This window comes from Sphingomonas sp. NY01 (assembly GCF_038809135.1).
Lineage (GTDB): Bacteria > Pseudomonadota > Alphaproteobacteria > Sphingomonadales > Sphingomonadaceae > Sphingomonas > Sphingomonas carotinifaciens.
The window spans coordinates 435,214-490,152 of sequence record NZ_CP101722.1 but is presented as its reverse complement, the minus strand read 5'-3'; the positions used below and the strand labels follow the sequence as shown (position 1 = coordinate 490,152).

Below are 54,939 nucleotides of genomic sequence, written 5' to 3'. Positions count from 1 at the left end.
GGCTTCCGTTCCCGTCATCCACACCTGCCCGCGCCCCTCCAGCCGCGCGAACAGCGCGGCGCGCCGGCCGGGATCGAGATGCGCTGCCACCTCGTCCAGCAGCAGCACCGGCGCCGCGCCGCGCCGCGCGGCAACCAGCTCGGCATGCGCCAGCACGATGCCCAGCAGCAGCGCCTTCTGCTCGCCGGTCGAACACAGCGCCGCCGCCTGTCCCTTGCCGGCATGGGTGACGATCAGGTCGGCGCGGTGCGGTCCGACCAGCGTGCGCCCCGCCGCGGCGTCGCGCCGCCGCCCGGTCATCAGCGCATGCGCAAAGGCATCCGCCTCCACCGCCTCGCCGTCCAGCGCCAGCGTCGCGCGCGCGAACACGTCCGCCGGACTCTCCCTCAGCGTCGCGTCCAGCGCGGTCACCGCCGCATGCCGCGCACCGTCCAGCGCCACGCCATGCTCCACCATCCGCTGCTCCAGCGCCGACAGCCAACTGGGATCGACCGGCGCATCCTCCCCCAGCAACCGGTTGCGCTCGCGCATCGCCGCCTCGTAGCGCGTCGCGTGCATCCCGTGCGCCGGACTGAGCGCCAGCACCAGCCGGTCCAGGAACCGCCGCCGCTCGCCTGCCGCCTCCACGAACAATCGGTCCATCGCCGGGGTCAGCCACAGCACGCCCAGCCACTCTGCCAGCGCGTTCGCGCTCGCCGCCGCCCCCTGCACGCGCACCACCCGCCGCTCCGGCGCGGACGCCAGCGCGCCCGTCGCCACCTCCACCCCGTCGGCCAGCGTCGCCGCCACGCCGAAGCCCCCCGCCCCGCCCTGCCGCGCCATCGCCGACAGCGCCGCCCGCCGCAGACCCTTCCCCGGCGCCAACAGCGACACCGCCTCCAGCACATTGGTCTTCCCCGCCCCGTTCTCGCCCGTCAGCACGACGAACCCCGCCCCCGGCGCCAGCACAAGGTCGCCGTGATTGCGAAAATCGGTCAGGACGAGGCGGGTCAGCATGCGGTCACCCGGCCCATAACGCGCGCCGCGCCAAAACGGCAAAGGGGCCACCGTCGCCGGCAGCCCCCTTTGTCACAATCGCGGTCGATCAGACGCGCATCGGCATCAGCACATACAGCGCCGGCGCCGTGTCGCTTTCGCGGATCAGCGTCGGGGCTGCCGCATCGGCCAGATGCACCTCCACCAGATCGCTGTCGATCTGTCCCAGGATGTCGAGCAGGTAGCGGCTATTGAAGCCGATCTCGAACGGGGTGGAGGTATAGTCGCCCGGCACTTCCTCCGCCGCCGTGCCGTTTTCCGGGCTGGTGACGGACAGGGTGATCCGGTCGCGGTCCAGCGCCATCTTCACCGCACGCGTCTTTTCGGTCGCGATGGTCGACACGCGGTCGACGCCCTCCATGAAGCTCTTGGGGTCCAGCTTCAGGATCTTGTCGTTCGCGGTCGGGATGACGCGGCTGTAATCGGGGAAGGTGCCGTCGATCAGCTTGGAGGTCAGGATCGCCTGCCCCAGGTCGAACCGGATCTTGGTGCCCGACAGCGACACGCCGACCGACCCGTCCACCTCGTCGAGCAGCTTGCGCAGTTCGGCGACGCATTTGCGCGGCACGATCACGTCGGGCATGCCGTCCGCGCCCTGCGGCTGCGGCATGGTGACGCGCGCCAGCCGGTGGCCGTCCGTGGCGGCGGCCTTCAGCACCGGCTCGCCGCGATCCTCGGCGACGTGCAGGAAGATACCGTTCAGATAATAGCGCGTCTCCTCGGTCGAGATCGCGAAGCGCGTCTTGTCGATGATCTGCTTGCAGGTTTCCACCGGCAGCTCGAACTGCGTCGGCAATTCGCCCTCGGCGATGACGGGAAAGTCATCGCGCGGCAGCGTGCCCAGCGAGAAGCGTGCGCGCCCCGCCACGATCGACATGCGCCCGTCCGCCGCGGTCAACTGCACCTGCGACCCTTCGGGCAGCTTGCGGGCGATGTCGAACAGCGTGTGCGCCGACACCGTGGTCGAACCCGGCTGGTCGACCGCGGCCATCACGCTTTCGTTGATCTGCAGGTCCAGGTCGGTCGCCATCATGCGCAGCTGGCCCTCGGCCGTCGCTTCCAGCAGCACGTTCGACAGGATGGGGATGGTGTTGCGGCGCTCCACCACGGACTGGACATGGCTCAGTCCCTTCAGGAGCGTCGCGCGTTCGATTGTCGCCTTCATCGTGATCCCCCCGCCGGAGCGCGGGGGCGTGCCAGAATCACGCCGCCCCCGATTCCGGGTGAAAAATGGCCTTCGTTCCTACCCGCGAAAAAGGGGCCGGAGCAAGGCTCCGACCCCTCCACTTTTCAGGTAAATCCCGCGTTAAAAGCGAAAGCCGAGCCCGGCGACCAGCTGATGGCGCTCGAAATCGCGGTCATAGCCATCGACGCGGGCATAGTTGGTGTAGCGATACTCGCCCTTCACGAAGCTGTTGATGCCCAGCGCATATTCCAGCCCGGCACCCAGGCGCAGCCCGTCCAGATTGTCCGAACTGCGCAATTCGCCGGCGCCTGCGTCGTAGCGCGACTTGATCCGCGCGTTGGAATAACCCGCCTTCACATAGCCCAGCGCCACCGGCGAGATCGCGTAGCCGACGCGCGCACCGGCATACAGGTCGCGTGCCATGTTGGTGTCGAGTCGGTCGCCCACCAGCAGCACGCTGTTGCTGCGCGTGTCGGCGGACGAATCGGTCAGCTCGCCCTCGACGCCGACGACCACCGGGCCCATCGCCATGTCGTATCCGACCGCGGCACCGAACAGCAGGCCGTCGCCGCTGCTCGCATCCTGCCCGCCCCCGTCATTGGCATTGTCGTAACCCAGCAGCCCTTCCAGGCGCAGGCCGGTGAACGGCGCGGCGGTCTGCGCCGCGGCGGGCAGCGCGGCGCCCAGCGCGATGGTGACGGCCAGGGCGGAAAGAACGGGTGTACGCATGGGCAACTCCAACAAGGGCGGGACGATATCTGTCCCAAACGGGTACAGGCCCTCATGGCTCCATCCGCGACGCTTTGCATGAACCTCAGCTAAACGGCGAAATGCGTTGCCAATGCGCCACACTCCGCGCCATGCCCCGCTGCATGGCCTATTGCCGGCTTCTTCTTTGCCTGCTGCTGGTCGCCGCGGCGGCACCGTCTGCGCGCGAAACCATTGGCGTGTTCGGCGGCTGGGGTGCCTTTCGCCAGGGGCCGAACTGCTACGCCATCGCCCGCCCCGTCGTCGCGCAGGGGCGGGTCGGCGGCTATGCCGGCATCGGCACCTGGCCGGGCAAGGGCTTGCGCGCCTCGCTCCATCTCCATCTCAGCCGCCGGCGCGCGCCCGACCGGCCCGTCACCCTCAGCGTCGCCGGCCGCCGCTTTCCGCTCGTCGGCACCGCCACCGACCTTTGGGCGCCCGACGCGCCCACCGACCGCGCCGCCGTCGCCGCCCTCCGCTCCGCCCGCGCGATGAGCGTCGAGGCGGTCGACACCCGCCACCGCCCCTTTGCCGACACCTATGCCCTCGCGGGCGCCGCCACCGCGATCGACGCCGCAACGCTGGCCTGCGTCGCCCGCTAGCGAACGGCCCCTTTTTACGCTATATAGGCGCCCATGCAGACAGCTTCGGCCGCCCCCATGCCCATCCCCGGGCACATCGATCCCGTGCCCGTCCCCCGCGGCGTGCAGTCGCGTCCCGATGGACGCGTCGACCTGATCGGCCTGACCAGGGACCAGTTGCGCGAAGCGTTGCTGTCCGCGGGCATGGAGCCGCGTCAGGCCAAGCTGCGCGGCAAGCAGATCTGGCACTGGCTCTACAATCGCGGCGCCACCGATTTCTCGCAGATGACCGACATCGCCAAGGCGCAGCACCCATGGCTGGCCGAGCGGTTCGCCATCTCCCGCCCGGAAGTGGTGGAAGCGCAGGTGTCGTCTGACGGCACCCGCAAATGGCTGCTCCGTTCCGCCGACGGCCAGGATTACGAGGCGGTGTTCATCCCCGACGCCGACCGCGGCACGCTGTGCGTGTCCAGCCAGGTCGGCTGCACGCTGAACTGCCGTTTCTGCCACACCGGCACGATGCGCCTGGTGCGCAACCTGACCGCGGGCGAGATCGTCGGCCAGGTCATGCTGGCCCGCGACGCGCTCGGCGAATGGCCCAGCCAGCCCGAGGGGCGGATGCTCACCAACATCGTCATGATGGGCATGGGCGAGCCGCTTTATAATTTCGATGCCGTGCGCGACGCGCTGAAGCTCGTCATGGACGGCGACGGCCTTGCCCTGTCGAAGCGTCGCATCACCCTGTCGACCAGCGGCGTGGTGCCGATGATGGCGCGCGCCGGCGAGGAGATCGGCGTGAACCTCGCCGTCTCGCTCCACGCGGTGACGAAGGACGTGCGCGACGAGATCGTGCCGCTTAACAAGAAATACGGCATCGAGGAACTATTGCAGGCCTGCGCCGACTATCCCGGCGCCAACAATGCCCGGCGCATCACGTTCGAATATGTGATGCTGAAGGACAAGAATGATTCTGAGGCCGACGCCCACGAACTCGTTCGCCTGCTGCGCCACTACAAGCTGCCCGCCAAGGTCAACCTGATCCCCTTCAATCCCTGGCCGGGTGCGGATTACGAATGTTCCACGCCGGAGCGGATCCGCCGCTTCTCCGACATCGTGTTCGAGGCCGGCATCTCCGCCCCGGTGCGCACGCCGCGCGGCCGCGACATCGACGCCGCCTGCGGGCAGCTCAAGACCGCCGCCGAGAAGAAGAGCCGCGCCCAGCTCGACCGCGAGGCCGAGGAGAAGATGGCCGCGCTCGCCGACTAGATCGGACAAGACGTTCCACCCCATTGCAACCGACCGGCCGCGCGGGCAGTTAATGGGGTGTCACCGGCCAATATAGGCCGGGGCACCGCATGGAGACGATGATGACCAAGCTACTCGCCGCCGGGCTGTTGCTCGGCGCCCTCGCCGCCGCCCCCGCCGCGGCAAACGACCATAGCGTCCGGATCGACCATCACGCCGGGCCCGTCGACGCCCGCTACAGCGCGGTGACCAAGGTCGCGCACAAGCAGGTCGGTGCCGTCGTACCCGGCGGCCGCGCCTCGACGCTGCGCTGCGCCTGGTCGGCGGGCGTCACCGTCGATCGCGAGGCACGCCTGCCCTCCGGCGCGACGATGACCCGCTCGATCCACCGCGACGACGTGATCGCCGGCAGCCGCCCCGGCTGGTGCTCCGCGCAGCGCGCGGCGATCAACGAGGAAGTCGCCAGCCGCACCGGCCAGATCCGCGACCACATGCTGGCCGTCGCGCAGGAGGACAAGGCCGAGCTGCACGCCGAACTCGACCGGCTGCACGGCCCCACCCGCACCGGCTGACCTCCCATAACCCCCTCTCCCCATTCGGGGAGAGTGGTGTCGGGTCGGCCATGCCCCCTTGCGCGCCGTCCGATAACGCCCCACTCGGGCGCGCATGACCGTGATCGAAGCCGCCGTCCTTGCCGCCACCGCCGGCCTGCTCGGGGGCGCGATGAACGCACTGGCCGGCGGCGGCACCTTTGCCACCATGCCGACCCTGATCGCGCTCGGCCTGCCCTCCCCCATCGCCAACGCCACCTCCAACGTCGCGTTGCAACCCGGCGCGATCGCCAGCGCCTGGACCTATCGCCACGGCCTTGCCCCGCTCGGGGGCCTGTCGGTGCGTCTGCTCAGCGCGGTCACCTTTGTCGGTGGCATCGTCGGCAGCCTGCTGCTCGTCTCCACGCCGACGCGGGTGTTCGACATCGTCATCCCCTGGCTGCTGCTCGTCGCGACGCTGGCGATCGGCATCGGCCCGCGTGCCGCGGTCTGGCTGCAGGCGCGCACCACGATCGGCCCGCGCACCCTGATCGCGGCGCAGGGGATGCTGGGCATCTATGGCGGCTATTTCGGCGGCGGCGTCGGGCTGATGATGACCGCGACCTATGGGCTGCTGGCGGGTGCCGCGCCGCACCAAATGATGGCGCCACGCACGCTGATGCTGGCGATGGCCAATGCCGCCGCGACGCTGATCTTCGTGCTGTCCGGCATGGTGCGCTGGCATGCCTGCGTGCCGATGCTGCTGGGCGCGGTCCTTGGCGGCTGGCTGGGCGCGCGGGTCGGCCAGCGGCTGTCGCCCGGCCTGATCCGCGGCTGGACGCTGCTGATCACCGCGGTGACGACGATCGTCTTCTTCTACCGGGCCTACGCCTGAGTCAGCCCGGCCGGCGCATGTGGAACGGCGCACCCGGCTCGAAATAGTCGCTCGGCCCGCCCCCGCGCAGGATCGGCCGCGCCCGCGTCGTCTGGTACACGCCGTCCTCGATCATCGCGGCGTCGATATGGATGCCCACCGCCTCGCCGATCACCAGCCACTGGTCGATCGGCTCGCCCTCCTTCGTCTCCAGCCGGATCAACTGGGTCAGCCGGCATTCGAAGCTGACCGGCGCAGCCGCCACGCGCGGCGCATCCACCATCCGGCCGCCCGCGACCTCCAGCCCAGCCAGCGCGAACTCGTCCACTTCCGGCCCGGCGACCACCGCGCTCGCATTCATCGCCTCGGCCAGGTCCCGCGTCGCCAGGTTCCAGGTGAACACCCCGGTCGCTGCGATGTTGTCGACCGAATCCTTCCACCCCTGCGACGAAAATCCCAGGAGTGGCGGGCGATAGGCCAGCAGGTTGAAGAAGCTGTACGGCGCCAGATTGCGCACGCCGCTTGCCGAGACGCTGCCGATCCAGCCGATCGGCCGCGGTGCCACGATCGCGTTCAGCGGATCATGCGCCAGCCCATGCCCCTGCGCGGGTTCGTAGAAATGCCATGCGGTCGTCATGGCTTTGCTGCTACACGGATGCGATGGACAGCGATACCGGCCCCCATGTCATCCCCCAGGTGGTGCGGCGCCACCGGCTGGCGACGCGGCTCTGGCACTGGGTGAACGCGGTCGCGGTACTGATCCTGCTCGGCTCCGGCCTCGGCATATCGAACGCGCATCCCCGGCTCTACTGGGGGCGATACGGCGCCAATTTCGATCATGCCTGGGTGCAACTGCCGCGCTTTCCCGCCTGGATCACCATTCCCGCCAACTACAACCTCGCCATTTCGCGGCGCTGGCACCTGTTCTTCGCGGTCGTGCTGGGCTTCGGCCTGCTCGCCTTCATGGTTGCCAGCCTCCTCAACCGCCATTTCGCCCGCGACCTGCGCGTGCGGCGGGCCGAGCTGCGCCCCCGCCACCTTCTCGCCGACCTACGCCGCCACCTGGCGCTCCGCTTCCACGATCCCGACTCCCCGCGCGACTACAACCTCTTTCAGAAGCTCAGCTATGTCGCGATCCTCTTTCTCGCCCTGCCCCTCGCCATCTGCACCGGCATCGCGCTGTCACCCGCAATGAACGCGGCCTGGCCCTGGCTGCTGGAAGTATTCGGCGGGCGGCAGTCGGCGCGGTCGATCCACTTCATCGCCGCGGTGGCGATCGGCCTGTTCACCGTGATCCATCTCGCGCTCGTCATCCTCGCCGGTGCGGGCAACGAGATGCGATCGATGATCACCGGCCGCTGGCGGGTGCCCGCCGAATGATCGCGCGCCGCTCGCTCCTGACCGGCGGCGCCGGCCTGCTTCTCGCCGGCTGCGACCGCGTCGTCCAGATCCCCACCGCAAGGCGGATCCTGTTCGCCGGCGAGGATATGCAGCGCGGCCTCCAGCGCGCCCTGTCCGACCGTGCCGCGCTCGCACCCGAGTTCCGGCCCGACCAGATGTCGCCGATCTTTCGCGCCAACGGCACGCACAATCCCGGCACGCCCGAATATGCCGCACTGTCGCAAAACAACTTCGCCGACTGGCGCCTTGCCGTCGGCGGCCTCGTCGATACGCCGCGCCGCTTCACGCTCGCCCAACTCCGCACGATGCCCGCGCGCACCCAGATCACCCGCCACGATTGCGTCGAGGGGTGGAGCGCGATTGGCCAGTGGACCGGCCCGCTGCTCGGCACCGTGCTGAAGGCGGCGGGCGTGCGCCGCTCGGCGCGCTACGTCGTCTTCCACTGCGCCGACCTGTTCGGCGGCATCCCCTATTATGAATCGATCGACATGGTGGATGCCTTTCACCCGCAGACGATCCTCGCCTGGGGCATGAACGGCCATATGCTCGACGTCGCGCACGGCGCACCTTTGCGCCTGCGTGTCGAGCGGCAGCTGGGCTACAAGCATGCCAAATATCTGATGCGGATCGATGCTGTCGCCTCCCTGGACGGCATCGGGCTCGGCAAGGGCGGTTACTGGGAGGATCATGTCGATTACGACTGGTACGCAGGTATTTAGGGCAGCACCCCTTGCCTGAGCCCGCTCCCGGACGGTAGCACGCCCGCCATGGCGCTCATCGATCTTTTCCTTTCGCGAGCGGTCAAGCGCGGCCGCCTCACCCTCACCCACCATAATGGCAAGACGCGGACCTTCGGCACCCCCGATCCCGCTTTCCCCGACGTCGCGATCCGTTTCATGGACTCGCGTGTCGCGGGCGAGATCGTCCGCAATCCTGCGCTCGCTGCCGGCGAAACCTATATGAACGGCCGCCTGACCGTGGAGGGCGACGACGTTCGCCAGCTGGTCGAGCTGCTGACCGCGAACGACAAGTGGGAGGATGGCGCCCAGCGCCTCAATCCCTCGCTCGCCGTCCGTGCCTTTGGCGCGGTCAAGCACCGCGTCGACCGCATCAACATGGAGCGCCGCTCCAAGAAGAACGTCGCTCATCATTACGACCTCTCGGGCAAGCTCTACGAACTCTTCCTCGACGCCGACCGGCAATATAGCTGCGCCTATTACACGGACCCGTCGAACAGCCTGGAAAAGGCGCAGGCCGACAAGAAGGCGCATATCGCCGCCAAGCTGGCGCTGAAGCCCGGCCACAAGGTGCTCGACATCGGCTGCGGCTGGGGTGGCCTTGCGCTCTACCTGCACGAGAAGACCGGCGCGGAGGTCCTCGGCGTCACCCTGTCCGAGGAACAGTTGAAGGTCGCCCGCGCCCGTGCCGAGGCGGCCGGTGTCGCCGACAAGGTGCGCTTCGAGCTGATCGACTATCGCCGGGTGGAAGGGCAGTTCGACCGCATCGTCTCGGTCGGCATGTTCGAACATGTCGGCCCGCCGCAATACCGCACCTTCTTTACCAAGTGCCGCGACCTGCTCACCCCGGACGGGGTGATGCTGATGCACACCATCGGCCGGCTGAACGGCCCGGGCGTCACCGACGACTGGACGACGAAATATATCTTCCCCGGCGGCTACAACCCGGCCCTGTCGGAAATCGTCCGCGCCAATGAGGGCCTGCGCTTCTTCCTCACCGACGTGGAGGTGCTGCGCTGCCATTATGGCTGGACGCTGGACGAATGGTACGACCGCGCCATGGCCGCGCGTGACGAGATCGTCGCCCTTTACGACGAACGCTTCTTCCGCATGTGGACCTTCTACCTGGCAGGCGCTGGCGCCGCCTTCCGCAACGGCGGCCTGTGCAACTACCAGGTCCAGCTCACCCGCGGCCGCCTCTCCGTCCCCGTCACCCGCGACTATATGTTCGAGGAAGAACGCCGTTTGAGAGGAGCGTAAACCCCTCTCCCCTCCGGGGAGAGGGAGGGGCCCGCCGCGCAAGCGGTGGGAGGGTGAGGGGGTGCCGCGGACGATGCGCTGCTTGGCGCCCCCTCACCCTCCCCACGGCTGATGCCGCGGGTCCCCTCCCTCTCCCCAAGGGGGAGAGGGTAACCTCACCTTAAATCCGCGCCATCTTCGGCGCCAGTCGCCGGATATCCAGCGCATTCACACCCGCCAGCGAAACCGGCCCGAACCCGTCCCCGGTTTCCACCACGATCCCCTCGGGCGTCGCGCGCACCACCGTCCACGGCACCTCGCGCACCGCGATCGCCTTGCCGCGCCGCTTGATCGCCGCGACGCGCCCGTCGGTCGCCACCGCCAGTGCGCCTAGCCCGTCCGCACCGACGACCGCCCCGGCCACCGCGAACCCCGACAAGGCGCCTTCCGCCGCCGCCGCCGCATCCTCCGGCGTGCCCACCTTGGGATCGCGACGCTTGGCGGCGATCAGCCACCCGACACCGGCCAGCACGACGATCCCCGCCGCGCTGCCCGCGCCGATCGCAACCAGGCTCATTTTCCGCTCGCGAGCATGTCCAGCGTCGGCTTGAGGCCCGACAGGTCGTATCCGGCGTCCTCCGCCTGCCGCACCAGCAAGTCGGGATTGCGCCCCGCCTTGGCGGCGGCCAGCGCCCACAGATTGCAACTGCGCGTGCCCGACCGGCAATAGGCCAGCACCGGGCCGTCGGCGGCGACCAGCGCGGCGGCCATCTCGTCCACCATCTCGTGGCTGAAGCCGCCCTGCCCCACCGGAATCGCGGTATAGGCCAGGCCGTGATCCTCCGCGGCGGCGCGGATCGCATCGCCGGTCGGCTGGCCGGGCTGCTCGCCATCGGGGCGGTTGTTGACGATCGCGACATAGCCCGCGGCCTTGATCGCGGCCACGTCCTCGGGCGCGATCTGGGGGGCGACGGCGACGCTTTCGTTGAGCACACGGATCATGCCGTTCACCTAGTCGCCAGACCGCTCCACCGCAACGGCCACTGCGGAGGAAAGATCGATCAGGCCGCCTCGCGGATCACGTCCAGAAACGCGTCGCCATAAGCATCCAGCTTGCGCGCGCCGACGCCCGTCAGCATCGACAGCGCGGTGCGATCGGCCGGCTTCTGTGCCGCCATGTCGCGCAGTACCGAGTCGTGAAAGATGACGTAGGGCGGCACGCCCGCCGCCTGCGCCAGCTCGCGCCGCTTCGCGCGCAGCGCCTCGAACAGCGGATTGTCCGCCGGGTCGGACGCCGCCGCCGCCGCGCGCCGGCCCTTGCGCTCGCGCTTGGGCGGGATCACCAGCGACAACCGCGCCTCGCCCTTCAGCAGCGCCCTCGCCGCCGGCCCGAACTCCAGCCCGCCATGCGGATTGGTGCGCAGCGCATCGCGCAGCAACAGCGCACGGTGCACCGGCTTGACCAGCGCCAGCTCGTCGCCATCGATGATGTTCCACACCGACAGCGCCTCATGCCCGTTCATCAGGCTGCGTTCGGTCGACTGGCCGGTCAGCACCTGCTCGATATAGCCCGCCCCGAACATCTGCCCGGTGCGAAACACCGCCGAGAGAAACTTCTGCGCCGTCGTCGTCGCGTCCACCGCGTCGGGCGATCCCAGGCAGTTATCGCAATTGCCGCAATCCTCGGCCAGCTCCTCGCCGAAATGGCGCAGCAGGATGCGGCGGCGGCATCCGCCCGTCTCCACCAACGCTCCCAGCGCCGCCAGCCGCGCCCGCTCCCCGGCCTGCCGCTCGGGCTCCACCTCGGCCATGCGCTGCCGCGCCCGAGCAAAATCCTCCGCGCCCCAGAACAGATGCGCGACGGACGGGTCGCCGTCGCGCCCGGCGCGACCCGTTTCCTGATAATAGGCCTCGATCGATTTGGGCAGGCCGGCATGCGCGACGAAGCGGACGTCGGGCTTGTCGATCCCCATGCCGAACGCGACGGTGGCGCAGATCACCATGTCTTCGGATGCGACGAAATCCGACTGGTTCTTCGCGCGCACCGCCGGGTCCAGCCCCGCATGATAGGCGCGCACCGGCCGCCCGGTCCGCCCCAGCGCCTCCGCCAGCTTCTCGGTCGCCGCGCGCGTCTGCGCATAGACGATGCCCGGTCCGCGCGTTTCCGCCACCAGCCGGGCGATCTGCACGTTGACGTTCGCCTTGGGGCTGATCGCATAGCGGATATTGGGCCGGTCGAAGCCGGAGACGATCATCCCCTCTTCCGGGATGCCCAGCTGCTTGGCGATGTCGGCACGGGTATGCGCATCCGCCGTCGCGGTCAGCGCCAGGCGCGGCACGTCCGGAAACGCATCCATCAGCGGTTCGAGCAGGCGGTAGTCGGGCCGGAAATCATGCCCCCATTCGCTGACGCAGTGCGCCTCGTCGATCGCGAACAGGCTCAGCTTCGCGCTGCCCAGCAACTCGCGGAAATGCATCGCGGAGGCACGCTCGGGCGCGACATAGAGCAGGTCGAGCTGCCCGTCGCGGAAGCGCGCCACCGTCTCCGCCCGGTTCTGGTCGACCGAGGTCAGCGTCGCCGCGCGGATGCCGACCGCCTCGGCCGCGCGCAACTGGTCGTGCATCAGCGCGATCAGCGGGCTGACCACGACGCAGCACCCGTCCATCATGACTGAGGGCAATTGGTAGCAGAGCGACTTGCCCGCGCCCGTCGGCATCACCGCCAGCGTGCGCTCGCCCGCCAGCACCCGGCCGACCACATCGGCCTGGACGCCGCGAAACGCCGGATAGCCGAACACGCGCTGCAGTGTGGGAAGGGGATCGACCGCCATCGCCGGCGATGTAGTGGACCTGTCGCCACAGGTCGAGGGCATCGCGCCCGTCACTCCGCCGCCAGCGCTTCCTCGCGCTCGGCGGCCTGGCGTGCCCACATCTCGGCATAAAGGCCATCCCGGCGCAGCAGTTCGCCGTGCGTGCCGCGCTCGGCGACGCGACCGCCGTCCAGCACGATGATCTGGTCCGCCTTCACCACCGTGGACAGGCGATGCGCGATCACGATCGTTGTGCGCCCACGCTCCACCGCCTCCAGCGTTTCCAGGATGTCGCCCTCGGTGCGGCTGTCCAGCGCGCTGGTCGCTTCGTCCAGGATCAGGATCGGCGGATTCTTCAGCAGCGTGCGCGCGATCGCCACGCGCTGCTTCTCGCCGCCCGACAACTTCAGCCCGCGCTCGCCGACGCGCGTGTCGTAACCGTCCGGTTGTCGCTCGATGAACCCGGCGATCGCCGCGCCCCTGGCCGCATGCGCAATCTCTTCCGCGCTCGCGCCCTCGCGGCCATAGCCGATATTATACCCGATCGTGTCGTTGAACAGCACCGTGTCCTGCGGCACGATCCCGATCGCCGCCCGCAAGCTCGCCTGCGTCACCGTCGCCAGATCCTGTCCGTCGATCAGAATGCGCCCGCCATCCACATCGTAGAACCGGTACATCAGCCGCGCGAGCGTCGACTTGCCCGCTCCCGATGGTCCCACCACCGCGCATGTCGTTCCCGCCGGCACGTCGAGGTCCAGCCCGTCCAGGATCGGTCGCCCTTCCTCATAGCCGAACCTGACCTGCTCGAACCGCACGTGACCCGCGCCGACCGCCAGTGCCGGCGCGCCGGGTATGTCGCGCACCTCCGCGCCGGTATCGATCAGGTCGAACATGGCGCCCATGTCCAGCACCCCCTGCCGGATCGTGCGGTACACCATGCCGAGCAGGTCGAGCGGCCGGAACAGTTGCGCGAGCAGCGTCGAGACGAACACCACGTCACCCGCCGATGCCGTTCCCCGACTCCACCCCCAGGCGACATAGCCCATGCCGAAGCCGAGCAGCGCGTTGGTGATCAGCGCCTGTCCGATGTTCAGCCACGCCAGCGAGTTTTCGGATTTGGTCGCCGCCCGCGCATAGGCGGCGACGGCATTCTCGTACCGCCGTGCCTCGCGCTCCTCGGCGTTGAAATATTTCACCGTCTCGAAATTGAGCAGCGAGTCGACCGCGTGCGCCACCGCGCCCGTATCCAGGTCGTTCATCCGCGTGCGCAGATGGTTGCGCCAGTCGGTCACCTTGCGGGTAAAGGCGATGTAGAGCACCACCGTCGCGATCGTCGCGACCACCAGCCACCCGCCGAAGCTGCGCGCGAAGATGCCCAGCACCAGCGCCAGTTCCAGCACCGTCGGCGCGATGTTGAACAGCAGGAAATACAGCATCGTATCGATGCTCTTGGTGCCGCGCTCCACCACCTTGGTCACCGCACCCGTACGCCGCTCCAGATGGAAGCGCAGCGACAGGCGGTGCAGGTGCCGGAACACGTCCGCCGCCAGCCGCCGCGTCGCATCCTGCCCCACCCGCTCGAACACCGCATTGCGCAGATTGTCGAACAACGTCGAGGCAAAGCGCGACGCCGCATAGGCAACGACCAGCAGGATCACCAGGGTGACGACCGACCGGTCGCCCCCCGCCATCCGGTCGACGGCAAACTTCAGCGTATAGGCAGCACCCAGCACCTGCACGAGCTTGGAAGCCAGCACGAGCAGCATCGCCCCGGCGATCCGCACCTTCATCCCCGGCTCGCCCGCGGGCCAGAGATAGGGCAGGAACCGGCGCAGCGTGGGGATCAGCGGCCGCTCTTGCTGGCTCGCCGTAGTGGGATCGATCGGAGGCATCGCCCCCCATGTCGCTTGCGCCCCGCCGAACTTCAATGGCGGTGGTCGGAGAACCAGAACAAGGAATTTTCACGCGGAGGCGCGGAGGCGCGGAGATGCACCGCAAGCCGCAGGCTCATCATCCCATCATCGACCGAGCGACCCCGGCCAATGGGGGTACGGAGAGATGCAGCAGGCGTCTTCTCTCCGCGTCTCCGCGTCTCCGCGTGAACAAAATTTCCTGCTTTTTCAGAAGAGTTCACGCGAAGCCGTGAAGCCGCGAAGAGGTTGCGCCGGTCGGCAGGCCCTTTGGCCCTCACCAGCCGATTCGGGTCTTCCGACCGACAGGTCACGGCGAAGGCGCGGCAAGCCCTACCTCTTCGCGCCTTCGCGTCTTCGCGTGAACCCGGTTACTGCCCCGAAGCAGCACCCCCGCCAGGCGCTAGGCCGCGCACGAACTCCGCCCCATGCTTCACCTGCGCGGTCGATTCCGTCAGCGTGTCGCCCAGCGGCTCCGCACGTCCGCCCAAGCACGGCGCCAGGAAATTTTCCGTCACCGCGTTGAACGCGATGTTGTTCACCGGCCGCGCAAAGCCATGCCCTTCGTCGGGGAACAGCACATAGGTGACCGGGATCTTCTTGGCCGCCATCGCCGCCACGATCTGGTCGCTTTCCGCGACGTTGACGCGCGGATCGTTGGCGCCCTGCCCGATCAGCAGCGGCTTGCTGATCTTGTCGACAAAGGTCAGCGGCGAGCGTTCCTTGAGCAGCGCCTGCCCCGCCGGCGTGGTCGGGTCGCCCATCCGCTTGTAGAATTGCTGCTTGCCCGCCTCCCAATAGGGCGGGATCGTCTTCAGCAGCGTGAACAGGTTCGACGGCCCGACGATATCGACGCCGCAGGCGAACCTGTCGGGCGTGAAGGTCAGCCCCGCCAGCGTCGCATAGCCGCCATAGGAGCCGCCCATGATCGCCACCTTGTCCCGGGTGGTGACGCCGCTCTTCACCGCCCAGTCGACCGCGTCGATCAGGTCGTCGTGCATCTTGCGGCCCCATTGCAGGTCGCCCGCCGAGATGAAATTCTTACCAAAGCCTGTCGAGCCGCGATAATTGACCGAGAGCACCGCATAGCCCCGGTTCGCCAGCCATTGATGATAGCCGTTGAAGCCGAACCCGTCGCGCGCCCAGGGTCCGCCATGGACCAGCAGCACCAGCGGCACCGGCCCGCTCACCCCCTTGGGTTTAGTCAGATAGGATACCAGCGTCAGCCCATCGCGCGCCTTGATCTCCACCGGCTCCATCGGCATCAGCGGCGCCCCCTCCAGCTCGGGCCGGCTGACATAAAGCTGCTTCAGCGACTTGGCGCGGCGGTCATAGACATAGGTCGCGGCCGGCGCGGTCACGGGGTCGAAGGTGACGATCCACTTGTCGTCGGCATCCGTGCGGCTGCCGATCGCGAACTCGCCCTTGTTCTGCGCCTTCAGAAAGGCGAGATCGGCCTTTACCGCATCGCCCACCGGTACATAGTCGCGCTTCAGGTAATTGACCGAATAGGCCTCCACCCGGCCCGTCTTCGGATTGAACAGGCCACCCGCGACATCGGCTTTGGGGCTTTCCCCCACCACCGTCATCTGCCCGCTGCCCACGTCCTGCGCCATCAGCGCCGCAGTGTCGCGCCCGCGCGAATCCATCCAATAGAGCGTCTTGCCGTCGACGGTGAAGCCCAGCGGCGTGGTGGTCAGCGAATCGTCCAGCCCGAACTGCACCACGGGCTTGGCCTCGACGGTGGTCCCCTCCATGCGGTAATAATCGGTGCCGCCGTCGGGCCGCGCCTTGGCCGCCATGCGCAGCCGCAACTGGTCGTCCGCCAGATAACCGGCATAGCCGTCATTCTGCACGACCGGGGTCAGCTTGCCCGTGTTCAGGTCGAGCGAATACACGTCATGCCAGCGCGGATCGCGGTTGTTGACGCCGACCAGAATGCGATCCTTGATCGTCTCGGACGTGCCGACGATCTGCACCCGCGTCTTTTCGAACGGGGTCAGCGCCTTTTGCGCGCCGCTCGCGACATCGACGCCGTACAGCAGGAAATTCTCGTCGCCGCCCTTGTCGTTGATGAACAGCACCGACTTGGAATCGGGCGCCCAGAAGGTCTGGCGGATCGGCCGCGTCGTCTCCGCCGTGATCGCCTTGGCGTCGTCGGGCCGGTCGGCCGGGGCCAGCCAGACGTTCAGCACGCCGTCTTTGGGCGCGATGAAGCTGATCCACTTGCCGTCGGGCGACAATTGCCCGCCGATGCGCGAGGGATTGCCGAACAGCTTGGTCCGCTCGATCAGCGGCACCCCGCTCAGATCCGCCGCCAGTCCCGGCTGTGCCACCATCAACGCCACTCCTGCTGCCATCATCGATTTCAGCATAAGACCCGTGCCTCCCGACGCGTTCCCCATGATCGGGGTGTGTTATGCGAACATGTCAGGGCTGATCCGTATCAGCAAGCGCGATTTCGGAACTCTCCACCGCAAAGAGGGTTTTCACTTTCAAGCGGAGGCGGTTGAATGGAACCGATTTTCTACGTCATGGCGATCCTGGGATGCGGTGATGGCAACACGCAGTGCACCGAGGCCCGACTGGTCCCGGCGCGCTACGCCACGATGGCGCAATGCCGGGCGGACCTGCCCAACCGGATCGCCCAGAACACCGATGTGCCCTTCCCGGTCATCGGCGCGGATTGCCGGGCCACCGGCCTGCAGATCGCCAAGGCGGAAAAGCCCAAATCGCGCGGCTGAACCCCGGTCAGGGTCGCTGCCAGAGTGCCGCATCGCGCGGCACGACGGCGCCTCGACCGCCCCGCGTGGCGCCCCACGCCGCCGCTGCGATAAATCGCAGCTTCGCACCCTTCGAGGTGGACACTCGCCGGTCCCAGGCGCCGGCACCCCGCGCCGCCACCGAACGGCCGATCGCGCCGTAGATCCCTGCCGCGGACAACACCGCCCAGGCCGACCGCCAGGACAATGCCCGTACGCCCATCCGCGCGCTCGCCTCGAACTGCGCCGCCCGGTCCGTCAACCGCCGCGCCATCGCGACCAGCGCGGGGCGATGCTCCGGCGCCATATAGTCGTTTGCCGGCACCCCGAATTCCGCCAGCCAGTCCGCCGGCAGATAACAGCGCCCGACCCCGGCATCCTCACCCAGATCGCGCGCGATGTTCGACAGTTGAAACGCCAGCCCCAGGTCACAGGCGCGGTCCAGCACGGCATCGTCCTTGGCCGAAACCCCCATCGCCACTGCCATCATGCAGCCGACGACGCCCGCAACGTGGTAGCAATAGCGCAGCAGGTCCGCCTCGCTTTCCGGCTGCCATTCCTCGGCATCCAGCGCAAAGCCCGCGATCAGGTCGCGCGGCCACGCCCGCGGCATGTCCGTCTCCGCCGCCACCAGCCGCAGCGCGTCGAACGCCGGATCGCCGACCACCGCGCCGTCCAGCGCCCGCTCGGTCAATGCGGACAGCGCCGCCACCCGTGCCGGGGCATCGTCGACCCGCGTCATGCCGTGGCCGTGATCCTGCCCGTCGGCGATATCGTCGCACCGCCGGCACCAGGCATAGAGCAGCACCGCCCGGTCGCGCGTCGCAGGATCGAACAGCCGGCTCGCCGCGGCAAAGCTCTTGGAGCCGCGCGCGATCGATGCCTCGGCCGCCGCCACCACCTCCGCGCGGGTCGGCGACGGCGTCACAGGTCGGACGCGTTCATCCGGACGATCGGCTGCGTCGGCCGATGCGCGGCCATCTTGTCCAGCAGCCCGTCCAGCGTCGTATCGACGATCAGCAGGTCGCGGTGCTGCGGCCGGAGGAAGCCGACCCGGCCCATCTTTTCCCAGAACGCGACCAACTCGTCATAATAGCCGCCGGTGTTGAGCAGCCCGACCGGATCGGCATGATAGCCGAGCTGCGCCCAGGACAGCGCTTCCCACAATTCGTCCATCGTGCCGGTGCCGCCCGCGATCGTCACGAAACCGTCGGACAGATCGGTAAAGGCCTGCTTGCGCTGGTGCATGCCCGGCACGACGTGCAGTTCGGTCAGCCCGCGATGCGCCACCTCGGCATCGACCAGCGCCTGCGGGATGATGCCGATGACCTCGCCACCGGCCTCCAGCGCCGCGTCCGCCACCGCGCCCATCAGGCCGAGGCGCCCGCCGCCATAGACGACGCCGATGCCCCGCTCGGCCAGGCCGCGCCCCACCGATTTCGCCATGTCGATATAGGTCGGATCGGCCGGCGTCGCCGACCCGCAATAGACTGCCACGCGTTTCATGCTGGTCCGCTAGGCCAAGTGCCCCGCCGCGACAAGCACGTGCGGCACATGGAACAAGGCCGGCACCCTCCAATCGGAAGGCACCGGCCATGTGTTCAGCCAGATTGCGAGGATCAGCTCGCCGGCGTCACTTCCGGCGCGGCCGCGCGCACACGGCGGCGGCGCGGCTTTTCCTCGGGCGCTGGCGCCTCGCCCTCGTTTGCCGCGCTCAGTGCCGGCGGCAGGCGATCCGCATCGAAACCGGTCTCGGCCTCGGGCGCCTGGGCGACGGGCTCGCGACGCGGGCGACCACGGCGACGGGGGGCCTCGGCCTCGGCGACGGGCGCCGACGCCTGCTCGGCCACGGCCGGTTCGCCGGCGGGATCGGCAGTAACGACCGCGGTTTCCTCGGCAACGGGCGCACGCAGCGGCCGTGCAGGGCGGCGTTCCTCACGCTGGGGACGATCCTCGCGCGGCTCGCGCACCGGCCGGTCCTCACGCGCTTCACGCACCGGACGGTCTTCACGCGCAGGGCGATCTTCACGCGCTTCACGCGCAGGGCGGTCTTCGCGCTGCGCCCGCTCCTCGCGGTACGGACGCTCGTCGCGATTGGAACGATCGTCCCGCGCCTCGCGCTGGGGCCGGTCGTCCCGCTGCGGACGATCCTCGCGGCGGGGGCGATCGTCACGCTGGCGGCGCGGTTCGAAACCGCCGCCCTGCACGTCGCCCTGCATCTCGCCGGGGCGGATCGGCTCGCCCTCGTCGCCATAATCCTCGTCCTGGCCGTCGAAGCCGTCGTCCTGCGCATCGTCGCGCGCACGCCGCTGATTCTGTTCCTCGAACCGCGAACGGCTCTCGTTCAACACGCGGAAATAATGGTCCGCGAACTGCAGGTAATATTCGGTATTGACGCGGTCGCCCTGGCGCTGCGCTTCGGACGCCAGATTCTTGTACTTCTCGTACAACTGGTTGGCGTTGCCGCGCGCGCGATTGTCGATGCGATTGCCGTTGTCGGGGCGACCTGGATTACCACCCGGACGCTGCCCGTTATTGCCGCCACCACGACCGCGACGGCGGCCGGCCTGCCGATTGTTTATCAAGCTATTCGTCCTTAGTCGTCAAACCACTAAACTGGCCCACTCATTCCGGGCGTCATGCCCGGTCCCGCGGTATCGATCCCCGACGTGTCCGACAGGCGCATCGCCTCGCCGCCAGCGTCTGCCATGGCCACCGGACTGCAGCGGCCTCATGACGAAGGATGCGGGCGTCCGCCCGAAATCAACAGCCAAGTTGTCGATGTTCGCGTGCCCCGGCCTTCGCTCTAGCGGCTCCGGGGGCCGTCCTACAAGCGAAATATGGGCGCGGCCTCGCGAATGTTCAAGTCGCGGCCAGCACCCGCGCTCGCCCGGCCAGGTCCCGGTGCAGCGTCACGGCAAAGCCCTGCGCCGCCAGCAGCGCCGTCACCGCATCCCCCTGCCGGTGCCCGATCTCCAGAAACGCCGCCCCGCCGGGCGCCAGCAGCCGCCGGATCGCCGGTGCCAGCCGTCGATAATCGTCCAGCCCATCCGGGCCGGCGAACAGCGCGCCCGCCGGCTCATGCAGCCGCACCTCGTCGGGCAGCATTTCGTTCGTGCCGATATAGGGCGGGTTGGTGACGATGCAGTCGAACACCCCCGTCAGCGCCGCATCCCAGTCCCCCTGCACGAAGCCGGCCCGCGCACCCACCCCGCATGCGGCCGCATTGGCGACGGCATAGCCCAGGGCCTCCGCCGACCGGTCGACGCCGACGCCCCGCGCGCCTCGCCATTCGTCGAGCAGCGCGAGCAGCAGCGTGCCCGGCCCCGTTCCCAGGTCGAGCAACGTCGCCGGCGCCCGCCCCCGGAAATGCATCACCGCCGCCTCGACCAGCGTTTCGCTGTCCGCCCGCGGCACCAGCGCACCCGGCCCCACCCCCAGATCGAGCGTCCAGAACCCCCGTGATCCGGTGATATAGGCGACCGGCTCATGCCGCTCGCGCCGCGCGACCAGTGTCCAGAAACCCTCCGGCACCGCGCGGTCCATGTCGAGAAGCAGCGCCGCGCGCTCGATCCCCAGCGCGTGCGCCATCAACAGTTCGGCATCGAGCCGCGGCGTTTCCGAAAAACCGAACCGCGCCGCCGCCTCGCCCAGTGCCGCCCGCACGCCCGCGGCGCGGGGGGCGGGTTCAGCCATCCAGTGCCGCCAGCCGCTCGGCCTCGTCCTGCGCCACCAGCGCCCCGATCAACTCGTCCATTTCCCCGACGAGAATTTCGGGCAGGCGGTGCAGCGTCAGGTTGATGCGGTGATCGGTGACGCGGCCTTGCGGGAAATTATAGGTGCGGATGCGCTCGGACCGGTCTCCCGATCCCACCATCGCGCGCCGCGTGCCCGACCGCTCGTTCGCCAGCCGCTCGCGCTCCGCCTCGTACAGCCGGGTGCGCAGCACCTTCAGCGCCTTGGCCTTGTTCTTGTGCTGCGACTTCTCGTCCTGCTGGATCACCACCAGCCCGGTGGGCAGATGGGTGATGCGCACCGCGGAGTCGGTCGTGTTGACCGACTGACCGCCCGGGCCCGACGAGCGATAGACGTCGATGCGCAGGTCCTTGTCCTCGATGCGGACATCGACTTCCTCCGCCTCGGGCAACACCGCCACCGTCGCCGCCGAGGTGTGGATGCGCCCGCCCGCCTCGGTCGCCGGCACGCGCTGCACCCGGTGCACGCCGCTTTCGAACTTCAGCCGCGCGAACACGCCGCTGCCCGTCACCGATGCGACCACTTCCTTGTACCCGCCCGCATCCGACGACGATGCCGAAATCATTTCGACGCGCCAGCCCTGTGCCTCGGCATAACGCTGGTACATGCGGAACAGGTCGCCCGCGAACAGCGCCGCCTCGTCCCCGCCGGTGCCGGCGCGGATTTCCAGCATCGCGGCGCGCTCGTCGGCGGCATCGCGCGGCAGCAGCGCCAGCGCCAGCGCGCGGTCCGCCGCCTCCAGCGCCACCTTGTTGGCGTGCAGTTCCTCGGCGGCCAGCGCACGCAGCTCCTCGTCGCCGTCGCCCGCCATATAGGCCAGGCTCTCCGCCTCCTGCCGCAGCCGCCGCACCTCGGCGGCCGCGCGCGCGACGGGTTCCAGCTCGGCATATTCCTTGGACACCGCGACGAAACGGTCCGACGGCAGGTCGCCGGTCGCCATCTGTGCGGACAGTTCGTCCAGTCGCGCCTCGATCTGCCGGATGCGCTCGGGCGAGATCGTCGTCACGAAGCGGCCTGCACCTGGTCGATCACCGCCTTGATCCGCGCCAGCGTCTCCGCAGCATCCGCCGCCCGCGTATTGACCACCGTCTGCCCGTCCTGCCGGTTGATCGCGATCAGCACATCGGCCGGCAGCTTGGACGCCTTGTCGAACCGCTTGCGCGGCGATCCGGTCGCGATCATCTCCGCCGACAACCCCGCACGCCGCAAACCGGCGAGCAGCCGCTGCCCGTCGCGCAGCGCGTCGTCATGCTCCAGCGCGATCACCGCATCCAGCCGCGGCTCCGCCGGCGCCGCGATCAGCATCGCCAGCCGCTCCATCCCCGCGGCCCAGCCCACGCCCGCCGTCTCCGGCCCGCCCAGCGACCCGATCAGCCCGTCATAGCGCCCCCCCGCCAGCACGGTCCCCTGCGCGCCCAGCCGGTCGGTGACGAACTCGAACGCGGTGTGCCGGTAATAGTCCAGCCCGCGCACCAGCCGCGCATTGCGCGTCCATGCCACGCCCGCCGCGTCCAGCCCGGCGGTCACCGCATCGAAGAAGGCACGCGCCTGCGGGGTCAGATACGCATCGATATCCGGCGCCGCATCGGCGATCGGCCGGTCGCGCGGGTCCTTCGAATCGAGAATGCGCAGCGGATTCTTGTCCAGCCGCACCAGGCTGTCTTCGGACAGTTCGGCCCGGTGCGCCTCGAAATGCGCCACCAGCGCGGCGCGCCACGCATCGCGCGTGTCGGCATCGCCCAGCGTGTTCAGTTGCAGCGTCACCCCGTCCGCGATGCCCAGTTCGTGCAGCAACTGGTCCGCCATCACCAGCAACTCGACATCTGCCTGCGGCTCGGCCGCGCCCAATATCTCGGCGTCGATCTGGTGGAACTGGCGATAACGCCCCTTTTGCGGCCGTTCGTAGCGGAACACCGCACCGCTCGTCGTCACCTTCAGCGGCACGAAACGCTGCCATCCTTCGGACAGATAGGCGCGCGCGATGCCGGCGGTGAATTCGGGCCGGAGCGTCAGGGGATCGCCGCCGCGATCGGGGAAGCTGTACATCTCCTTGGACACCACATCGGTCGTCTCGCCGATGGAGCGTGCGAATACCTGCGTATCCTCGAACACCGGCAGGTCGACCCGCTGGAATCCGTAGAGCGCGCGCACCCGCTCGAAGGTGGCAAGGACATGCGCAAAGCGCCGCTGTTCCTCGCCGAAGATGTCCTGCGTGCCGCGCACGCGCTTGGGGGGTTCGATCCGTGCCATAGAAGCGGCGCTATCTAGGCGACCGCGGCCCCAAGCGCTAGGCCGTGATGCGATGGCACATCATCTCGGCAATCGCATCGCCCCGCCCCGCTTCCTGCTGTTCGGCGTGCTGCTGGCCACTGGGCTGCCGGTGCTGGTGCCCCTGCTGGGGCGGGACCGCGGCATCATGCTCGCCTTTGATCTGGCCGCGTTCGTCTTTCTCGCCTCCGTGGCGCCGCTGCTCGGTCACGGATCGACCGACCGGATGCGCCGCCGGGCGATCGAAAACGACGCGAACCGCGCGGTGTTTCTCGGCTTTTCGGGGGCCACGCTGCTCGTCATCCTCGCCGTCGTCGCGGGTGAGGTGCAGGGGCGCGGCGACCGGTCGACCGTGCTGATCGTCGTCGCCACGCTGGCTTTGGCGTGGCTCTTCTCCAACACCGTCTATGCGCTGCACTATGCGCATCTCTTCTACCTGCCGGACGACCAGGACGCCGATAGCGGCGGCCTGCAATTTCCCGACACGACCGAGCCGGATTACTGGGACTTCCTGTATTTCAGCGTGACGCTCGGCATGACCTTTCAGACATCGGACGTGACGATCGCCTCGCGCGCGATGCGCCGGGTCGTCACCGGCCACAGCCTGGCCGCGTTCGTCTTCAATCTCGGCGTCGTGGCCTTTACCGTCAACATATTGGGCAGCGGGTAAAGGGCTGGACGACTGCCCTATCGGCTGCGTACACCCGGCGGCATCGTCCATCCCTTGCCCAAGGGCCCTTCATGATCCGCACGCTGTTCGTCGCTTCCCTGCTCGCCTCCGTCGCCGCGCCGCTCGCCGCCCAGACCATCCCGGGCAACTCCGCTCCCCAACCCACGCCCATCGTCGACACCATCCCCGCGGCGCAGGACACCCCCTACCCCGGCACCATCAAACTCGACGTCGACGCCACCGACCTCGACCGCGCCATCTTCCGCGTGCGCGAGACGATCCCCGTCGCCAAGGCGGGGCCGATGACGCTGCTCTATCCGAAATGGCTTCCCGGCAACCACGCGCCGCGTGGCGAGATCGAGAAGCTGGCCGGCCTCGTCATCCGCGCGAACGGCCGGGCGCTGCCCTGGACGCGCGACGTGATCGACGTCTACGCCTTCCATATCGACGTGCCCGCCGGCGCCCGCCAGCTCGATGTCGAATTCCAGTTCATCTCCGCGACCGAGGCCAATCAGGGCCGCATCGTCGTCACGCCGACGATGATCTCGCTCCAGCCCAATTCGGTCAGCCTCTATCCGGCCGGCTATTTCACCCGCCAGATCCCGATCCAGATGACCGCGCGCTTCCCCGCCGGCTGGACCGCGGCCGGTGCGGTGCCGGCCAAGGCGGCGGGCTCCACCTACACCTACGACACCACCAACTACGAGGTGCTGGTCGATTCGCCCGTGCTCGCGGGCAAGTACGGCAAGGTCTGGGCGCTCAGCCCGCGGGTCGACCTCAACGTCTTTGCCGACGATCCCAAGGAACTCGCCGCGACGCCCGCGCAGATCGACGCGCACAAGCGCCTCGTCGACCAGGCGGTCAAAACCTTCGGCGCGCAGCATTACGACCGCTACGAATTCCTCCTGTCGATCACCGACCAGTTGGGCGGCATCGGGCTGGAACATCACCGTTCGTCCGAAAACGGCGTGACGCCCGGCTATTTCACCGATTGGGATTCCGGCCCCGGCCGCCGCAACCTTTTGCCGCACGAATTCACCCATAGCTGGGACGGCAAGTTCCGCCGCGGCGCGGACCTGTGGACGCCCGACTTCCGCACGCCGATGCGCAACTCGCTGCTCTGGGTGTATGAAGGGCAGACGCAATTCTGGGGTTATGTCCTCCAGGCGCGCTCGGGGCTGGTGTCGAAGCAGGACACGCTCGACATGTACGCCTCGATCCTGGGCACCTATGATCTGGCGCCCGGCCGCCAGTGGCGCCCGCTGATCGACACCACCAACGATCCCGTCATCTCCGCCCGCCGCCCCAAGGGCTGGACGAGCTGGCAGCGGTCGGAGGACTATTACAACGAAGGCCTGATGGTCTGGATGGAGGTCGATGCGATGCTCCGCCAGAAGTCGAACGGCACCAAGTCGATCGACGATTTCGCGCGTGCGTTCTTCGGCATCCGCGACGGCGACTGGGGCGAGGTGACCTATACCTTCGAGGATGTCGCCCGGACGCTGAACGGCATCGTCCCCTATGACTGGGCCGGCTTCCTGAACCAGCGCCTGACCGAGACGGGCCAGCCCGCGCCGGTGAACGGCTTCGCGATGAACGGCTACAAGCTCGTCTACACGCCCGAGCCGACGCCCTTCTTCAAGCAGCAGGAAAAGAGCCGCGGCGCCGATGTCAGCTATTCGCTGGGCCTGGTGGTCGCGAATGACGGCCGGATATCGACGGTGATCTGGAATTCACCGGCCTTCAAGGCGGGGCTGGATGTCGGCACCGAGATCCAGGCGATCAATGGCCAGTCCTATTCCGCCGAACGATTGAAGGCGGCGATCGTCACCGCAAAGGATAGCAAGACCCCCATCCGGCTTCTTGTCCGAAATGAGGACCGTTTCCGCGATATCTCCATCGACTATCAGGGTGGCCCCCGCTATCCGCGCCTTCAGAAGGTCGGAACCGGCGAAGGCGGGCTCGATCGACTGTTGATGCCGCGCTGATCCTTATCGGTGCGGCATCGTCATTATCAGGGACGAAAATCGAATGCGTATTGATCTGATCCCCGTCGGCAAGTCTCCGCCCGACGACTTGAACGTCATCATCGAGGTGCCGACCGGCGGCGAGCCCGTGAAGTACGAGTTCGACAAGGCGTCGGGTGCGCTGTTCGTCGATCGCATCCTGCACACGCCGATGCGCTATCCGGCGAACTACGGCTTCGTGCCGCACACGCTCTCGCCCGACGGCGACCCGCTCGACGCGCTGGTCATTGCCCGCTCGCCGTTCATCCCCGGCTCGGTCGTCCGCGCCCGCCCGATCGCGGTCCTGAACCTCGAAGACGAAGCCGGCGGCGACGAGAAGCTGGTTTGCGTCCCCGTCGATCAGGTCTTCCCCTATTACTCGAACGTCACGCAGCGCGGCGACGTGCCCGAGATCGTCTTCGAGCAGATCGAGCACTTCTTCACCCACTACAAGGATCTGGAGAAGAAGAAGTGGGTGCGCGTCGGCACCTGGGGCGATGCCGAGGAAGCACGCCGCATCACGATCGAGGCGATCGAACGCTATGACGCCGCCAAGGCGCAGGGCGAAGAGCCGCACGACCACGACGTCCCCGGCCGCGAATAGCCCCCAAACCCCCTCTCCCCTATGGGGAGAGGGAGGGCCCGCGGCGGAGCCGTAGGAGGGGGGGCTGGCCGGCAGTGCTTGCTTCTTGGTTCACGCGAAGACGCGAAGACGCGAAGAAGTTTGTTTCACGCGGAGGCGCGGAGACCGCAGAGGGGTTGCGCATGCCGCGCCCCCGCCGCGCCCCCGCAATCGGAAGACAAAAATCCGCCCGCGCTGAACATGAGCCTTCGGCTCAAAAAAGCACGCGCCGCGCCTCCGTGCGATCCCTCGTTCTTCTCCGCGCCTCCGCGTCTCCGCGTGAACCAAACTTCTTCGCGTCTTCGCGTAAACCAAATCACTGCCACAAAGCCGAACGCCCAACGGGAGCGTAAAGCGATCAGCGTCCCGCGAGTGCCTTGAGCGCCTCCCCGCTCACCCGCTGCACGGTCCACTCCTCCATGCCCACTGCCCCCATCGCCCGGTAAAAGGCGATCGCCGGCGCGTTCCAGTCGAGAACCGACCATTCGAACCGCGCGCAGCCGCGATCGAGCGCGATCCCGGCGAGATGCCGCAGCATCGCGGCGCTAAGCCCCTGCCCCCGCGCCTCGGGCGTGACGTACAGGTCCTCCAGATACAGGCTCCGCCGGCCGGTCCATGTTGAAAAGCTGTGGAAAAACAGCGCAAAACCTGTTGGCTGACTGTGGATTTCGGCGATCACCGCCTCGGCTGCGGGGGATGTACCGAACAAGGCATCGGCCAGCATCGCCTCGGTCGCCTCCACCGCATCGGGTTCACGCTCGAACGCCGCCAATTCGCGCACGAAGCGCAGGATGGCAGGCACGTCGGCCGGTGTCGCAGGTCGGATCATGGCACTCTCGGTGGAAGGGACAGGGATCAGGCGGCCGCCTCAACCGCGGCACGTGCCACGTCGCGGCGGCGGGCGGCGATCAGGCAGGCGACGACGATGATCGCCGCACCTGCCAGCGTGGTCGGTGCGACATGCTCGCCGAACACCGCCCAGCCCAGCACTGCGGCATAAAGGAACGACGTATATTCGGTGGTCGCCAGATATCCGGTCTCGCCATGCGCATAGGCCCAGCCGAGCAGCAGCAGCGATCCCGTCGCCAGCGTCGCGGCGATGGCGATCTTCCACCAGTCGGCGACCGGCGGCACCACCGCGAGCCACGGCGCGGCGAGCAGCAGCAGGAGCGTAACGACTGCCGACTGCACGAACGCGATCTCGCGCGCGCTCGCCGCCTGCGCCTGCAACCGCGCGATGACGAGGTTCACCGCATACAGCACCGCCGAGGCCAGGATCGCGCCTGCGCCTCCCAGCGCCTCCGGCCCCAGCGTCATCCGCATCTGGCCGAGCAGGATCACGCCCACCCCGCCCAGCGCCGCGATCGAGGCCGCGATCACCCGCGCCCCCACCCGCTCGCCCAGAAAGACCGCGCCCAGCAACAGCGCGAGCAGCGGCGCGATATAGGTCAGCGAGATCGCCTGTGCCATCGGCACCCGCGCCAGCCCCCAGAAGAACAACAGCGCCATGCCCGTGGTGATCGTGCCGCGCGCGACGTGCAGCCGCATGGCGTGTGCGGACGGCCGCCGCCCGCCGCCCATCGCCCAGCCCGCGCCGCCGAGCCCCGCCGACAGCATCGTCCGCCAGAGCAGCGCATTGTAGACGCCCAGGCCCAGCACCAGCGACTTCATGAACGCATCCATGATCGAGAACAGCCCGATCCCCGCCGCCGCCACGGCAAAGGCAAGCGCCGGAGAAAGCTGATGCGAAGGATCACGATGCGCCATGGCCGGCAGCGCTACCACGGTGTCCGGTGCTTTCCCACGGACGAACCAAAGATCGCGTAACTGTGCGTCAGCGGATCAACAGGATTTCGATACCGATACTGACCCGCGACAGGCGCTCGTCGGCGGTAAACAGCCTCACCCGCCGCTGCTCGGCCAAGGCGAGACAGGCCCGATCACCCAGAGAAATGCCCAGACGCCGGGTATCCTCGCGAAGCTCTGCTGCACGCACCGCCTGTGCCATATCGAACGGCACGACATCGATCTCGAACCGTTCGATCGCCTTCAGCACCGCCGCTGCAGCGGCTCCCCGTTCGGGCGCACGTGCGCAACATTCGGATATATTCACCGCAGACATCGCGCTGCCGCGCAGCACCGGAATAACGATGTCTTTGCCTCTCTCACCCAACAGGACGCTCAACAGGGCTGACGCGTCAAGAACGACGCTCAATCGGCGGGCCAATCCGACGCGCGATCGGCAAGAAACTGCTTAACCGAATAATCCGGCCCGACTGCCGCGCGAAAACGTCGCTGCTCCTCGCGCACGACTTGCTCGAAAGTCTTCACGCTCAAGCCGCCATTCTTGTCCTTTTCCAACATGAGCGAGTCACCGTCACGTATGCCGAGATCCCGGCGTAGTTCCGCGGGGATGACCACTTTGCCGCCCGGTGTCACCTTTGCATGATAGGTCACGACAATGTCTCCGCTGACCGAAAACTAGCAAGCCTACTATTCCGCCGCCAGCGCGCGTGCCGCCTCCGCGGCCTCGATCTCCGCCGCCTTCGCCTCGACCAGCTTCACGATGTGGTCGACCATGTCGGCGTCCTCCACCGTGTGGTCGGTGATGCCCGACAGATAGACCATGTGCTTGCCATTGCCGCCGCCGGTCAGGCCGATATCGGTTTCGCGCGCTTCGCCGGGTCCGTTCACCACGCATCCCAGCACCGACAGCGACATCGGGGTGCGGATATGCTGCAACCGTTCCTCCAGCGTGGCGACGGTGCGGATCACGTCGAATCCCTGTCGCGCGCAGGACGGGCAGGAGACGACGCGTACGCCGCGGTTGCGGATGCCCAGCGACTTCAGGATCTCGAAGCCGACGCGCACCTCTTCCTCGGGCTCGGCCGACAACGAAACGCGGATCGTGTCGCCGATCCCGAACCACAACAGCGAACCGATGCCGATCGCCGACTTCACCGTGCCGCCGACAAAGCCGCCCGCCTCGGTGATGCCCAGGTGCAACGGGCAGTCGGTCGCCTCGGCCAGCCCCTGATAGGCGGCGACCGCCAGGAACACGTCCGACGCCTTCACCGCGACCTTGTATTCGTGGAAGTCGTGGTCCTGTAGCAGCTTGATATGGTCGAGCGCCGATTCGACCAGCGCCTCGGGGCACGGCTCGCCATATTTCTCCAGCAGGTCCTTCTCCAGCGAGCCTGCATTCACGCCGATGCGGATCGCACAGCCATTGGCCTTGGCGGCGCGCACCACCTCCGCCACGCGCTGCGACGATCCGATATTGCCGGGATTGATGCGCAGGCACGCCGCCCCCGCGTCCGCCGCTTCCAGCGCGCGCTTGTAGTGGAAATGGATGTCCGCAACGATCGGCACCCGCGATGCGCGCACGATCTGCTTCATCGCGGCGGTCGATTCGATGTCGGGGCACGACACGCGGATGATGTCCACACCCGCATCCTCGCAGCGGCGGATCTGGTTGATCGTCGCGACCGGGTCTGATGTCGGCGTGTTCGTCATCGTCTGCACGGTGACGGGCGCATCGCCGCCGACGGGAACGTTGCCGACCATGATCTGGCGGCTCGGGCGGCGGACGATGTCGCGCCAGGGACGGATGGACATAAGCGCCTATATACGCGCCTGAGGTTGCGGTTCAAAGTCGATGCTGTACCGAGCCTGCGATATGGTTCCCGCGTCCCCCATCCCCCGCCATCTCGGCCTGGACTGGCTGCGCGTCGGTGCCTTCGCGATCCTGATCTTCTACCATATCGGCATGGTGTTCGTGCCCTGGGGCTTTCACGTCCGGCTGGACACGGTGCCGCTCGTCACCCTGCCCATGCTGGCGTCCAACCCGTGGCGGCTGCTGTTGCTGTTCGTGGTATCGGGCTATGCGACGCGGGCGCTGGCGACCCGACACACCAGCCTGCTCGGCTTCGTAAAGGGACGCAGCATCCGCCTGCTGATCCCGCTGGTCTTCGGCATCGCCGTGCTCGTGCCTCCGCAAAGCTGGGTCGAACTGGTCACCCAGCATGGCTACGACGCCCCTTTCCTGCGCTTCTGGCTGCACGATTATTTCGGCTTCCGCCTGCTCGCGGGCGTATCGCTGCCCGCCTGGAACCATCTGTGGTTCGTCGGCTATCTCTGGGTCTACACCGTTGCCATCGCGCTGCTGCTCGCGATCGGCGGCCGGTGGGGCGCCCGTGTGCAGGCCTTGTACGACCGCGTATTCGGCGGCATCGGCGGGCTGGTGCTGCCGCTCGGCTGGCTGCTGGCCGTCAACATGTGGCTGTTCGTCGGCCAGTCGGAAACCCACGGCCTGATCGACGACGCCCTGGCGCACGCGCTCTACCTGCCCGCCTTCCTGTTCGGCTTCGCGATGGCGGGGTCGGACCGGGTACTTGCCACGTTTCGCCGCTGGTGGTGGCCGGCGGCGATCGTCGCGCTTGCCGCCTATCTGCTGGCGGCCGGTCTCGAATGGCGCTGGCCGGGTCTGGCGCGCGGGCCGCACTGGGCGGGCCTCACCTTTTCCGCCACGCGCGCGGTGCAGGCCTGGGCGGCGATCGTCGCGTTGATCGGCGTGGCGGAGCGTTTCTGGAACCATGACCACCCATGGCGCCGCACCCTGACCGAGGCGGTGTTCCCCTTCTACCTGATCCACCAGACGATCATCGTCGTTGTCGCCTATTGGCTGCGTGGCACCGCCCTGCCGCTCGCCCTCGACGCGGTCGTCCTGGCCGCCGTGACGATCGCCGGCTGCTGGGCATTCTACCTTGCCGGCCGTGCGATCCCCTGGGCGCGCCCGCTCATCGGCCTGCGCCCCATCCTGAGGAAAACCCCATGACCTGGTCCCTGATGATCCACGGCGGCGCCGGCCGGATCGTGCCCGACGTGCTGACATCCCGGCAGGATAGCGAGGCGCGCGCCGCGCTTGCCGCCGCGCTCGACGCTGGCGAGGCGATCCTGCGCGAGGGCGGCAGCGCGGTCGATGCGGTGGAGGCGGCGGTGCGCGTGCTGGAGGATGCGCCCTCGTTCAACGCCGGTCGCGGCGCCTGCTTCACGCAAGGGGGCACCAACGAGCTGGACGCCGCGATCATGGACGGACGCGACCGCCGCGCCGGTGCCGTCGCCGGCGTCACCGCCACCCGCAATCCCGTGGCGCTCGCCCGCGCGGTGATGGACCACAGCCCGCACGTCTTTCTCGCCGGCCCCGGTGCCGACGCCTTTTCGCGCGGCCAGGGGCTGGAACAGGCGCCGCCGGAATGGTTCGCCACGCCCGAGCGCCGTCGGCAACTGGAGGAAATGCAGGCCAAGGGCGCCGACGCCTTCGACATCGACATGAAGTACGGCACCGTCGGTGCGGTCGCGACCGACAGCCATGGCCATGTCGCCGCCGCCACCTCGACCGGCGGCGTCACCGGCAAGCGTTGGGGCCGGATCGGCGACTCGCCGCTGATCGGCGCAGGGACCTATGCCGACGACCGCGCCGCCGCCATCTCGTGCACCGGGGCGGGCGAATATTTCATTCGCGAGGGCGTCGCGCATGAGATCGCCGCCCGGTTGCGCTTCACGAACGACACGCCGCAACAGGCCGCCGACACCGTGCTGGCGGATGTCCGTGCGATGGGCGGCACCGGCGGCGTCATCGTCGCCGCGCCGGGTGGCACCACCGCCTGGAGCATGACCACCGCCGGCATGTATCGCGGCCGCGCCGGGTCCGACGGCGTCCGCCAGGTCGCGCTTTATGGTGAGGAAGGCTGACCTTTCTTTGGGTCTGCCGCGTCGCTAAGGCACCAGCCCTATGAACCGTTCGCGTATCGTCGTCGCCGCGTTTGGCGCCCTCACCCTGTCTCAGCCTGCCGACGCCTATTGGGATTATGGCCACCAGACCGTCGCCCGGATCGCCTGGACCAATGTATCGCCGCACACGCGGACGGCCGTCACCCGCATCTTACGCGCGCAGGGGCAGCTCGACACGCCCTCCTGCCCCGTCCGCACCATTGCCGACGCCAGTGTCTGGCCCGACTGCATCAAGCCGCTGAAGGATGCGAACGGCCAGTCGCGCTTCGGCTATGCCTATAGCTGGCACTATCAGAACGTGAACATCTGCGGCCCCTTCACGCTGGAGCCCGCCTGCAAGGACGGCGACTGCGTCTCGGCCCAGATCCCGCGGCAACAGGCGATCCTGAAGAACCGGCGCGCCCCCGCGGTCGAGCGGGTCAAGGCGCTGGCGTTCCTCGTTCATTTCGTCGGCGACCTGCACCAGCCGCTGCATGCCGGCGACAAGGGGGACAAGGGCGGCAACGACGCGCATGCCGATTACGGCATCTACGCGCCCGCCCGGCTCAACCTCCATTCGATCTGGGACGGATTGCTCGCCGAGCGCGCCATCTCCACGCCGCCCAGCCTGATCCGCCGCTATTCCGCTACAACCCGCGCAAAGCTCGGCGCGGGCGATGCAACCACATGGAGCCGCGAGAACTGGGCGGTCGCGCGTGAGGCTTATGCTACCGCGATGCACGGCGACCCGTGCCAGCCGACCCCTGACCGCCTCAAGATGACCGACGCCGACATCGCCAAACTGGCACCGCTGGAGCGCGAACAGATCCGCCGTGGCGGCCTGCGGCTCGCCAAGCTGCTGGATGCGGCGCTGGGCTGACCGCGTGCAAAGCCCCTCCCCGAAGCGGGGAGGGGGTATGTCATGATCAGCTCAGAACGATCGTCACGGCACGACGATTCTGCGCCCAGCTGGCGTCGTCCGACCCCATCGCCTCAGGCCGCTCCTTGCCATAGCTGATCACGGTCATCCGGTCCGGCGAGACGCCGCGTGCCGCCAGATAGTTCTTGGCCGCGTTCGCACGGCGATCGCCCAGCGCGAGATTATATTCGCGCGTGCCGCGCTCGTCGCAATGCCCCTCGATCGTGATGCGCACGTTCGGATAACGCTGCAACCAGGCTGACTGGCTGTCCAGGATCGCGCGCGCCTCGGGGTCGATGTCATACTGGTCCAGTCCGAACCGCACCGTGTTCGACGTGACCGAGCGGCGGAAATCCGCGTCCGATCCCGGCACCACGGCGCCGGTCGTCGGGCCGGTCGCGCCGCCCTGGTCGACGGGTCCGCTATTGTCCACCGGCGGCGGCGGCAGGTCGGCCGGGCGCTTCTTGGCGCAACCGGCGACGGCAACAAGGATGGTGGCGGCTACAAGCGTGGTCTTCAAACTGGCCATTCTGGTCACTCCCTAGAAATTCTCGTTTCGACCCCGTTATTTGAACAACGCCTTTACCGGCACTGCGCTCCGCTACCCTTTTGGGACGCGGTGTTCAGGGCCTCAGCGGCCCCCAGGCGGGGTCGGACCCGTCCAGCGGGGTCGGAATGCGGCGCTCGTTGACCCCGGTCAGGTCGACCATCCACAGATCCGCCTTGCCCGAGCTTCCCCGGCCCGAGCGATAAAAGGTGATGACGCGCCCGTTCGGCGACCAGCTCGGCCCTTCGTCCTGCCAGCTATTGGTCAACAGCTTCTCGCCACCGCCGGTCGGGCTCATGATCCCCACCCGAAACGCGCCGGCGATCTTGGTGAAGGCGATCAAATCGCCGCGCGGGCTCCAAACCGGCGTGGCATAGCGGCCGCCGCCGAAGCTGATCCGCTGCTGGTTCGACCCATCCGCGTTCATCACATAGATTTGCTGCCCGCCGGAACGGTCGCTTTCGAATACGATCTTCGATCCGTCGGGCGAATAGCTGCCGCCGGTATCGATGCCGGGCGCATTGGTCAGCCGCTGCGGCGTGCCGCCTTGCGCGGACACGCGGTAGATATCGGTGTTACCGCCCTGCGCCATCGAGAACAGGATCCAGCGACCATCGGGCGAGAAGCGCGGCGCAAAGGTCGTCGACGCGTTCTGCACCACCAGCCGCTGCCGCCCCGATCCGATGTCATAGACATAGATGGCCGGCCGCTTGTCGACATAGGACATGTAGACGATCGACTGCTGGTTGGGCGCAAAGCGCGGGGTCAGCACGATCGACTGGCCGTTGGTCAGGAAGCGGTGGTTGGCCCCGTCCTGATCCATGATCGCCAGCCGCTTGATGCGCCGCGCCTTGGGCCCCGTTTCCGAGACATAGACGACCCGGCTGTCGAAATACGGACCCTCGCCGGTCAGGCGGGTATAGATGGTATCCGCGCACTTATGCGCCGCGCGCCGCCAGTCGGACGGCGGCACGACGAAGCCCTGCCGGGTCAGCTCGGTCTGTGCCGACACGTCGTACAGGTAACAGCCGACGGTCAGGTTGCCGTCGCCGTTCGCGCGGATGAAACCCTGCACCAGCGCTTGTGCGCCCGTGCCGTTCCAGTAATCGAACGCGGGCGCCGTCACCTCCGGAAAGGACACGGTGCGAAGCTGCGCCGGCGGGATCGGCGTGAACAGGCCCGAATTGCGCAGGTCGTTCGCGATGATCTCGGAGAGTTGCCGGCCCAGCACGTCGGTGGTGCCCGCCGGGGTCTGCTGCACCGCATTGGTCGGCATCGTCGGGATCGCGATCGGCATCGGCGCGGAGATACCGCCGGTCACGTCCACCACCAGCGGCCCGCTCTGGTCGGCGGGCAACGCACCCGGTTGCTGCGGCGCGGCCTCCTGCGGCGCCGGGGCGGGGTCCTCCTGCGCCACCGCAGCGGAGGTGACGAGGGTCAGCGCCAGCGTCAGGCTGGCCACGGCACGAAGGGGCATGCGGATCATAAGGCTCATCCTCACCCAGGAAGCTTGTAACGCAAGTTGAAGTTACTCCAACCGCCTGGAACATCGTACAATTCTGCCGGCAACCCGCGCAGCGGCGAACAGCCCACGAACGTCGCCACCGCCAGGTCGTCGACGCGGTCGACATAACGGCGATTCTCGTCGTCCACGCCGTCGCGGCCGGTCACACGCGGGCGCGCCGCCAGGCTGCCGTCGCGGTTCAGGCGCAGGTTGATCGTCACGCGGATGCGCTCCGCCCCCGGCCCCGGCGTCACCTGCCGGTTCGCACAGGGCTGCACCTGCCGCAGGATCGCCGAGGCGATATTGGCCGCGGCCTGCGCGCCGATCTTGGCGGCACGCGGCGCCTCCGACTTGCTCGGCGACGGCTCGGCGGACATGCCCTTCAGGAAATCGTCACCCAGCCGGCTGCCGCGCGGTTTCGTTGCGGTCGCCGTTTCGCTCTTGCCGCTGCCGCGTGCCGGCGTCGCGGGCTTGGCCGGGGCCGCCTTGGGCGCCGCCGCCTGCTTGGCGGGCGCGGGTTTCGCAGGCGCCGGTGCTGCCGGTTTCTTCACCGGCGCGGGCTTTGGCTGCGGCGCCGCCTTTTCGGGCGCGGGTGCAGGCTTTTTCGGCTGCGGCCTGGGTTGCGGTGCCGGTTTGGGCTTCGGCTGCGGCTTGGGCGGGGCGGGCACCGGCTTGGGTTCCGGTTTCGGCGGTGCCGGCTGCGGCTTGGGCGGTGCCGGGGCCGGCGGCGTGGGTTCGGGCTCCGCTTCGGCAGGCTCGGGCGGGGCTGCGTCCTCGGGCTCGCCTTCCTCGGGCGCGATCGACTGGGCCGGCGCCTCCACCGCCTGTGGCGCCTCGGCCTCCAGCGCGACGTCCTTGACCAGCGAGATGTCGATCGGCTGGACCTTCAGCTTTTCCGGGTTCGGCGTCGACAGGAAGCCGACCGACAACAGGCCGAAGAGCACCAGGTGCCCCGCAACCGCAACGCCCAGCCCTATGCGCTCGGCCCGGTCCATCAGCGGGCCTCGCCCCCCTCCACCGTCACCAGCGAGACGCGGTTCAGCCCGGCGCGGTTCAGCTCGCCCATCACCCGCATCACCCGGCCATAATCCAGCCCCCGGTCGGCGCGCAGGAAGATCTGCGGCGGCTGCCCGCCCTCCGGCGCGCGCGCGGCGATATCGGCCAGCCTGGCGGGCAGGTCGCCCTCGCTCACCTCGTCCTCGCCCAGAAAGGTGCGCCCCGTCTCGTCCAGCGAGAGCTGCACCGGCTCCTGGTCCTGTTCCAGCGCCTTGGCGCGGCTGTCGGGCAGATTCACCGGCACGCCCGCGGTCAGCAGCGGCGCGGTCACCATGAAGATGATCAGCAGCACCAGCATCACGTCGACCAGCGGCGTGACGTTGATCTCCGCCATCGGCGCCTTGCGCCCCCGGCCGGAGCGCGAAGGGAGGTTCATCGCCACCGTGCCGCCCCCTTACCGCGAACCGTCCAGCTGCCGGCTCAGCGTCGTGTGGAAGCCATCGGCAAAGCGGTTCAGCCCCGCCTCGATCCGGTTCACGCCGTGGCTGAACCGGTTATAGGCGATCACCGCCGGGATGGCGGCGAACAGCCCGATCGCGGTCGCGAACAAGGCCTCGGCGATGCCCGGCGCCACCACCGCCAGCGACGAGTTCTGCGCCTGCGCGATACCGGTGAAGCTGCGCATGATGCCCCAGACGGTGCCGAACAGCCCGACGAACGGCGCCACCGACCCCACCGTCGCCAGCACGTTCAGCTTGTCGGACAGCGTGTCGATTTCGTTGGCGACCGCCGCCCCCATCGCGGTGGCCAGGCGCTCGCGCGTGCCCGACTTGTCGATCTGCCCGCTGGAGGTCGAGCGGCGCCATTCCTTGACGCCGGCGGCAAAGACCCGTGCGGAGGGCAGGTCGTTGCCCCCCTCGATCCGGTGAAAGGCGTCGATATCCTCCGCCTTCCAGAAATCGCGCTCGAACTTGGCCATGCCCTTGCGCGTCCGGCCCAGCCGGCGGGAGAAGGCGATAATGATCGTCCAGGTCCAGATGCTGGCGAGCAACAGGCCGAACATCACGGCCTTCACCACCCAGTCGGCCTGCAGGAACAGCGCAACCGGCGACAATGTGGCCGCATCCATGTTGAAGACGGGATTCATGGGTGTTGAGTGTCCCCTTGCCAGACGAGGCGTTGGTAGATGTCGGTCCAGGCGCGTGGCTGTCGCCGCGGACGCCCGTCGGACCCGACGAGCGCGACCGTGACGGTGCCTTGCGTCAGCACATGCTGGTCGCGCCTGACTGTCTGATGAATGACGACGCGCGCCGGGCTGACCATCTGCACCCGCGACACGATCAGCAGGGCATCGTCCAGCCGGGCGGGCGCGCGAAAACGCAGCGCGACATCGGCCACCGCATAGGCGCCCTCGCCGGCCTCGAACGTCGCACGCTGGTCGATCCCGGCCAGGCGCAGCATGTCGGATCGCGCCCGTTCCATGTAGCGCAGATAGTTGGCGTGATAGACCACGCCCGACAGGTCGGTATCCTCGAAATAGACGCGCACACCCAATCGGTGCTCCCGCCCCTCGAACCGCCCGCCCAGCGGCTGATCCTGCCCGCTCTCCTGCATAATGAGGCGGCTGTTAACCCAATGGCCGGACGGAAGGAAGCCGCTTGTCCGACCTTTCCTCCACAAGAGCCGCGGCGGATCACTCCATGCGGAAGATCGCGGGGTCGACCTCCAGACGTGGTGTGCGGACGGCGGGGGCCGGCGCCGACGGGGCGGAGAGCGAGGGTGCGGGCGCCGGCGCCGGCGTCGCCACCCGCGGTGCCGCGGCGGCGGATGTCGGCGCCGCCGCCGATGTCGCGATGACCAGCGGCGCGGCCGGCTCCGCCACCGGCGTCATGCTGCCCGTCCGCCATGCGTCATAGGCGCGGTAGAAATCGGTGAACGGCCGGTCCAGTTCGGGCAGCTTGGCGAGGGCGAACGCCCCCAACTGCCCGTCCGACACGGTGGCGCTTTCCGCCAGCACCTGCGTCGCCGCCGCGCAGAAACCGGCGCGCGCGGGCGTCTGCGAAAAGAAGTTGTAGAGCCGCGTCATCGTGTCGTCATACCGGTCGCGCCAGTCGCCGCCCCCCGCCTTGAACTCGGCGGACAGCCGCGTCTCGGCGGTGGCCAGCGTCTTCTTGTGCGTGGTCAGCAGCGCATTGTAGCGGGCGACATTGCCCGCCTCCTCCGCGCCGCGACACGCCAGCGCCGCGACGTTGAGGGCGGAGCGCAGATGCCACAGCGTCGCCGCCTCGCTCAGCGCGCGGTTCGGGGTCGGGTAGCTGCCATCGGCCAGGCGCACCGGGATGGTCATGCCCGGCGTCGCGCCCGGCGGCAGGCTGGGCCGTGCCGGTGGCGGGGCTGCGACCATGATCGGCGGCGGCGCGACCCTTGCCACCTCGCGCTGCCCGGCGCAGGCGGCCAGCGCCAGTCCCAGGGCGACCGGGGTCGCGCGTGTCAGAAATTGGCGGCTTGTCATCATCCCTGAATCCCTGGCGTCATCTTGCCGCCCCCGGCTTGCCCCCCACCATGGCGATTCGCGGTTAACGCGTCGTAACCTGTGCGATGAAACGCACGAGGTATCAGGCGGCGCGCGCCTGCAGCGCGGTTGCTGCCTCGGCCATCAGGTGCGCGATGATGTCGGCGATCGGCTCTTCCCTTGTCACCATGCCGACCGACTGGCCGGCCATCACCGACCCATGCTCGACATCGCCGTCGATCACCGCGCGGCGCAGCGCGCCCGCCCAGTAATGCTCGATCTGCAACTGCGCCTCGGCCATCGCCACGCTGCCCTCGTCCAGCAACAGCGCCACCTCGCGCTGCTTGGCGGTGAACAGCTCGCCACCGGCATTCTTCAGCGCGCGCACCGGGATAACCGGCAGGCGCGGATCGATCTGCACGCTCGCCACCGCGTCGCGGGCGGAGGCCCGGATGAACGCCTTCTTGAAATTGGGATGAGCGATCGATTCGGTGGCGCACACGAATCGCGTGCCGAGCTGCACGCCGGCCGCGCCCATGTCGAGATATCCGGCGATCGCCTCGCCGCGCCCGATCCCGCCCGCGACGAACACCGGCACGGCGCCCGCGATCTCGGGCAGCATCTCCTGCGCCAGCACGCTGGTCGATACCGGGCCGATATGGCCGCCGGCCTCCATCCCCTCGATCACCAGCGCATCAACGCCCGAGCGGATCAGCTTCTTGGCAAGGCTGAGTGCGGGCGCAAAGCAGATCACCTTGGCCCCCGTCGCCTTGATCGCCTCCAGCGACCCCTTGGGCGGCAGGCCGCCGGCCAGTACGACATGGCCGACCCGGTGGCGCCCGCAAATCTCAATCAGGTCGAACAGTTGCGGATGCATGGTGATCAGGTTCACGCCGAACGGCCGCTCGGTCAGCGCCTTCGTGCCCGCGATCTCCGCGTCCAGCAGCGCGGGCGTCATCGCCCCGCACGCGATCACGCCGAACCCGCCCGCATTCGACATCGCGGCGACCAGATGGCGCTCCGACACCCAGGACATGGCCCCCGCCATGATCGCCACGTCGGACCCGAGGAATTCGGCCCCGCGCGCCATGCGGGTGGCCAGGCGCTGTTCGCCGGTATTGATGGTGAGCGTATCGGTCATCGACGCTCCATGCCGTGGCGAGCACCACACGGCAAGATGGGGTTCACGCGAAGCCGCGAAGACGCGAAGACGCGAAGAGGAGACGCAAAGGACGCCGAGCGCTTTCACGCACGCCAGCGCATGCATTTTCGACCGGCCGTAACAGAGCGCGAGATAGCGGCCGAAACCGCCATCCCCGCGCCTCCGCGCGAACAAAAATCTTCGCGGCTTCGCGCCTTCGCGTGAACCAGAAAGCCCGAAGAGAGATGAACCGCCTTATGCCGCCTCGGCATCCAGCCCATAGGCGGTGTGCAGCACGCGCACCGCCAGTTCGGTATAATCCTCCTCGATCAGCACGCTCACCTTGATCTCGGAGGTGGTGATGGCAAGGATGTTGATGCCCCGCGCACCCAGCGTCTGGAACATGGTCGAGGCGACGCCGGCATGGCTGCGCATGCCCACGCCCACCACCGAGATCTTGGCGACGCGCGTGTCGTGCACCAGCTTTTCGAAGCCGATGTCGCCGCGCGCCTTGTCCAGCACGTCCAGGCTGCGCGGCAGGTCGGCGGCGGGAACGGTAAAGGTCACGTCGGTCGAGGCCGCGTTGCCGGCGGTCGCATGCGCGATGTTCTGGACGATCATGTCCACGTTGATCCCCGCATCGGCCAGGGGCGCGAAGATCGCGCCGACCGAACCGGGTCGGTCGGGCACGGCGACCAGCGTGATCTTCGCTTCGTTCTTGTCGTGTGCGATGCCGGTGATGAGCTGGCGTTCCATGTCGTCGATTTCCTCCTCGCCCACGATCAGCGTGCCGCGATGTCCGTCTTCGTCCCGTGCGTCGTCGAACGAGCTCAAGACCCGCACGCGCACCTGTTCCTTCATCGCCAGCCCTACCGAGCGGGTCTGGAGCACCTTGGCCCCCACGCTCGCCAGTTCCAGCATTTCCTCATACGTCACCTTGGACAACTTGCGCGCCCGGGGCACGATGCGCGGATCGGTCGTATAGACGCCGTCGACATCGGTGTAGATGTCGCAACGCTCCGCCTTCATCGCCGCCGCGACCGCGACTGCCGAGGTGTCCGATCCGCCGCGGCCCAGCGTCGTCACCCGGTTGTCCTCGGCCACGCCCTGGAATCCGGGGATCACCGCCACTTCGCCCGCGTCCAGGCTCCGGTCCAGCGCGTCGGTGTCGATCGTCCCGATCCGCGCCTTGGCGAAGGCGCTGTCGGTATGGATCGGCAATTGCCAGCCCAGCCACGACCGCGCCGGCACGCCCATCGCCTGCAGGGTGATCGCCAGCAGCCCGCTGGTGATCTGCTCGCCGGCGGAGACCACCACGTCATATTCGCGCGGGTCGTACAGCGAGGATGCCTCGCGGCAGAACCCGACCAGCCGGTCCGTCTCGCCCGCCATCGCCGACACGACGACCGCGACCTGATTGCCCGCCTCGACCTCGCGTTTCACCCGCGCCGCCACGTTACGGATGCGCTCGATCCCGGCCATCGACGTGCCGCCGAACTTCATCACGATACGTGCCATGGGCGCTTGCCATTCTCCTTGGGGTAAAACGGCGGCCCTGATAGGTAGCCGCCATGACGAACGCAAGCGACACGATCGAATCTACCATAAATGCCGCCGAGGCCGCACATTTCGGAAAGATGGCGGCCGACTGGTGGGACCCCAGGGGATCGAGCGCGATGCTGCACCGGCTCAATCCGCCGCGCCTCGCCTATATCCGCGAACAGGTCGATCTGCACTGGAACGCCGACGGCACCGGCTTCACCCCGCTTGCCGGGCGCACGGCGCTCGATGTCGGGTGCGGCGCCGGGCTGCTTGCCGAACCGCTCGCCCGGCTGGGTGCCGCCGTCACCGGCCTCGACGCCGCGCCCGAGAATATCGCGGTGGCCGAGATACATGCCGCGCAAGGCGGCCTCGCCATCGATTACCGCGCCGGCAGCGTCGAGTCCCTGCGCGACCAGCGTTTCGATCTCGTCACCTGTCTGGAGGTGATCGAGCATGTCGAGGACCCGGCCCGCTTCGTTCGCGGCCTGGCCGACGCGCTGGCGGAGGACGGTCTGCTGATCCTCTCCACGCCCAACCGCACGCCGGTGTCGCGCCTCGCGATGATCACGCTCGCCGAAGGGTTCGGTGCGATCCCGCGCGGCACGCATGACTGGAACAAGTTCCTGACCCCCGACGAGTTGACCGCGCTGTTCGAGGATGCCGGCCTGCGGGTCCGCGACGTGCGCGGCCTCGCCTTCACGCCGTCGCGCGGCTTTGCGTTGAGCGATTCGACCGCGCTCGACTATTTCCTGACCGCCACCCGGGCCTGACGGTGCGCGTCGCCCCTGCCGGTGCGCCCGTCCCGGCGCGCCGGCTGCTGCCATGGGCGCTGCTCGCCGCGGTGCTGATGGGCCTGACGCTCACCCGCACGGTCGATCACGACGAAAGCCAATATGTCGCGGCAACCGTGCTCGCCGCGCACGGCCTGATGCCGTATCGCGATTTCGCCTATCTTCAGGGCCCTTTGCAGCCGCTGCTGTTCGCGCCCATCGCCTGGGCCGCGGGGGCATGGACCTGGCCGGCGCTACGCCTCGTCAACGCATTGCTCGGCGGCCTCACCATCGCCTTCGTCCACCGCGCCGCGCGTCGCCTGGGTGCCGCCCCCCGCGCCGCCGCGGCGGCCGCCGGGCTGATGCTGTGCTGCGACATCCTGCTCTTCTCCATCGGCGTCGCGCGCAACGACGCGCTGCCCGCCGCCCTCTTCGCCGCCGCGCTGGTCGTGATGACACGGCTGCGCGGCGGGGCGGCGACGCGAGGAAGCGCGCTGCTTACCGGCCTGCTGCTCGGCGCCGCCGCCGCGGCCAAGGTCAGCTATGCGCTCCCCGCCATCGCGTACGGCGTGTGGGCGCTTGCCGCGCCCCGCCGCCACCGGCCGCTCTGGCTGATCCTCGGCGCGGTTCCGCCTGCGCTGCTCGTCGCCTGGTGCTGGTGGACCGCGCCGGAGGGATTCCTGTTCGGCGTCTTCCACTTTCCCGCCGACGCGCCCGCTGAATATTATGCGGGTCACCCGTGGAAGCTGTCGCTGGCGGCGAAACTGATCGACTCGCTCAAGTTTTTGGCCCTCGGCCCCGCGCTTGTCGCGCTCGCCTTCGTCATTGGCCGCGGGCGGATGCGTGCGCTGGCGCCGCTGCTGTTCGCGTGCGCGGTGGCGGCACTCGCCCCGCAGCCGACCTGGCGGCAATATTGGCTGCCCTTCCTGCCGCCGCTGTTCATCGCGCTGGCGCTCGCCTGGCATCGCCGCCCGCCGGGCCGCAACTGGCGGATCGCGTTCGGCATCACCGCCGCCGCCGGGCTCGCCCCCAGCGTCGCCGCGCTCGTCACCGCGAATGGCATGTCGCTGGCAGAGGCGATGCGCACCTCCGCCGCGATCCGCGCCACCATGGACCGCGCGGGCGTCACCGGCCCCGTCGCCACCCTCTCTCCGCAATTCCTACCCGCGACCGGACGCCTGCCCGATGCCGACTTCGCTACCGGCCCCTTCTACTTCCGCAGCCGACATCTGCTCGATCCCGCCGCGGAAAGCCGGCTCCACCTGCTCAGCCATGCCCGGCCCCATTTATCCGCGCAATGGGCACTCGTCGGCGGCGAAGGCCCCCGGACCAGCGGCAATCCTGATCTCGATGCGGCGCTCGCCCGCGCCGCCGGCGGGCCGCGCACGCCCGTTCCCGGCACCGCCTTCCAACTCGTCCGCGTGGAACAGCCGCCCTCCCGCACCCGTTAAGGGACAAGGAGATAGCTATGACCGACCGCGACATCCCACCCGAAGCCGGCAAGCGCCCGCCCTTTGCCAAGCCCGAACCGCCGCTCGGCGCGATCGGCACCGGCAAGGGCTATTCGGGCCAGGAATATGACAGCGCCGGCCAGGCCGAATGGCGCGCCGGTCAGGATGCACAGGCGGTCGCGCCGGAGGGGATCGTGCGTGGCAGCGGCACCGCCGCCGGTGGCGGTGCACCGGGCGAGGATTACGACCCCAACACGCCGGGCGCCGCCGACGAAAGCCCGCAGGCCGGCGCCGGCCCGGATCGCCGCCCGACCTGACCCGCCACGCGCCGGCCGAGCGCCTGCGCATAATAGGCCATCAGTTCCTCGGCATGCTCGCGGTCGCTGCGCACCGTCGTCGCGACCGCGGCCGCCGCCTGGCGAAGCGCGGGCCGGTCCCGCGCATAAAGCCGCCCGATCGCCGCCGCACAGGCCAGCGGGTCGCGCGCGGCATATAGTTCCGCGCACGCCGAATCGGCAACCTCCGCACACCCGCCCGTATCCGGCACGATCAGCGGCAGGCCGGAGGCCATCGCCTCGCACGCCACCAGCCCGAACGGCTCGGCCTCGGCACCATGGATCAGCGCATCGGCGCTTGCCATGATCCGCGCCAGCCGCTCGCGGTCATATACCGGCCGGAACAGCCGGATATGCGGCGATCCGGCGGCCCGCGCCTCCAGCCGGGCGCTGTCGTTGCCCGTGCCGATCTGGATCAGCCCCACCGGCAGCGTCGTGCCTGCGCGCAGCACGGCGTCGATCACCATCGCCCAGCGCTTCTCGGCATGGTGCCGCCCCAGCCCCAGCAGCAACAGGCCGTGTTCGGGCAGGTCGCACTGCGCGAGCAGGCACCGGCGCAACTCTTCATCGCGCAGCGTCGGCGAGAAATGCGCCCGCTCGATCCCCAGCGGCATCGCCGCATCGATCCGCACCCCGCGCGACCGCAGCCGCTTGTCCAGCGCCGGTCCGTTCGTCACCACCACGTCATAATGGTCGAGGAACCGGCCCATGTAGCGGCTGTACCAGGCAAAGGCGCGCTCGATCCGCGCCGGGCTCGCCAGCCCCTCGAACCAGCGCAACGGATAGGCCGCGACATTGTCGTTGTGCATGAAGAAGGATTTGAGCGCCCGGCCCTGCCACTGCCCGACGATCCATGCCGGCCGCCAGGGCGAGCAGCATTCCACCACGTCCGGCTGCAACCGGTCCAGCGCGGCATGGATGGGCGCGGCGTCCCAGAACAGTCCGTAATTGCGGTCGAACGGCATGCCCGGCGAGCGGATATATTCCACCCGGCCGCCGCCGGGTCGCGGCTCCACCCGGTCTTCCCGGCCCGGCGCCAGCACGATCAGTTCGTGCCCCATGTCCGCCAATATGCCGATCTTGCGATCGATATAGGTGCGCACGCCGCCACCCGCGGGCGAGTAGAATTCGTTGACATCGACGATGCGCAAGGGGGCGCCCTGGCCTCAGTCCGGATCGACCGGGCCGAAGCCGCCCAGCCCGCGCAAGTATTGCATGCGGATCGTCAGCGTGGTCACGCCCGGCCCGATCTGCACCACCGCCTGTTCCACCTTGGGCCGCCGCCGTCCGATCTTCTCCGCGCTGGCAAAGCCCGCGCCATCGCTCCAGAAGCTGAACTTGTTCTTGCCGTCGCGGTCATGCACCACCAGCAGCGCATAACGCCCCGCCTGGGGTACCCGCATGCACAGCGACGGATTGCCCGATGGCGGTGTCGGCGTCTGGATCCGGCGAAAGGTCTTGCCCTCCTTCAGCAGGTCGCGGTCGTCCTTCAGGAAATCGTCCTCGTTCGCCGGATACAGCTCCAGCTTCAGATTGCCCTTGCGATCCTTCAGGCCCTGCACATGGACCAGCACCGCCGGTCCCCGGTTGCCGGTGCACGCCGCGGCATCCGGCCCCGCCACCTGCGCGGCGGCACCCCCCGGTACCATCGCCGCCGCCAGCATCCCCAACCACCAAGCCTTCATCATCTGGACCTCGTCATCAGCGCGTGCAGACCGAACAGCGCGATCAGCACCACATGAACCAGCAGGGTCAGCGCGGCGGTAAACGCCACCAGCTCCGACAATGCCCGGTCCTGGCCGATCAGTATGATGGCGAAGTTGGCGAAAAGAAGGTCCTTGTTCGGCACCAGCGGCAGGCGCGACACCAGCAGGCGTCCCGCCGCCAGGAACAGCCACATGCCGATCGACACGTCGGGCAGCGCGAAATGCCAGGTCAGCGCGATCAGCACCGATCCCGCCAGCAGGCGCAGGCAATGCGCCCCGAACACCCACCACAGGAGCGGCCGATCGAGCGAGAAGACCTTTTTGGAAAAGATCAGGAAGGGCAGCGATGTCGCCATCACGATCGCGGTCGATCCCAGCACGGTGCGCATCTGGTCCGCACTCAACAGATAGCGCGCCAGCGGCAGCGCGATCACGATCATCAGCAGCGTGATCGCGTTGCCCGCGATCGCGGACAGGATGCTGACATCCTTCACCGCGCCGAACGGTGCTGCCACCATCCTGGCCCGCGCCCGCGCCCAGGCGTAGAAATACGCCTCGCCCGAATATCCGAACACCACCTCGTTCGCGATCCGCTTCTTGATGAGCGCGATCAGGCCGGATGGCGGAATGCCCCATAGCCGGCGAAAGATCAGATAGTCGCCGGTGGGCAGCGACATGTAGAGCGCGGCAAAGCACAGATAGAAGCGCGGGTCGCCCGGCACCGACCGGCCGAGCCCGGCCAGTCCCTGCCCCAGCAGCTCGCGCCCCAGCCCTGCGACCATCGCCAGCGTCAGCACCGCGCCGATCACCGCCGGCCAGCGCCGTTTCAGCGTCTTCAGCGGCTCCAGCCCGGCCAGATCGGCCGGCACATCCGCGATACGCTGCGATGTCATACGCCCGTTCCGATCAACAGAGTTCTTCACCAGGGTTCTGACCAACGCCTCATCGCTCGAAAGGGCGCGCGGAACCAGCGTGCCGTTACTGATGAAATGCGTCGTACGTGTGACCGCAAACGATCGCAATGGAGCGCCAGCGGACGATTGCCTCGCCATCTGGATGCCCCTAATCGCCAGACGATGCCGGCGCGCCATATCCTTACTTATGCTCAAGCACTTCGCGGCGGCGTGGAGCGCGCGCAGCTCCGCCTGGTGCGCGGATGGCTGGATGCCGGGCGCGACGTGACGTTGCTTTTGGGCGAGGAGGGGGGCGCCTTTTGGGGCGAGTTGCCCGAATCGCTTCGCCCGATTCGCCGCGGGCGGCTGGCGGTCGCGTTGCCCCGCACCGTCGCCGATCTGCGCCCGGACATCATCTTCTGCCCCGGCAACCATTATACCGGCCTTGCCGCCTGGACGCGCCTGCGCGTGGGGCGCGATTGCCCGCCGATCGTCGCCAAGATGTCGAACGCCTGCCACCGGCCGGACTTCGCCGCGCCCATGCGCTGGGGTCATGCCCGCTGGCTCGGCACCCACCGCCGCTTTCTGGACGGCCTTGTCGCGATGACCCCGGCGACTGCGGCGGAGGCGAGCGCCGCCACCGGCCTGCCCGCCATCGTCATCCCCAATCCCCCCGCCCCACCGCCGCCCGCCCGCTCACCGTTCGGGCAGCGCACGATCATCGGCGTCGGCCGGCTGGAGCCGCAAAAGCGCTGGGATCGCCTGATCGCCGCGCTGCCCGCGCTGGACGACGACGTGCGGCTCGTCATCCACGGCGAAGGCAGCCTGCGTCCCGCACTGGAGGCGCAGATCGCCCGCGCGGGGCTCCAACGCCGCGTGACCCTGCCCGGCCACACCGCCGATCCGCTGGCGGCGATGGCGGCCGCGCATGTCGTCGCGCTGGTCTCCGATTATGAAGGGGTGCCGGGCGTCCTGCGCGAGGCGCTGTCGGTCGGCCGCCCGGTCGTCGCCACCGATTCGTCCCCTGCGGTGGCGGAGATCGTCGCCACCCCCGCGCTCGGCACCATCGTCGGCCGCGACGACGCGCGCGCGCTCGCCGCTGCCTTACGCCACTGGCTCATGCCGGGCACGCGCCTTCCGCCACCCGTCGCCCCGCCCGGCCACGATGCGGCCGCACGTTATCTCGCCTTATTCGACCGGATCGTCGCTGCCCGCTGACCCGTCGCGCTCGTCCTCGCGCTCCGACGAGCGTTCCAGCGCGGTCTTGATCGCCGCGGTCATCGGGTCGGCCAGGGCCAGCCCCAATATCCCGAACAGCGCGCCCGCCATGATCTGTGCCCCCAGCGTCAGCGCCGGCGGGAGGTCCACCGTCTTCTTGGCGACGATGGGCAGCAGGACGTAGCCGTCGAACGTCTGCACGATCACATAGGTCCCGATCGCCCACAGCCCCGTGTCCACGCCCGACGAGAAGCCGACCGCGATCATCAGCGCGCCGCTGATAAAGGCGCCGATATTGGGGATGAACGCCAGCAGCCCGGTCAATATGCCCAGGATCATCGCCATCGGCACGCCGCCGATCATCAGGGCCACCCCGGTCAGCACCCCCTCGACCAGCATGCCCAGCAACCGCCCGGCGAGCAGCCGGCGCAGCACCCGGCCGACCCGTTCCAGCACCAGCCGGAACTCCGCCCGGTTCGCCCGCGGCACCATCCATTCCAGCCCGCGCTGATAGATGCGCGGGTCCATCGCCACGAACAGGCCGATGACCAGGATCATGAAGAAGGTGGTCAGCGCCCCCACCGCGGTGCCGACCCAGGAGGTGATGCGCCCGATCGATCCCATCGCCTGTCGCGCCAGCCCGCTGACGTCGGACGCGCCCGGCATGATGCCCTGCCGGTTCAGCCAGCCGGTCACCTTGTCCGCCTGCCCCTCCAGCGTGGAGCGGAGCTGCGTCACCTGCTGCGTCACCTCCACGCCCGTCAGGTAGAAGGTGCCGAGCAGGAACGCCACGGCGAGCAGGCATATGATCAGCAGCCGCCAGCCGCGCCCGATCGGCAGCACCCGGCCGAGCAGGCGCACGCCCCCGTCCAGCACCGCCGCGAACACCAGCCCGGCAAAGATGATCAGCAGCGGCTGGACCAGCAGCACGACCAGCGCCAGCGCGCCGGCAAGCCCGATCCAGATCGACGCGCGCTGCAATTCGCGCCGCGCGAACCCGCTGCGCCATTCCAGCGGCGCCGCCTCGTTCACGTCCGGCGCGCCCTTGGCCGGGCTGTCGGTCACGGCCTGGTCTCGACCGGGTGCAGCGACGTGCCCGCCCGGCCGGAGCGCAGCGATCCCCACCAGGTCAACGGGTTCAGCGTCGCGTCGCCGTCCAGGCTGAACGTCACGAACTCGGCCCGGCCGCCCAGATTTTCATAGGGCACCGCACCGCCCAGCCCCAGTTCGGACAGCGCGAAGCGGCTGTCGGCGGAACGGTCGCGATTGTCGCCCATCAGGAAGACATGATTGGCGGGGATGCGGATCGGCCCGTAATTGTCGCCCGGGCTCCACCCCAGTTCCACCGTGTCGTAGCGGCGGCCGTTCGGCAGCGTCTCGGTCACGATCGGCAGGTGGCACACCTCGGTGCCGTCGGCGCGGGTCACCCGCGCTTCCTCGCCATAATCCTCGGCCTTGCACGGGCTGTTGGTGTCGACGGGGATATCCTCGTAATGCACCGCACCGCGCCCCACCGGCCGGCCGTTCAGGATCACCGTGCCGTCGCGCACCTCCAGCCGGTCGCCCGGCAGGCCGATGACGCGCTTGATATAATCGTTGCGCGTGCCCGGCGGCGTCACGATCACCACATCGCCGCGCACCGGCAGCGATCCGAACAGACGCCCCTTGATGAAGGGCAGTTGCACCGACCAGCTATCCTCTGGCTGGCGCAGCACCAGCCCCTTGAAGATCGCCACCGGGTTCGGGATCGTCGGCGACACGAACGACCAGCCATAGGCGAATTTCGACACCACCAGCCGGTCGCCGACCTGCAGGCCCGGCAGCATTGATTCGGACGGGATGTAGAACGGCTTGGCGATGAAGCTGTGGAAGCCCAGCACGATCAGGATCAGCCAGAAGATCCCCTTCACCTCGCCCCACCAGTCGGTGCCGGTGCGCCGGTGCGCCTCGGACGGTGCCGCCTCCGGCGTGCCCGCCCCGGCCGGGCCTGCATCACCCGACTGGGGTGTCTGGTTGCCGTCCAACACCGCGTCCTTCATGGATTGGCTTCCGGTATCGCCTCGATAATCACGAAGGCCTGTGCCCAGGGATGATCGTCGGTCATGGTCAAGTGAATATGTGCGCCGTGGCCCGCAGGGATCAGCGCGTCAAGCCTCGCTTTCGCCCCCCCGGTCAGCGCCAGCGTAGGGGCCCCCGAGGGAGCGTTGACGACGCCGATGTCGCGCATGAACACGCCCGCGGCGAAGCCCGTGCCCACCGCCTTGGAAAACGCCTCCTTGGCCGCGAAGCGCTTGGCCAGCGTCCCCGCCCTGGTGAACGGCCGCCGCGCCGCGCGCGCCAGTTCCACTTGCGTGAACACACGGTTTTCGAACCGGGCGCCGAACCGCTCCAGCGAATGGGCGATCCGCTCGATCGAACACAGGTCCGATCCCAGCCCGATGATCACCGGGCCGCATCCATCTCGGCGCGCATCCGCTTCACCGCTTCGCCCAGCCCGGTGAACAGCGCCTCGCCGACCAGGAAATGCCCGATATTCAATTCGCGAATCTGCGGAATGGCGGCGATCGGCGCGACGTTGTCATAGGTCAGGCCGTGCCCGGCATGCACCTCGATGCCGTTCTTCGTCGCCAGCGCCGCGGCATCCGCCAGCCGACGCAGTTCCTCGGCCCGCGCCTCGCCCTCCAGTTCGGCATAGCGCCCGGTATGCAGCTCGACCACCGGCGCGCCCAGGCGGACCGCCGCCTCGATCTGGCGCGCATCGGGCTCGATGAACAGCGACACGCGGATGCGCGCGGCACCCAGTTCGCGCACCAGCGGCGCCAGGTGATCATGCTGCCCCGCCGCGTCCAGCCCGCCCTCGGTGGTGCGCTCCTCGCGCTTTTCGGGCACGATGCATGCGGCGTGCGGACGATGCTTCAGCGCGATGGCCAGCATCTCGTCGGTCGCCGCCATCTCCAGGTTGAGCGGAATGGTCAGCCCTTGCGACAGCCGCGCGATATCGTCGTCGGTGATGTGCCGCCGATCCTCGCGCAGATGCGCGGTGATCCCGTCCGCACCCGCCTCCGCCGCCAGCAGGGCCGCGCGTACCGGATCGGGATAGCCCGCCCCGCGCGCGTTCCTGACCGTGGCGACATGGTCGATATTGACCCCCAGGCGCAGATGCTCCGCCATCAGGCGGCGGCCCGGCTGCCCGGCTTGATCGCCGGGATCGCCGCCAGTTCCGGCGGCAGATGGTCGGGGTCGTAGGTCGGCACGTCCAGCCGGATCAGCGGAAAGAACGGCACGCCCAGGTCCGCCGTCCCGTTGGACCGGTCGACCAGCGCGCCCGCCGCGATCACCCGGCCGCCCGCCGCCTCGATCGCCACGATCGCCTCGCGCCCCGACAGGCCGGTCGTCACCACATCCTCCATCATCAGCACCTCCGTCCCCGGCTCCAGCCGGAAACCGCGACGCAGCTCGAACGTGCCGGTCGGCCGCTCCACGAACATCGCCTCCACCCCCAGCGCCCGGCCCATCTCGTGCCCGACGATCACGCCGCCCATCGCCGGCGACACCACCGCCGCGATACGCGCCTTCAGTTCGGCCGGGATCCGCTGGACCAGCGCCTCCGCCAGCCGCGCGCCGCGCCGCGGGTCCATCAACACCCGCGCACATTGCAGGTAACGTGACGAGCGCAAGCCGGACGACAGGATGAAATGCCCTTCCAGCAGCGCCTGTGCGGCACGGAATTCGGCCAGCACGTCGTCATCGGTCATCTTGGGGCTCCGGCAGTTGCGGCGGCCGTCATAGGCATGCGCGCGGGGCCACGCAACGCGGCCTGCGGGGGATTTTGGCCGTTGATGGCTTGAGGGATGGCGCCTCCATGCTATAGCTACCGGCAAAAGGCGGCTTCCTGCGTTCGCAAGGTCCAAAAACGATACGCCTGGCGCATGGGAGAACAACTGGGGTGACCATTGGCATGCGCATTTCGGGTTTGAAGGGATTGGCGATCGCGGCGAGCCTTGCCTGTACGGGCTTGGGCACGATCGCGGGCGCCGCGGCGCCGCAAGGGGCGGTCGCGGCACCGGCGCCTCAGGCGGCCGCCGAACCGGCAGGCGTATCCAACACGGCCCCCACCTCCGCGGCCGCCCCGGCGACCGCCGCGCCCACCAGCCCGCTGCTCGCGCAGAACGGCGCCCCCGCCACCACGATCCAGCCCGGCATCGGCATTCCGGTGGACGGCGAGATGGGCCTGCAACCGCAGGTGACCAAGAATGGTGAGTTCGCGCACTGGATGCACAATGCGGTGCTGTTGCCCGTCATCACCGCCATCTGCCTTCTGGTGCTGGCGCTGCTCGGCTGGGTCGTGGTCCGCTATCGTCGCGCCGCCAATCCGATCCCGTCCAAGACCAGCCACAACACCACGATCGAGGTGTTGTGGACGCTGCTGCCGGTGCTTGCGCTCGTCGCCATCGCCGTGCCCTCGATCGGGCTGCTCCAGGCACAGTTCAAGCCCGCCCCCGCCGGCGCGGTCACGCTGAAGGCGATCGGCAACCAGTGGTACTGGACCTATCAATATCCCGATCATGGCGGCATCGAACTGACCGCCAACATGCTGAAGGAGCGCGGCGAAGTCGCGCCGGGCGAGCGCTTCCGCACCGATGCCGACGGCCCCCGCCTGCTCGCCGCCGACAACCGCGTCGTGCTGCCGGTCGGCGTGCCGATCCGCCTCATCACCACCTCGAACGACGTCATCCACAGCTGGGCGATCCCCGCCTTCTGGATGAAGCTCGACGCGGTGCCCGGCCGTCTGAACGAGACGAGCTTCACCATCGACAAGCCGGGCCTGTACTTCGGCCAGTGCTCCGAACTCTGCGGCCCGCGCCACGCCTATATGCCGATCGCGGTGCAGGCGGTTCCCCCGGCGCAGTTCGCCGCCTGGGTCCGCGCCAAGGGCGGCCAGATGCCGGGCAGCGCGGCGCCCTCGTCCGCGGTGATCCCGCAGCCGGGTGCCGACGCATCCGCAGGGGCGCAGGAGGCCGCGAACGCCGCCGATGCCGCCACCGGCCCGGCCGACAACGCCGCCACCGAAACCGCTCCCGCCACTACCCAGGGCGCCACCGGCAACCCCGCCGGCGCCGGCAACGCTGGACAATAAGCCATGACCGATACCGCGCTCCATCCGTCCGCGTTCCTGGGCAAGGAAGACGATCACCACCACGCGCATGCCGATCATCATCCCGGCTTCTTCGCGCGCTGGTTCATGTCGACCAACCACAAGGATATCGGCACGCTCTACCTGATCTTCGCGATCGTCGCCGGCATCATCGGCGGTGCGATCTCGGGGCTGATGCGCGCCGAACTCGCCGAACCGGGCATCCAGTATCTGGGCACCTGGGCCTCGCTGCTCCATGGCGGCCCGCAGAGCCTGGACCAGTCGCTCCACCTGTGGAACGTGCTGATCACCGCGCACGGCCTGATCATGGTGTTCTTCATGGTCATGCCCGCGATGATCGGCGGCTTCGGCAACTGGTTCGTGCCGATCATGATCGGTGCGCCCGACATGGCGTTCCCGCGCATGAACAACGTGTCGTTCTGGCTGATCGTGCCGGCCTTTACCCTGCTCCTCGCGTCGCCCTTCTTCGGCGGCGCGGGCGTCGGCTGGACCGCCTATGCCCCGCTCTCCACTTACGGCGAGCCGGGACCGAGCGTGGACATGGCGATCCTGTCGCTCCACCTCGCCGGCGCCTCCTCGATCTTGGGCGCGATCAACTTCATCACCACCATCTTCAACATGCGCGCGCCGGGCATGACCCTGCACAAGATGCCGCTGTTCGTATGGTCGGTGCTGGTCACCGCCTTCCTGCTGCTGCTCTCGCTGCCGGTGCTGGCCGCCGCGATCACCATGCTGCTGACCGATCGCAACTTCGGCACCACCTTCTTCGATCCCGCCGGCGGCGGTGATCCGGTGCTGTACCAGCATCTGTTCTGGTTCTTCGGCCACCCCGAAGTGTACATCATGATCCTGCCGGGCTTCGGCATCGTCAGCCAGATCATCGCGACGTTCAGCCGCAAGCCGGTGTTCGGCTATCTCGGCATGGCCTATGCCATGGTCGCGATCGGCGTGGTCGGCTTCGTCGTGTGGGCGCACCACATGTTCGCCACCGGGCTCAGCGTGAACATCAAGATGTATTTCACCGCTGCGACGATGATCATCGCGGTGCCCACCGGCATCAAGATCTTCTCGTGGATCGCGACCATGTGGGGCGGCTCGCTGTCGTTCCGCACGCCGATGGTCTGGGCGATCGGCTTCATCTTCATGTTCACCGTCGGCGGCGTCACCGGCGTCGTCCTCGCCAATGGCGGCATCGACGATTACATGCACGACACCTATTATGTCGTGGCGCACTTCCACTACGTGCTGTCGCTGGGTGCGGTGTTCGCGCTATTCGCCGGCTTCTACTACTGGTTCCCGAAGATGTCGGGCAAGATGTACAACGAGTTCCTCGGCCAGTTGCACTTCTGGGTGTTCTTCGTCGGCGTGAATGTGCTGTTCTTCCCGATGCACTTCCTGGGGCTGCAGGGCATGCCGCGCCGCTATCCGGACTATCCGGATGCCTATGCGACGTGGAACGCGGTCGCGACGCATGGCTATGAGATCATGGCGGCGGGCATGGCGATCTTCTTCGTCAACCTCGTCTGGTCGCTCGCAGCCGGCCGCAAGGCGCCGGACAATCCCTGGGGCGAAGGCGCGACGACGCTGGAATGGACGCTGTCCAGCCCGCCGCCGTACCACCAGTTCGAAACCCTGCCAAAGATCGACTGAGTCGAGAGGAGGCTATGCCTCCCCTCGACCGGCCGGCCTCGTGCAAGCACGAGGACCGACGACACGGGATTTACTCCCGTGTCGTGCCAAACTCAAAAACGCCCCGGCTTAACCCCGGGGCGTTTTTGTATCTGCGCGTAAGCGCAAAGAATTCGGTTCGTGCGGAGGTGCAGAGAACGCAGAGATCGGGCGTCTCTCCAATCGCGTATCCTTATCGTCTTCTCCGCGTCCCCTGCGCCTCCCCGCGCACCATCTTCCTCGACCTGCAATCAACACGGCGCTCAAGTTACGTTACACCATAACAGTTTGAAAACTCTTTCCCACTCCTCTGGCGAACCGCAAACCGGACCCCATATCCGCCCCCGCGGCTTCCCCAGCCGCCCGATTCCCAGAAGGAGCTTCCATGCCCACCCCAGCCAAGGCCTATGCGGCCCAGTCGGCAACCACGC

58 protein-coding genes (2 of these 58 cut by a window edge) are annotated in these 54,939 nt (G+C 68.5%); 21 read left to right on the top strand and 37 right to left on the bottom strand.

Going from position 1 to position 54,939, the window contains the following annotated elements; genetic code table 11:
* The 3 genes from recF to NPJ82_RS02485 form a co-directional block, all read right to left on the bottom strand.
* A protein-coding gene (gene recF, locus NPJ82_RS02495; RefSeq protein WP_342658235.1) for a DNA replication/repair protein RecF crosses the window boundary here: on the bottom strand, positions 1–996 show its 5' portion. The gene continues 48 nt to the left of window position 1, outside the view; only the first 996 of its 1,044 coding nucleotides appear in the window; the start codon lies at positions 994–996; its stop codon lies off the left edge, out of view.
* A gap of 88 nt (positions 997–1,084) precedes the next feature.
* Entirely contained in the window at positions 1,085–2,200 is a 1,116-nt protein-coding gene (gene dnaN, locus NPJ82_RS02490; protein ID WP_112381905.1) for a DNA polymerase III subunit beta, read from the bottom strand.
* A gap of 141 nt (positions 2,201–2,341) precedes the next feature.
* Complete coding sequence (locus NPJ82_RS02485; protein ID WP_112381904.1) at positions 2,342–2,950, bottom strand: outer membrane beta-barrel protein; 609 nt, start codon at positions 2,948–2,950, stop codon at positions 2,342–2,344.
* Between the two features lie 131 nt (positions 2,951–3,081).
* Between NPJ82_RS02485 and NPJ82_RS02480 the strand changes: the two genes are divergently transcribed.
* The 4 genes from NPJ82_RS02480 to NPJ82_RS02465 all read left to right on the top strand — a co-directional run bounded on the left by NPJ82_RS02480 (position 3,082) and on the right by NPJ82_RS02465 (position 6,219).
* Positions 3,082–3,570: a hypothetical protein gene (locus NPJ82_RS02480; RefSeq protein WP_342658234.1), complete on the top strand. Its 489-nt coding sequence runs from the start codon at positions 3,082–3,084 to the stop codon at positions 3,568–3,570.
* Between the two features lie 33 nt (positions 3,571–3,603).
* The gene (rlmN, locus tag NPJ82_RS02475) at positions 3,604–4,815 is read left to right on the top strand and encodes a 23S rRNA (adenine(2503)-C(2))-methyltransferase RlmN (RefSeq protein ID WP_112381902.1); all 1,212 of its coding nucleotides are present in this window, start codon (positions 3,604–3,606) and stop codon (positions 4,813–4,815) included.
* Between the two features lie 98 nt (positions 4,816–4,913).
* Positions 4,914–5,366 (top strand): hypothetical protein, encoded by a 453-nt coding sequence (locus NPJ82_RS02470; protein WP_267350532.1) that lies wholly within the window; start codon positions 4,914–4,916, stop codon positions 5,364–5,366.
* 94 nt (positions 5,367–5,460) lie between these two features.
* A complete protein-coding gene (locus tag NPJ82_RS02465) occupies positions 5,461–6,219 on the top strand; it encodes a sulfite exporter TauE/SafE family protein (protein WP_342658233.1) in 759 nt (252 codons plus the stop codon).
* Between the two features lies 1 nt (position 6,220).
* On the opposite strand, the gene NPJ82_RS02460 is transcribed toward NPJ82_RS02465, so the two are convergent.
* A complete protein-coding gene (locus NPJ82_RS02460) occupies positions 6,221–6,835 on the bottom strand; it encodes a flavin reductase family protein (protein WP_342658232.1) in 615 nt (204 codons plus the stop codon).
* 23 nt (positions 6,836–6,858) lie between these two features.
* Here NPJ82_RS02460 and NPJ82_RS02455 point away from each other — a divergent pair, with 23 nt between their 5' ends.
* The 3 genes from NPJ82_RS02455 to NPJ82_RS02445 are packed head-to-tail and all read left to right on the top strand — an operon-like array spanning position 6,859 to position 9,596.
* Positions 6,859–7,578 carry a cytochrome b/b6 domain-containing protein gene (locus NPJ82_RS02455; RefSeq protein ID WP_342658231.1) on the top strand — a complete coding sequence of 240 codons (720 nt, stop codon included), beginning with the start codon at positions 6,859–6,861 and terminating at the stop codon, positions 7,576–7,578.
* Entirely contained in the window at positions 7,575–8,318 is a 744-nt protein-coding gene (locus tag NPJ82_RS02450; protein WP_342658230.1) for a molybdopterin-dependent oxidoreductase, read from the top strand. The genes NPJ82_RS02455 and NPJ82_RS02450 overlap by 4 nt, the downstream gene beginning before the upstream one ends.
* A 48-nt stretch (positions 8,319–8,366) precedes the next feature.
* A complete protein-coding gene (locus NPJ82_RS02445; protein ID WP_267350540.1) occupies positions 8,367–9,596 on the top strand; it encodes a cyclopropane-fatty-acyl-phospholipid synthase family protein in 1,230 nt (409 codons plus the stop codon).
* Between the two features lie 160 nt (positions 9,597–9,756).
* Here NPJ82_RS02445 and NPJ82_RS02440 read toward each other — a convergent pair whose 3' ends face one another.
* From NPJ82_RS02440 to NPJ82_RS02420, 5 genes are all read right to left on the bottom strand, one after another.
* Entirely contained in the window at positions 9,757–10,152 is a 396-nt protein-coding gene (locus tag NPJ82_RS02440) for a hypothetical protein (RefSeq protein WP_267350542.1), read from the bottom strand.
* On the bottom strand, positions 10,149–10,577 hold the full coding sequence (locus tag NPJ82_RS02435; protein ID WP_112381895.1) for a TIGR01244 family sulfur transferase: 429 nt from the start codon (positions 10,575–10,577) through the stop codon (positions 10,149–10,151). The genes NPJ82_RS02440 and NPJ82_RS02435 overlap by 4 nt, the downstream gene beginning before the upstream one ends.
* Before the next feature lie 59 nt (positions 10,578–10,636).
* Positions 10,637–12,406, bottom strand: coding sequence for a DNA helicase RecQ (gene recQ / locus NPJ82_RS02430; RefSeq protein WP_342658229.1), 1,770 nt, complete (start codon positions 12,404–12,406; stop codon positions 10,637–10,639).
* Positions 12,407–12,456: 50 nt separating this feature from the next.
* A complete protein-coding gene (locus tag NPJ82_RS02425; RefSeq protein ID WP_267350546.1) occupies positions 12,457–14,277 on the bottom strand; it encodes an ABC transporter ATP-binding protein/permease in 1,821 nt (606 codons plus the stop codon).
* A gap of 389 nt (positions 14,278–14,666) precedes the next feature.
* Positions 14,667–16,658, bottom strand: coding sequence for a S9 family peptidase (locus NPJ82_RS02420; protein WP_342658228.1), 1,992 nt, complete (start codon positions 16,656–16,658; stop codon positions 14,667–14,669).
* A 150-nt stretch (positions 16,659–16,808) separates the two neighbouring features.
* Between NPJ82_RS02420 and NPJ82_RS02415 the strand changes: the two genes are divergently transcribed.
* Positions 16,809–17,039, top strand: coding sequence for a hypothetical protein (locus NPJ82_RS02415; protein ID WP_112381892.1), 231 nt, complete (start codon positions 16,809–16,811; stop codon positions 17,037–17,039).
* Positions 17,040–17,046: 7 nt separating this feature from the next.
* On the opposite strand, the gene NPJ82_RS02410 is transcribed toward NPJ82_RS02415, so the two are convergent.
* The 6 genes from NPJ82_RS02410 to hisS all read right to left on the bottom strand — a co-directional run bounded on the left by NPJ82_RS02410 (position 17,047) and on the right by hisS (position 23,063).
* Entirely contained in the window at positions 17,047–17,985 is a 939-nt protein-coding gene (locus NPJ82_RS02410; protein ID WP_342658227.1) for a phytoene/squalene synthase family protein, read from the bottom strand.
* Positions 17,982–18,563 carry a TIGR00730 family Rossman fold protein gene (locus NPJ82_RS02405; RefSeq protein WP_112381891.1) on the bottom strand — a complete coding sequence of 194 codons (582 nt, stop codon included), beginning with the start codon at positions 18,561–18,563 and terminating at the stop codon, positions 17,982–17,984. Before NPJ82_RS02405 ends, NPJ82_RS02410 begins: the two co-directional genes overlap by 4 nt.
* Positions 18,564–18,676: 113 nt before the next feature.
* The gene (locus tag NPJ82_RS02400) at positions 18,677–19,642 is read right to left on the bottom strand and encodes a DUF4167 domain-containing protein (protein WP_342658226.1); all 966 of its coding nucleotides are present in this window, start codon (positions 19,640–19,642) and stop codon (positions 18,677–18,679) included.
* A gap of 277 nt (positions 19,643–19,919) precedes the next feature.
* Positions 19,920–20,753, bottom strand: coding sequence for a peptide chain release factor N(5)-glutamine methyltransferase (gene prmC, locus NPJ82_RS02395; RefSeq protein WP_342658225.1), 834 nt, complete (start codon positions 20,751–20,753; stop codon positions 19,920–19,922).
* Entirely contained in the window at positions 20,746–21,819 is a 1,074-nt protein-coding gene (gene prfA, locus NPJ82_RS02390) for a peptide chain release factor 1 (protein WP_112381888.1), read from the bottom strand. Before prfA ends, prmC begins: the two co-directional genes overlap by 8 nt.
* Positions 21,816–23,063: a histidine--tRNA ligase gene (gene hisS / locus NPJ82_RS02385; RefSeq protein WP_342658224.1), complete on the bottom strand. Its 1,248-nt coding sequence runs from the start codon at positions 23,061–23,063 to the stop codon at positions 21,816–21,818. Before hisS ends, prfA begins: the two co-directional genes overlap by 4 nt.
* Before the next feature lie 52 nt (positions 23,064–23,115).
* Between hisS and NPJ82_RS02380 the strand changes: the two genes are divergently transcribed.
* The 3 genes from NPJ82_RS02380 (at position 23,116) to ppa (ending at position 26,361) form a co-directional block, all read left to right on the top strand.
* On the top strand, positions 23,116–23,751 hold the full coding sequence (locus NPJ82_RS02380) for a DUF1345 domain-containing protein (RefSeq protein WP_342658223.1): 636 nt from the start codon (positions 23,116–23,118) through the stop codon (positions 23,749–23,751).
* Positions 23,752–23,822: 71 nt separating this feature from the next.
* Positions 23,823–25,739, top strand: a complete 1,917-nt coding sequence (locus tag NPJ82_RS02375; protein WP_342658222.1) for a peptidase M61 — start codon at positions 23,823–23,825, stop codon at positions 25,737–25,739.
* A gap of 43 nt (positions 25,740–25,782) precedes the next feature.
* Positions 25,783–26,361, top strand: a complete 579-nt coding sequence (gene ppa / locus NPJ82_RS02370; protein ID WP_112381884.1) for an inorganic diphosphatase — start codon at positions 25,783–25,785, stop codon at positions 26,359–26,361.
* Between the two features lie 376 nt (positions 26,362–26,737).
* Here ppa and NPJ82_RS02365 read toward each other — a convergent pair whose 3' ends face one another.
* From NPJ82_RS02365 to ispG, 5 genes are read right to left on the bottom strand one after another with little or no spacing between them, the layout of a single operon-like run.
* Complete coding sequence (locus tag NPJ82_RS02365; RefSeq protein WP_342658221.1) at positions 26,738–27,208, bottom strand: GNAT family N-acetyltransferase; 471 nt, start codon at positions 27,206–27,208, stop codon at positions 26,738–26,740.
* 26 nt (positions 27,209–27,234) lie between these two features.
* Entirely contained in the window at positions 27,235–28,164 is a 930-nt protein-coding gene (locus tag NPJ82_RS02360; RefSeq protein WP_342658220.1) for a DMT family transporter, read from the bottom strand.
* Positions 28,165–28,213: 49 nt separating this feature from the next.
* Positions 28,214–28,564, bottom strand: a complete 351-nt coding sequence (locus tag NPJ82_RS02355) for a PIN domain-containing protein (protein ID WP_342658219.1) — start codon at positions 28,562–28,564, stop codon at positions 28,214–28,216.
* A 26-nt stretch (positions 28,565–28,590) separates the two neighbouring features.
* Entirely contained in the window at positions 28,591–28,836 is a 246-nt protein-coding gene (locus NPJ82_RS02350) for an AbrB/MazE/SpoVT family DNA-binding domain-containing protein (protein WP_342658218.1), read from the bottom strand.
* 36 nt (positions 28,837–28,872) lie between these two features.
* Positions 28,873–29,997: a flavodoxin-dependent (E)-4-hydroxy-3-methylbut-2-enyl-diphosphate synthase gene (ispG, locus tag NPJ82_RS02345; RefSeq protein WP_112381880.1), complete on the bottom strand. Its 1,125-nt coding sequence runs from the start codon at positions 29,995–29,997 to the stop codon at positions 28,873–28,875.
* A 61-nt stretch (positions 29,998–30,058) separates the two neighbouring features.
* Here ispG and NPJ82_RS02340 point away from each other — a divergent pair, with 61 nt between their 5' ends.
* The 3 genes from NPJ82_RS02340 to NPJ82_RS02330 are packed head-to-tail and all read left to right on the top strand — an operon-like array spanning position 30,059 to position 33,031.
* Positions 30,059–31,216, top strand: a complete 1,158-nt coding sequence (locus NPJ82_RS02340) for an acyltransferase (RefSeq protein ID WP_342658217.1) — start codon at positions 30,059–30,061, stop codon at positions 31,214–31,216.
* Positions 31,213–32,133: an isoaspartyl peptidase/L-asparaginase gene (locus NPJ82_RS02335; RefSeq protein ID WP_342658216.1), complete on the top strand. Its 921-nt coding sequence runs from the start codon at positions 31,213–31,215 to the stop codon at positions 32,131–32,133. Before NPJ82_RS02340 ends, NPJ82_RS02335 begins: the two co-directional genes overlap by 4 nt.
* Before the next feature lie 40 nt (positions 32,134–32,173).
* Positions 32,174–33,031 carry a S1/P1 nuclease gene (locus NPJ82_RS02330; protein WP_342658215.1) on the top strand — a complete coding sequence of 286 codons (858 nt, stop codon included), beginning with the start codon at positions 32,174–32,176 and terminating at the stop codon, positions 33,029–33,031.
* Positions 33,032–33,077: 46 nt separating this feature from the next.
* Here NPJ82_RS02330 and pal read toward each other — a convergent pair whose 3' ends face one another.
* The 9 genes from pal to NPJ82_RS02285 form a co-directional block, all read right to left on the bottom strand.
* Positions 33,078–33,599 (bottom strand): peptidoglycan-associated lipoprotein Pal, encoded by a 522-nt coding sequence (gene pal, locus NPJ82_RS02325; RefSeq protein ID WP_149682304.1) that lies wholly within the window; start codon positions 33,597–33,599, stop codon positions 33,078–33,080.
* A gap of 94 nt (positions 33,600–33,693) precedes the next feature.
* Positions 33,694–35,103 carry a Tol-Pal system beta propeller repeat protein TolB gene (gene tolB, locus NPJ82_RS02320; RefSeq protein WP_342658214.1) on the bottom strand — a complete coding sequence of 470 codons (1,410 nt, stop codon included), beginning with the start codon at positions 35,101–35,103 and terminating at the stop codon, positions 33,694–33,696.
* Between the two features lie 11 nt (positions 35,104–35,114).
* Complete coding sequence (locus tag NPJ82_RS02315) at positions 35,115–36,116, bottom strand: cell envelope biogenesis protein TolA (RefSeq protein WP_112381876.1); 1,002 nt, start codon at positions 36,114–36,116, stop codon at positions 35,115–35,117.
* Positions 36,116–36,559, bottom strand: a complete 444-nt coding sequence (gene tolR / locus NPJ82_RS02310) for a protein TolR (RefSeq protein WP_342658213.1) — start codon at positions 36,557–36,559, stop codon at positions 36,116–36,118. The genes NPJ82_RS02315 and tolR overlap by 1 nt, the downstream gene beginning before the upstream one ends.
* A gap of 12 nt (positions 36,560–36,571) precedes the next feature.
* Complete coding sequence (gene tolQ, locus NPJ82_RS02305) at positions 36,572–37,264, bottom strand: protein TolQ (RefSeq protein ID WP_112381874.1); 693 nt, start codon at positions 37,262–37,264, stop codon at positions 36,572–36,574.
* A complete protein-coding gene (gene ybgC, locus NPJ82_RS02300) occupies positions 37,261–37,731 on the bottom strand; it encodes a tol-pal system-associated acyl-CoA thioesterase (RefSeq protein ID WP_112381873.1) in 471 nt (156 codons plus the stop codon). The genes tolQ and ybgC overlap by 4 nt, the downstream gene beginning before the upstream one ends.
* A gap of 79 nt (positions 37,732–37,810) precedes the next feature.
* The gene (locus NPJ82_RS02295) at positions 37,811–38,632 is read right to left on the bottom strand and encodes a hypothetical protein (protein ID WP_342658212.1); all 822 of its coding nucleotides are present in this window, start codon (positions 38,630–38,632) and stop codon (positions 37,811–37,813) included.
* Between the two features lie 100 nt (positions 38,633–38,732).
* Positions 38,733–39,770: a nitronate monooxygenase gene (locus NPJ82_RS02290; protein ID WP_342658211.1), complete on the bottom strand. Its 1,038-nt coding sequence runs from the start codon at positions 39,768–39,770 to the stop codon at positions 38,733–38,735.
* Between the two features lie 255 nt (positions 39,771–40,025).
* Positions 40,026–41,288 carry an aspartate kinase gene (locus NPJ82_RS02285; protein WP_149682309.1) on the bottom strand — a complete coding sequence of 421 codons (1,263 nt, stop codon included), beginning with the start codon at positions 41,286–41,288 and terminating at the stop codon, positions 40,026–40,028.
* A gap of 53 nt (positions 41,289–41,341) precedes the next feature.
* Here NPJ82_RS02285 and ubiG point away from each other — a divergent pair, with 53 nt between their 5' ends.
* The 3 genes from ubiG to NPJ82_RS02270 are packed head-to-tail and all read left to right on the top strand — an operon-like array spanning position 41,342 to position 43,850.
* Positions 41,342–42,082, top strand: a complete 741-nt coding sequence (gene ubiG, locus NPJ82_RS02280) for a bifunctional 2-polyprenyl-6-hydroxyphenol methylase/3-demethylubiquinol 3-O-methyltransferase UbiG (protein ID WP_342658210.1) — start codon at positions 41,342–41,344, stop codon at positions 42,080–42,082.
* A gap of 2 nt (positions 42,083–42,084) precedes the next feature.
* Positions 42,085–43,533 (top strand): DUF2029 domain-containing protein, encoded by a 1,449-nt coding sequence (locus NPJ82_RS02275; protein ID WP_342658209.1) that lies wholly within the window; start codon positions 42,085–42,087, stop codon positions 43,531–43,533.
* A 17-nt stretch (positions 43,534–43,550) separates the two neighbouring features.
* Entirely contained in the window at positions 43,551–43,850 is a 300-nt protein-coding gene (locus NPJ82_RS02270; RefSeq protein WP_112381868.1) for a hypothetical protein, read from the top strand.
* Here the strand turns inward: NPJ82_RS02270 and NPJ82_RS02265 are convergent.
* From NPJ82_RS02265 to NPJ82_RS02255, 3 genes are read right to left on the bottom strand one after another with little or no spacing between them, the layout of a single operon-like run.
* Complete coding sequence (locus NPJ82_RS02265) at positions 43,775–45,019, bottom strand: glycosyltransferase (RefSeq protein WP_342658208.1); 1,245 nt, start codon at positions 45,017–45,019, stop codon at positions 43,775–43,777. The genes NPJ82_RS02270 and NPJ82_RS02265 overlap by 76 nt on opposite strands.
* 15 nt (positions 45,020–45,034) lie before the next feature.
* A complete protein-coding gene (locus NPJ82_RS02260) occupies positions 45,035–45,556 on the bottom strand; it encodes a DUF2141 domain-containing protein (protein ID WP_112381866.1) in 522 nt (173 codons plus the stop codon).
* Positions 45,553–46,467, bottom strand: a complete 915-nt coding sequence (locus NPJ82_RS02255; RefSeq protein WP_112381865.1) for a hypothetical protein — start codon at positions 46,465–46,467, stop codon at positions 45,553–45,555. The genes NPJ82_RS02260 and NPJ82_RS02255 overlap by 4 nt, the downstream gene beginning before the upstream one ends.
* A gap of 183 nt (positions 46,468–46,650) precedes the next feature.
* Between NPJ82_RS02255 and NPJ82_RS02250 the strand changes: the two genes are divergently transcribed.
* Positions 46,651–47,685, top strand: a complete 1,035-nt coding sequence (locus NPJ82_RS02250) for a glycosyltransferase (RefSeq protein ID WP_342658207.1) — start codon at positions 46,651–46,653, stop codon at positions 47,683–47,685.
* On the opposite strand, the gene NPJ82_RS02245 is transcribed toward NPJ82_RS02250, so the two are convergent.
* The 5 genes from NPJ82_RS02245 to pyrE are packed head-to-tail and all read right to left on the bottom strand — an operon-like array spanning position 47,656 to position 51,440.
* Positions 47,656–48,750, bottom strand: coding sequence for an AI-2E family transporter (locus NPJ82_RS02245; protein ID WP_342658206.1), 1,095 nt, complete (start codon positions 48,748–48,750; stop codon positions 47,656–47,658). The two genes, NPJ82_RS02250 and NPJ82_RS02245, sit on opposite strands and share 30 nt — an antisense overlap.
* The gene (gene lepB / locus NPJ82_RS02240; RefSeq protein WP_342658205.1) at positions 48,747–49,724 is read right to left on the bottom strand and encodes a signal peptidase I; all 978 of its coding nucleotides are present in this window, start codon (positions 49,722–49,724) and stop codon (positions 48,747–48,749) included. Before lepB ends, NPJ82_RS02245 begins: the two co-directional genes overlap by 4 nt.
* Positions 49,721–50,131 carry a holo-ACP synthase gene (gene acpS, locus NPJ82_RS02235; RefSeq protein WP_112381861.1) on the bottom strand — a complete coding sequence of 137 codons (411 nt, stop codon included), beginning with the start codon at positions 50,129–50,131 and terminating at the stop codon, positions 49,721–49,723. The genes lepB and acpS overlap by 4 nt, the downstream gene beginning before the upstream one ends.
* A complete protein-coding gene (locus NPJ82_RS02230) occupies positions 50,128–50,856 on the bottom strand; it encodes a pyridoxine 5'-phosphate synthase (protein ID WP_342658204.1) in 729 nt (242 codons plus the stop codon). Before NPJ82_RS02230 ends, acpS begins: the two co-directional genes overlap by 4 nt.
* On the bottom strand, positions 50,856–51,440 hold the full coding sequence (pyrE, locus tag NPJ82_RS02225) for an orotate phosphoribosyltransferase (RefSeq protein WP_112381859.1): 585 nt from the start codon (positions 51,438–51,440) through the stop codon (positions 50,856–50,858). The genes NPJ82_RS02230 and pyrE overlap by 1 nt, the downstream gene beginning before the upstream one ends.
* A 203-nt stretch (positions 51,441–51,643) precedes the next feature.
* On the opposite strand from pyrE, the gene coxB reads away from it, so the two are divergent.
* The 3 genes from coxB to NPJ82_RS02210 form a co-directional block, all read left to right on the top strand.
* Complete coding sequence (gene coxB / locus NPJ82_RS02220) at positions 51,644–52,822, top strand: cytochrome c oxidase subunit II (protein WP_342658203.1); 1,179 nt, start codon at positions 51,644–51,646, stop codon at positions 52,820–52,822.
* A gap of 3 nt (positions 52,823–52,825) precedes the next feature.
* Positions 52,826–54,490 (top strand): cytochrome c oxidase subunit I, encoded by a 1,665-nt coding sequence (ctaD, locus tag NPJ82_RS02215; protein ID WP_112381857.1) that lies wholly within the window; start codon positions 52,826–52,828, stop codon positions 54,488–54,490.
* Positions 54,491–54,893: 403 nt separating this feature from the next.
* Positions 54,894–54,939, top strand: partial view of an NAD(P)-dependent alcohol dehydrogenase gene (locus NPJ82_RS02210; protein WP_342658202.1) — the beginning only. It continues 1,016 nt past the right edge of the window; 46 of the gene's 1,062 nt are visible here — the first part of the coding sequence; its start codon is at positions 54,894–54,896; the stop codon falls past the right edge of the window.

Excerpts from the sequence above, each read along its gene's own strand:
- dnaN (WP_112381905.1), bottom strand. The coding sequence starts at position 2,200 with ATGAAGGCGACAATCGAACGCGCGACGCTCCTGAAGGGACTGAGCCAT.
- NPJ82_RS02485 (WP_112381904.1), bottom strand. The coding sequence starts at position 2,950 with ATGCGTACACCCGTTCTTTCCGCCCTGGCCGTCACCATCGCGCTGGGC.
- NPJ82_RS02480 (WP_342658234.1), top strand. The coding sequence starts at position 3,082 with ATGCCCCGCTGCATGGCCTATTGCCGGCTTCTTCTTTGCCTGCTGCTG.
- rlmN (WP_112381902.1), top strand. The coding sequence starts at position 3,604 with ATGCAGACAGCTTCGGCCGCCCCCATGCCCATCCCCGGGCACATCGAT.
- NPJ82_RS02470 (WP_267350532.1), top strand. The coding sequence starts at position 4,914 with ATGATGACCAAGCTACTCGCCGCCGGGCTGTTGCTCGGCGCCCTCGCC.
- NPJ82_RS02465 (WP_342658233.1), top strand. The coding sequence starts at position 5,461 with ATGACCGTGATCGAAGCCGCCGTCCTTGCCGCCACCGCCGGCCTGCTC.
- NPJ82_RS02460 (WP_342658232.1), bottom strand. The coding sequence starts at position 6,835 with ATGACGACCGCATGGCATTTCTACGAACCCGCGCAGGGGCATGGGCTG.
- NPJ82_RS02455 (WP_342658231.1), top strand. The coding sequence starts at position 6,859 with ATGGACAGCGATACCGGCCCCCATGTCATCCCCCAGGTGGTGCGGCGC.
- NPJ82_RS02450 (WP_342658230.1), top strand. The coding sequence starts at position 7,575 with ATGATCGCGCGCCGCTCGCTCCTGACCGGCGGCGCCGGCCTGCTTCTC.
- NPJ82_RS02445 (WP_267350540.1), top strand. The coding sequence starts at position 8,367 with ATGGCGCTCATCGATCTTTTCCTTTCGCGAGCGGTCAAGCGCGGCCGC.
- NPJ82_RS02440 (WP_267350542.1), bottom strand. The coding sequence starts at position 10,152 with ATGAGCCTGGTTGCGATCGGCGCGGGCAGCGCGGCGGGGATCGTCGTG.
- NPJ82_RS02435 (WP_112381895.1), bottom strand. The coding sequence starts at position 10,577 with ATGATCCGTGTGCTCAACGAAAGCGTCGCCGTCGCCCCCCAGATCGCG.
- recQ (WP_342658229.1), bottom strand. The coding sequence starts at position 12,406 with ATGGCGGTCGATCCCCTTCCCACACTGCAGCGCGTGTTCGGCTATCCG.
- NPJ82_RS02425 (WP_267350546.1), bottom strand. The coding sequence starts at position 14,277 with ATGCCTCCGATCGATCCCACTACGGCGAGCCAGCAAGAGCGGCCGCTG.
- NPJ82_RS02420 (WP_342658228.1), bottom strand. The coding sequence starts at position 16,658 with ATGATGGCAGCAGGAGTGGCGTTGATGGTGGCACAGCCGGGACTGGCG.
- NPJ82_RS02415 (WP_112381892.1), top strand. The coding sequence starts at position 16,809 with ATGGAACCGATTTTCTACGTCATGGCGATCCTGGGATGCGGTGATGGC.
- NPJ82_RS02405 (WP_112381891.1), bottom strand. The coding sequence starts at position 18,563 with ATGAAACGCGTGGCAGTCTATTGCGGGTCGGCGACGCCGGCCGATCCG.
- prmC (WP_342658225.1), bottom strand. The coding sequence starts at position 20,753 with ATGGCTGAACCCGCCCCCCGCGCCGCGGGCGTGCGGGCGGCACTGGGC.
- hisS (WP_342658224.1), bottom strand. The coding sequence starts at position 23,063 with ATGGCACGGATCGAACCCCCCAAGCGCGTGCGCGGCACGCAGGACATC.
- NPJ82_RS02380 (WP_342658223.1), top strand. The coding sequence starts at position 23,116 with ATGGCACATCATCTCGGCAATCGCATCGCCCCGCCCCGCTTCCTGCTG.
- NPJ82_RS02375 (WP_342658222.1), top strand. The coding sequence starts at position 23,823 with ATGATCCGCACGCTGTTCGTCGCTTCCCTGCTCGCCTCCGTCGCCGCG.
- ppa (WP_112381884.1), top strand. The coding sequence starts at position 25,783 with ATGCGTATTGATCTGATCCCCGTCGGCAAGTCTCCGCCCGACGACTTG.
- NPJ82_RS02365 (WP_342658221.1), bottom strand. The coding sequence starts at position 27,208 with ATGATCCGACCTGCGACACCGGCCGACGTGCCTGCCATCCTGCGCTTC.
- ispG (WP_112381880.1), bottom strand. The coding sequence starts at position 29,997 with ATGTCCATCCGTCCCTGGCGCGACATCGTCCGCCGCCCGAGCCGCCAG.
- NPJ82_RS02340 (WP_342658217.1), top strand. The coding sequence starts at position 30,059 with ATGGTTCCCGCGTCCCCCATCCCCCGCCATCTCGGCCTGGACTGGCTG.
- NPJ82_RS02335 (WP_342658216.1), top strand. The coding sequence starts at position 31,213 with ATGACCTGGTCCCTGATGATCCACGGCGGCGCCGGCCGGATCGTGCCC.
- NPJ82_RS02330 (WP_342658215.1), top strand. The coding sequence starts at position 32,174 with ATGAACCGTTCGCGTATCGTCGTCGCCGCGTTTGGCGCCCTCACCCTG.
- pal (WP_149682304.1), bottom strand. The coding sequence starts at position 33,599 with ATGGCCAGTTTGAAGACCACGCTTGTAGCCGCCACCATCCTTGTTGCC.
- tolB (WP_342658214.1), bottom strand. The coding sequence starts at position 35,103 with ATGATCCGCATGCCCCTTCGTGCCGTGGCCAGCCTGACGCTGGCGCTG.
- NPJ82_RS02315 (WP_112381876.1), bottom strand. The coding sequence starts at position 36,116 with ATGGACCGGGCCGAGCGCATAGGGCTGGGCGTTGCGGTTGCGGGGCAC.
- tolQ (WP_112381874.1), bottom strand. The coding sequence starts at position 37,264 with ATGAATCCCGTCTTCAACATGGATGCGGCCACATTGTCGCCGGTTGCG.
- ybgC (WP_112381873.1), bottom strand. The coding sequence starts at position 37,731 with ATGCAGGAGAGCGGGCAGGATCAGCCGCTGGGCGGGCGGTTCGAGGGG.
- NPJ82_RS02295 (WP_342658212.1), bottom strand. The coding sequence starts at position 38,632 with ATGATGACAAGCCGCCAATTTCTGACACGCGCGACCCCGGTCGCCCTG.
- NPJ82_RS02290 (WP_342658211.1), bottom strand. The coding sequence starts at position 39,770 with ATGACCGATACGCTCACCATCAATACCGGCGAACAGCGCCTGGCCACC.
- NPJ82_RS02285 (WP_149682309.1), bottom strand. The coding sequence starts at position 41,288 with ATGGCACGTATCGTGATGAAGTTCGGCGGCACGTCGATGGCCGGGATC.
- ubiG (WP_342658210.1), top strand. The coding sequence starts at position 41,342 with ATGACGAACGCAAGCGACACGATCGAATCTACCATAAATGCCGCCGAG.
- NPJ82_RS02270 (WP_112381868.1), top strand. The coding sequence starts at position 43,551 with ATGACCGACCGCGACATCCCACCCGAAGCCGGCAAGCGCCCGCCCTTT.
- NPJ82_RS02260 (WP_112381866.1), bottom strand. The coding sequence starts at position 45,556 with ATGATGAAGGCTTGGTGGTTGGGGATGCTGGCGGCGGCGATGGTACCG.
- NPJ82_RS02255 (WP_112381865.1), bottom strand. The coding sequence starts at position 46,467 with ATGACATCGCAGCGTATCGCGGATGTGCCGGCCGATCTGGCCGGGCTG.
- NPJ82_RS02250 (WP_342658207.1), top strand. The coding sequence starts at position 46,651 with ATGCCGGCGCGCCATATCCTTACTTATGCTCAAGCACTTCGCGGCGGC.
- lepB (WP_342658205.1), bottom strand. The coding sequence starts at position 49,724 with ATGAAGGACGCGGTGTTGGACGGCAACCAGACACCCCAGTCGGGTGAT.
- NPJ82_RS02230 (WP_342658204.1), bottom strand. The coding sequence starts at position 50,856 with ATGGCGGAGCATCTGCGCCTGGGGGTCAATATCGACCATGTCGCCACG.
- pyrE (WP_112381859.1), bottom strand. The coding sequence starts at position 51,440 with ATGACCGATGACGACGTGCTGGCCGAATTCCGTGCCGCACAGGCGCTG.
- coxB (WP_342658203.1), top strand. The coding sequence starts at position 51,644 with ATGCGCATTTCGGGTTTGAAGGGATTGGCGATCGCGGCGAGCCTTGCC.
- ctaD (WP_112381857.1), top strand. The coding sequence starts at position 52,826 with ATGACCGATACCGCGCTCCATCCGTCCGCGTTCCTGGGCAAGGAAGAC.